The organism is Leptospira adleri, assembly GCF_002811985.1.
In the GTDB taxonomy this organism is placed as follows: Bacteria; Spirochaetota; Leptospiria; order Leptospirales; family Leptospiraceae; genus Leptospira; species Leptospira adleri.
Genome location: NZ_NPDU01000034.1, coordinates 1 through 42,500 on the forward strand (window position 1 = coordinate 1; position 42,500 = coordinate 42,500).

The window sequence follows — 42,500 nt, forward strand, 5'->3', positions numbered from 1 at the left end:
ATCTGCATAATGAGCAAGACAACATTCTCGGGAGTTTCATTCGGATGTTTTTTGGGATTCTTAGATCGATCTTTTAAACCGTCGATACCTTCCGATTCGTATCTTTCTAAATATTTGTAACCTGTCTTTCGGCTGATTCCAAATTCTTTACAAAGATCTGAAAACTGCCAACCGCCGCCTTTCCATGCGGCTATGAATTTGATTTTTTCCTCGATCACACGGGACTCCTTCCAAGGCATCGGATTTCCTCCAATGTCAGGTATATGTCACCTATGTGCCCGGTCTGTTTTGTTACCTATCTGGGCAGTCTGTACCAGGGTGTACCAGGGGCCTCTCCGAAGTCTTGAATTGTAAGACATCCTACAAAAAGGTTTTCTCCAAAAGTCCTTCGATAGAAAAGAAGACCCGATTCTTACTTCTCAAATGTCGGACTGTCGGATGCGATCGAAAATGTCAGCTCTTTGGTCTGCAAATTCTCAATCCACCGAATTCTTGCTGCTGACCAAAAATCGGCAGCAGGCGAAGAAATTCCAAAAACGAGGAAGGAAAGATTTTGAAAAGTGCTTCCCGGAAAAAACGTTGTCGGGAATTCTAATGCCCCATGGAAATTTTGAGAACGCCGGATTCCGCCTTTGACAACCTGCCTGGATACAAGTTTCAACCAAGCTACTTTCAACTTCGCGATCTGAGGATGCACTACGTAGACGAAGGAAAAAAGGACGCAACCGAGACCGTACTTTTATTACATGGAGAACCTTCCTGGTCTTTTCTCTATCGCAAAATGATTCCACCTTTGGCGGCGGCGGGATACCGAGTGATTGCGCCTGACCTCATCGGATTCGGGAAATCGGACAAACCGAGCGACCCGGAGTTTTATTCTTACCAGAGTCATTTGGACTGGTTGAAAGAATTTTTCCTCGGACTCGATCTTAAGAACGTTACTCTCTTTTGCCAAGACTGGGGGGGACTTCTGGGACTTCGATTGGCTGCGGAAAATTCGGAACGTTTTTCAAGAATCGTAGCGGCTAATACATTTCTTCCCACGGGGGACATCCCACCCAAAGAAGATTTCTTGAAGTGGAGACATTTTTCCCAAAATGTAAAACGACTTTCGATCGGAACGATCGTAAAAAACGGATGCGTTTCCGATATCTCGAAAGAAGTCGTCGCTGCATACGACGCCCCTTATCCGGAGGAAAAGTTTAAAGCGGGGGCGCGCAAATTCCCGGCGTTGGTTCCGATCACACCGGACGATCCGGCTTCCGAAGCGAATCGGAAAGCCTGGGAGAATTTAAAAATTTGGAAGAAGCCGTTTCTCCTAACGTTCAGCGACAGCGACCCGATCACAAAGGGCGCGGATATTTTCTTTCGCAGGCTCGTTCCCGGAACCAAAGGACAAAAGCACGTAACGATTACAAACGCGGGACATTTTCTTCAGGAAGATAAGGGAGAAGAATTGGCCGAAGTGATCCAGAGATTTATATCGGAGAATCCTTAATCCTTGAGGGATTTGAAAAGAATTGTTAAAGCATTCGTCTGGGACCGCGGGAAAGATTAAACGGGCGCGACGAAGTCGCGCGTCTCTTGAGATCGGCGGGCGGTTCGGTTGTTCAAGCCGCGTTCGCAGAACGCGGCGAAAACATTCCATTTACTGAATATTATGGTTTTGGGAAGTTCTCGAGCAGTTCCTTATTTTTCAGCTTCTGATCTTTGAGCATCTGATAATTCTCCGCCTTGATCGTTTTGAAAGTTTGAATGATTTTCATTTTTTCTTTCATAAATTCTTTGAGAGGTTCGAGAAGTAATTCTTTACCGTTCCAGGAAGCCTGTTCTCCCGCTTTCAGATCCAAATCGCTCCCGGAAGAAGAATTAACCGCAACCTGGCCTTCGTTCACAAAAACTCCGTTAGGAATTGAAGAATCCTCGTTTTTCGGAGCATTCTCCCGATCTTCACTGACTACAAATTGAGTTCCACGAACACCCGCAGTATAAGAAACGGATGTGACCTCGAGGTCTTCTTTCTTATTCGATTTTTGAACGTTGGCAAACAATTTGCCTGAAACCAGATTGACTTTGGTTTTATTTTTAGTTCCGTCGGAATAGAGTTCCGAAATTTCGATCTTTGTAAAAGGAGCCAAACGAACCACGGCGCTCGCACCCAATTGAAGATCCGCCTTCCCTTCTCCCGTTTCGACCGTTGCAGTTTTTGTAAGAACCGTATTCTTTTTCAGAGCTTCCGTCTTTCCGCTCAACGTATAATGAACTTTTCCGGTGACAAAAAGTGCGATCGCGACTTCCTCATCCGCGAAAAGTAAATATGGGAAAAAAATGAAGAATGAAATCGGCAGTAAAACATTTCGGATCATACCGAGAAGGTTTGCATAAATTCGGAAAAAATCTACAATTAATTTCCTAAAGAATTCAAGCCCCTGATGAGCATGAATATCATCGAGAACAAAAATTCTTTAGTCTGCGTGAAAAGTTCAACTCTTAGAGTTGTTAATTCTCTTTTCGATCACTTGATTGAGAAGATCGGCGAGTTCTTGAAACTCATCCCCTTTTCGGATTTTTATCTTTTTAAGATTTTCGCCGTCCGCTAATCTTTTGAGATGATTTTTGATATTGTAAACCGGGCCGGCCATTTTATGAGAATAGATAACGGTGAAAATTGCGGTCATTCCTAAGAACAAACCCGATAACAGAAGAATTCCGTTCACTTGGATCGTAAACATATCGAGCCTGTGATCGTAGTCCGGAAGGAAAATCTCCCTCTCTACAAACTTTTCTTTTTCGACCCCGTTTTGTTCTTCAAAACCTTTTTGATAGACTTTGACCGGATCGTTTCTCAATCGGAAGACGACTCCCTTGTCAAATTTCGTATAATTCAACCAGTAGAGAAAACCGACCGTCAGGAGCAGCCCGAAGACAATGAGTAAGGAATAGTTCAGTAAGAATTTGAGTTGAAAATCCCGGTCAATGATGTAGTTGCTAAAAATCCTTTTTTTACCGGGGTCGTCTTGTGTCATGCGGGGTCCTCGAGGACTAAATTTCCCGACTTACCGGCCCTCTGTCAAAGAGAATTTCGTTCAGTGAACTTGAATCACTTCGGATACGGACTCCCGAGGAATCGTAATTTCCTTTTCCAGTGTTTGAACATACATCGCTTTTTCGTCCATGTCTACGATCACGCCCTCGATCGTCTTTCCGTCGATAAGAACCACACGTTCCATTCTTTGAAACTCCGTTAAGAGTTCTTGTTTGCTAGAATAGGCCTTGTTTTTGTCCCGCGGAATAGTTTCGATCGGCAACTTATCAAATTCTGAATTTAAGAGATCCTTTTCGGAATCTTTGAGACGGCTCCGAACAAAGCCTTTTTGATTCACAAAAATCGCTTGGTTCGGCTCTAAAACCTGTTCCCCTTCGGGTGCGGTTTTTTGAGAATCCGCTCTCGCGCTCACGGCGACACGGCCTTCTAAAACTTGAATCTTCGTTCCTTCTCCGGGAAGGTTTTGAAAGCTAAAGCTGGTTCCACGAACTTCCGCGCTGACCGTTTCCGAACGAACGGTAAATTCTTCTTTTTTTAGATTTTTGTGAATATGGGCTAAAAGTTCGCCTTTTTCCAAGTCGATTCCGATTTTATAATGAGTGGAAAGATCGATTTTGCGAAAAGAAACCTGGGAATCCCCAAGGACGCGCACTGCGATTCCGTCCGAAACTTTGAGATTTAAGAATGCGGTCGGGGCCGTGATCACTTTCTGACCTTCCTGGATACGAACTCCCGGTTTTAGAAGAATTTTGTCCTTCGGATCGGAAGAAGTCAGATAGGCTTCCCCTTCAACCTGAGAAATTTCCACTCCGCCCTTTTCCACGTTCAGAGGAGAATTATTTTTAAGAATAGAATAATATCCTAATGTGATTGCCATCAAAAATATGGCGGCCGCTGAAAGAGAAATAACAATCTTATTTTTCGAAAAGCTGGAAAAGGAAACTACTTTTGAGGTCTGGGCGCGGGTATAGAGCGACTCGAAATCCGACTGTTTGGGTGAATATTCAACCCACGAATTGCTCAAACCTTTTCCGAGCCATTCTACAGATGGACTAAGTTCGTTCTGCTTGCCTTCCAGCAGAATTTCTTTTATCTTCTCTTCCCTTTCCATTCCCGATGCTTCCAACTTTTTTTATTTGATTCAATCAGGGCTTCAAATTCTTTTTTTCCGCGATTTCCGTCACTTTTGCGGTCGCTTTCACGATCAAACGAGAGGCGGTGGAAACCGATATGTCCATAATTTCCGCAATCGTGGACAAATTATAATCTTCCATGAACCGAAGGATCAAAGCATACCTTTCGTCTTCTTCCAGTTCATCCAAACAAACCAGAAGACGTTCCTCCAGATCTTTGAGCTCGGCTTTTCTAACGAAGGAAAGTTTATTTTCCTGAAAGTCCTGCATCTCGGAATTCCCGCTTTCCTTTACGGTCGAAAATTTCCTCGAATGGTTGATGGAACGATTTCGAGCTATCGTATAGAGCAAACGAATCGCTTGTTCCTTATCCAGATCCGAATCGGAATACTTCCTAAAAAAATTCAGGAAAGTATCCTGCATGAGGTCCATCGCTACTTCAGGATTCCCGGCGCAATATTTATAGAGGAAATCAAAAATCTTTCCGCTGTACTCTCGATAGAGAGCATCCATAAATTCTTTCCGGGAGGTCATTGGAACTAAGTTGAAGATGGGAAACCCGATTTCAAGTAAATTCCTTTGCCGCTCCAGCCTTCTATCATGGGTTAACAGAGTGAATTCGGCTTTTTTTCAGATTTACAGTTTTTTTTCCAAATCGACGGGATTATTTCCTCTGGTTCAGATTCCAATCGTAATCGAGGTAGCGAATTTCAACGGAGTCCGGGACAGGCGGAAACCCGGAATTGGCATTGAAGAAAGAAATGAGATTCCCGCTTTTACGGGTAAAATCCGTCTGGAACCACTGAAAGATCTTAGAAAGGTAAAGAGTCTTCGTCGATGAATCGTATCGATTGTATTTAGAATCGGAAAGAAATTTTTTTGCGGCCGCGCTCAGTTGTTCTTCAAATTTCGAAGCCTGATAAGATTCATTCAGAATCGGAGGACATCCTTTGGATGCACAGTTGATTGCAAAATGAATTCTCGGTTCTTGAAAATCTTTCCTGAGTTTCTCGTGTTCGATCCAATCCAAATTCTTCTTACCCCCCAAAAGAGTAAAAAATTCGATTTTCCATGGTCCTGAAAAAAGTCCGCCAAGGTCTTTGATACTTTTCAACGGATAGTGGTCGAGAATCAATCGGATCGTAAAAGCGTTATACGCGTTAATCAGAAAACTCATCTTCTCAGCGTTGGAAAAAGAAGAATATTCTTTTTCGTCGACCGCGCTCAAGGTCTGCAAATAAGAATCCAATGGGGAACGATTTGTCTTCCAAGTTGCGTAATCAACCAACCCATTCTGCACATATTTTTTGAGTTCATTTGAAAACTTGGAATGAGTCTGATCAAAAGCCGATAAGGTTCCTGTAAAAAATGAGAGTGCAAAGAATAAGAGGAGTAGATAAAAAGAATGATTTCGAGAAGGCATTTTTTTTCCTTTTTTGTTCTTGGACGGGTTTGAGAGTCCATTGGATTTCCTTTTTGAGAAAAAGTCAACGGCGGTTTTTGAGAATCGCCGGTCCTACTCTTTCTTGTAAAAAGAGACAGCGACGATCCGAACTTGGATTTACGGAGAATTTTAGTAATACTGAATGCGATCTTTTGCGTAAATCGGGTTTGGTTCGAAGATAAATTCTCTCGAGATCGTATTTGAGGCTAAATCGAGAGTCGAAATATTGCAGTAAAAGTCGTGAAATGAGGGAGTTCCCACAGTTAAAGTTTCACTGATAGATTCTCCAACTCCAATCTCTTCCAACCAAAGCATGTAGTTTACAAGAAAACAGCGGGAGACGCCGTGAGAAGTCGCGAAAGAACTCAGAATCGCCCAAGTTCCAAAGTCCATTCTTATATTGATCCGGATCAGAGGACCCTGATTTTTTTGATACATTGTTTTACCGACTTCCGGATTGATCCTTGAAATCGAAAGGAGATATTTCGAGTATCTCCTCATTAAGACCGGAATTTTTTTCCGTAGAAAATTTTGTTCCTCCGCGTTCAAGCGATTCCAGTAATTTTCGGGAATGAGAAAGGTTTCCACATTTGTCTTTCCATCCACAGCCAGGCGATCTTCTACTTTTTCGATCGGAGCAATCAAAATGTTTCCCATACACAGAACGGTTCCGCAAATCGCATCTGAAAGCGCGTTTCCGAATCTAAAATTTTATTTTTTGAAGAATTTTCACCTTCTTCTCCCTTTCATCCCAACAAACATCGAAAGAATCGAATCTTCCTTTCTTCCAAAGAACAATTTCTCAAAAGAAACTTGGAACCGCGATCTTTTCGTCATTTTTGCACTCGCCACCCGCGCGCGCCGCGCAGAAGCAAATCAGTCCCCGCTAAAATTTTGTCAGACAATTCATCGGATGAACGTATGAACGAGATTTATATCGATTGAATAAAGGAAGTATCACCTTTTCCGGGATTTCAGAAGAACATCATCTCTCGTATAAAAATTTATCCTTCTCTCTGAGTCATTTTTTCTCGATACATTAGAGTAGAATGTTTTGGAAAAAAATTTCACTTCTCCTTCTCCTGAGCGGAATCTTTTTAGAATCTCCCCTTTCCACTTTGATCAGAGACAACTCGATAGGAGAACTTCAATCCCAAGAACAACCGGAATCGAAACCGCTACTCCGCGTTTTTCCTTCATTTCGAAAGGAAGAATGCGACTGGGCGATTCGCTGGGATATTTGTCTGAATTGTTTAAGAATCGGAAGGAGATACGCGCAGAAGATTCATTTTTATCCTTCCGGACCCTATCGAGAACACGGATGTTACTCCGAAGAGGAAGGCTTTTTTCTTTTAGAAGAATGAAATCGAAAAATTGGGGAACGGGAGAGATCGGATAAAAAAGCAGAGAAGAAGAATTCCTTCCCCGCTTTTTCGATTGGAAAAATCTTATTTTTTACAAGCCTGAATTGCAGGAATGCTTTTTGCGGACTTGAGACAAGTCAGATCAAATTTTCCTGACATACATTCTTTTTGTAAAACGGGAACTAACGTCGCTTTCATTGTCGCTATGTTTGCAGTATCGTCCGCTTTTTGACCCGCAGTAAGGTTGGTCAACATTTCTTCAACGATCGGAGCGCATTCTTCAGCAGAATGTTTTGGTCCACCGCACATAACAGTCAAAGACAGAACTGTCAGAGCGCTTAGGGTAATCATGAGAACTTTTTTCATCTAATCTTCCTCTTTTGAGTATTCGGAACCACTTTAGTCCGATCTTGTTCCCTGAAAAGTGATTTTTTCGACGGTAAAATAGTTATTCCGTAATGTAAAATTCCCTTTTCTCCCTTAAACTTTAACATCCGAGCACGGGCGTCATACTGGTATGAACCCGCATTCACCAAAACCTCAAAGCCGTTTTTATAATGAATCTCGGGAATAAAGATTTCCGTTTCGGGAAACAAATCCCCTTCTTGTCGAAAGGAAAATTTGAATAACGAACGTTCCATGTCAAAGGACAACGCAACCGGTAGCCCCTTTGTTCTTACCGGATACGGGCGACTGAAAGCCTTCACTGCACGTCCTCCGTCCTCATCGTAAGCGACCGGCGTATCCAAAGAATAAATTGAAAGATCTTCCTCGTTCCAACGATCTCCCAAACTGTGAGTATGATCAGGCGTATAATTCCAAAGAGCAAGGTTTACGAAATTCTTTTCAATCGCTTTCATGATTCTATCCAAAGCCTTTTCGAGTACGCCGTAATCTTTTTTGAGATACGCGATTCTTTGATTCAAATCCATTGGAAGTCCGGTCTCCCCGATCACCGTCGGACAGTTTCCCATATTTCTTTCGGACATATCGCGAATCATTCGAATCGTTTCTTCGTATGCCTTATCGATATTTTCGCTTCCGAAAACCGGCTTTGCTTTGAAAACATGAACGCCGAACCAAGGAAAATAACGTTTGAGCATCAGAACCGATACGTCATACCAATGCGTCGCGTTCACGACGCCGCCGTGGTTCTTCTTCGGTGTTTCCTTCCATTCCAACTCGAGTCGAGAAGGATCGCTTTCTATAAATATATGAAATCTGCTTTCGACCTTCTGAACTCTTTCTTTGAACTTCTTGATAAAGGGCTGCATAAAGTCCGGATAGAATTCGTATTTTCTTCCGTTCTTCTTATAAAAGTATTCTGGCTTGAGAAGCATCGGCGCGCCGTTCGGATCGTAATCCCAAACGCCGTGATTTCTCCAAATACACTGATAACCTCGTTTCCAAAGCGGAACACCTCCCGCATTCAATCGAACCTTTCCCCAAGGTAGACTCCAAAACCCGAGCATATAAGCCTGCTCCGCGGTTACGGCGCGCCCTTCCGACAAATACATTTCTTTAAAAGGAGGAGTTTTGACCACTTTCCCAAATCCGAACGCCTCGAATTCACCGAGATTCTTCTTTCCGATCCATCCGGGAGAAGGTTCGTTTAAAGAATCGAAACCCACAACGTGTTTGTATTTTTTCAGTTTTCTTACGATTTTGAGGACGGATTCGATATAATGATCCTGTAAAAAGTCCTGAACATTCTTCCCTCCGATCTTAGTTTCCGGTGCGAACTCCTTTCCTCCGAAGAATAAAGAGAACATCGTTCCGCAGGCGTATTTCTGATAATTGAGAGGCCAGGACATTCTTCTATAATTTCTTCCCTGATGGTGGTGAACGATCGCAGTTTCGGAATCTCGGATTTTTCCGATGTCCATTCCCAATTCTTCCAAGGTCCATCCGGGTGCGCCGTCTCCTCCCGTGAAACGGGACCATACGTCTTGGTGCGGATCGATAAAAAGATAGAGCCCTTTTTGTCCGGCGAGCGCCACCATTCTTTCTATATAATCGATATATTCCGTATCATACTTTCCGGGACCCTTGTGCTCGATCGCTTCCCACGTGATGATAAATCGAAGAAAATTGAATCCCCATTTTCGGAGGCGATCGAAGTGTTCCGCGGCCTGGCTTTCTTCCAAGGGCCTCCCCACAAAGGAAACGTTTTTGTGATTGTAGAATGTAAGAGTCTGATCGAAGTGAGTTGTCCCGTCGGGTTTGGAGGGAACTTTCGCAGATCCGGAAAGATTGACTCCTCTCAACTGATAGATCGTGCCGTCCTTTCCCGCGAAATGTCCGTTCTTTACGAATAATTCTTCCATGTGTGTTTCCCGAATTGATTTCTTTTTTCCTATAATTTCTTTGCTTTGCAAAGAGCCAACCGCGACGCTCCACCGCTTCTGCGCGGTCTCACCGAATGGTTTTCTTGGTCCCATTTTGTACGAGCCGCTTTCAATCCACGATCTTTGTATTTCTATTCGTGAAACTGAATTCTTGCGTCTTCATAACCTCTGCTGATCAAATAATCCGCTTGTACTTGAGAAAAATTTAATATACTACCGAACCCGAGCGAGGTCCTCGGTCCGATCGTTCTGATTTTCAATTCCGGCCGATCGGCGCTCGGAATGGATAACAAAGAAGAGAGTTTTGATTTTTTGCCCTTTCTCTTTTTCTTTTCAAAGTTCATATTGGACATCACGGTTTGAAACGAACCGATCAAAGAAAGTTCAAAGACCCTTTCCAAACCTTCTCTTCTCGTTTTTGGAAGTCCCATATCGATTCCGCCCACCGGAGAAAGTAAAACGACTACGATGTCGGTCGCCCCTCTTTCCACCGCAGGAAGAATCGGAGTGTTCGCCATCACGCCCCCGTCCCAGTGCGGAGCCCCGTCCACATACTGCCAGGGAAAAAACATAGGAATCGCCGAAGAGGCCATAACGTGTTCTATATCGATTTCCTTGTTTCGAAAAAATACGAGTTCCGCGGTGAGAATATTGACCGCGGTGATGATCACTTCCGTCGGATTCTTCCTTAGGTTTCGAAAGTCCAGATGGGAATAAAGAAGATTCTTGAGCGGAGTGGTATCCGTCAATGGAGAATAACTTTTTACGAAAATGTCTACGAGATCGTTCCAGATCGAATAACGCATCACCTTTTTGGCTTCGATCGACTTCCAGAGTTTGGTGATTTCCGCCGCGTTCATTCCGCAACCCATCGCCGTGGCCGTAATAGCTCCTACGGAAGTTCCACAGATGATATCCGGTTTGAATTGAATCTCTTCTAAATATCGAAGAACCCCGGCTTGGTAAGCGCCTCGGGCTCCTCCTCCGGAAAGTATCAGGGCACGTTTCATTCTACCTGAATCTCAAAAGGTTCCAAAAAAGAGAAGAATTTTCGGTTGATCGGGAAGGACACTGGAAGATTCGAAAAGAGTTTGAGGGAAACCTTCTGAGCGACTGCAACGTTTCTCCGGCATCAAACTGCCGGGATCGGAAGCTCGAGAATGACCAGTTCGCGAAACTCAGAAAGGTCAGTGGTCTGATTGTATTGCAATGCCCCGACTACGGCTGTATTGCAAGTGAAACCCGGGCTATTGCTCAGCCACCTCACAGGTCAATTGTTTACAACAACTATCATTCACTAGACCACCTCCTTTTCGTGTGGCTGCAAAATATTCTGTCTCATTAAAATGTCAAGAATTAGAACAATTTTTTTCGGGAATTTTCTTTCCTAAGAAACCGCTTTCACTCTCGAAATCAGAATCAGCGCAATCACGTTAAACCCTATCGCAAGATATCCGGCTATATCATAGTTTTCGTATGGAGCCGTCGGAGTCGCCGCGTAAAGAATACTTCCCCCGATCGTCGCTCCCAAGCCGGACGCCAAATTTTGAAACGAGGAGATAACCGTCATAAAACGACCCCGGTCTTTCGGTTCGGTGCTCGACGTAATCAAAGCCAAAGCCGGAATCCATCTTCCCGAAACGAGAACCATAAAGAACGTAGTCAAGATGACGACGTTGACTAAAGAAGTTTTTTCCAAATGGGTCATGATCCAGATCGGAACAAAGGATAACGGAACCAGAATATAGAACACTTTGTGTTTCCCTATCTTATCCGAAAGGATTCCGATCAATCTCGAAGAGAATAGAGTGACCAAACCTCCGAAAAAATAGATCCATGGAATTTCTTCCTTCGGAATTCCCACGTTTCTTTCCATATAAGGAGCGATGAAAGGAATCACCGTAAAACCGCCCAAAATCACGAACATCATCAACATGTAGGAAGCGGTATACTTTTTATACGTAAGAATTCTTAAAAAGTTGAGAACCGGATTGTCACCGGCGGATTGGAACGGAGGAATATGAGGAAGATGATAATACATCAGAACTAAGATGGGAAGGCTGATGAGCGCGATCCCCGCAAAAGACATGTTCCACCCGTAATAAGCGGCGATCTTTAAACCCAGAGGGATTCCGATCACCGAGGCCACCGAGAAAGCGCCCATGATCGCACCCGTAGCCCTTCCCCTTCTTTCCATCGCGATAGCATCCCCCACTACGGCGAATGTCACCGAACTGAGAACCCCTCCGAAAGCGCCGGACAGAATTCTTGCAAATAAAAGAAGACGATAAGAATCCGCTACCGCGCACAAAGCCGTCCCTATGATAAAACCGGTATACAAAAACATTGCGGCCGTCTTTCGATTGAATCGATCGATAAAAAGCGCGCCCACGATTCCCGCCGCAAAAGCGCTGTAAGTGTATGCGGAGATTAAGAATGAGAATTCCTGCGGGTCGATATGAAACGCCTCTTGAAAGTAACTCCCCAAGGGCATCATGATCACGAAGTCGAGAATATGCGTGAATTGAATCGCCGCTAAAACGAAGATCAACATTCCTTCGGATTTTACGTATATGTTACGAGTCGGTTGTGAAGACATTATATGGATATCATGAGAAATATCATTTTCCTGTAGATAGAAAAATCAAAAAAATGGGTTGAAGACCTTCCGTTCCGAATCAGAATTCTTTTTAAAAAAGGTTCCTAATTCGAATGAAAGTTAAATTTATTTCCGCCGATTCGGCTCTTTCGTCTGTCCAATCGGGTCAAAGGGTTTTCGTACACAGCGTTGCCGCCTCTCCTCGATTATTGATCGAAGCTCTTACCGCCAGAGCGCCCGAGCTGACTAACGTGGAAATGATTCACCTTCACACCGAAGGGGGCGCACCTTACGCAGAGCCGGGAATGGAAGGCCGTTTTTTCGTGAATTCCCTCTTTGTCTGCGCCAATACCAGAAAGGCGGTGGAGGAAGGACGGGGCGATTATATTCCAATGTTCTTAAGCGAATGCCCTCTTCTTTTCAGAAAAAATATTCTTCCGTTAGACGTCGCTCTCGTCCAAGTATCTCCTCCCGACAAACACGGATTTTGTTCGCTGGGAGTTTCGATCGACATCAGCAAGGCCGCGGTCGAAACCGCTAAACTCGTGATCGCTCAGGTCAACGAAAACATGCCTCGGACCCACGGAGACGGAATCGTTCACGTCGATCGGATTCATTCCTTTGTGGAGGGAAATCTTCCCTTGCACGAACACAAATCCGCGCCTCTCACCGCAATCGAAATCGCGATCGGGAAAAACGTGGCTACTCTTGTGGAGGACGGCGCGACTCTTCAGATGGGAATCGGCGCGATACCGGACGCGGTTCTTACCTGTCTCACTTCTCACAAGGATTTGGGAATTCATACCGAAATGTTTTCGGACGGAGTGATGGACCTCGTTCAAAAGGGAATCATCACAGGAATCCATAAGAAAAAACATCCGGGAAAAATCGTTTCCGGCTTTGTGATGGGAACTCGAAAACTCTACGACTTCATCGACGACAATCCTCAAGTCGCAATGCTCGACATCGGTTATATCAACGATCCTCACGTGATCCGAAAAAATCCGAAAGTAACCGCGATCAATTCCGCAGTGGAAGTCGATCTTACAGGACAAGTCTGCGCCGACACGATCGGAACGAGACAATTCTCCGGAGTCGGAGGACAGATGGATTTCATCCGAGGAGCTTCCCTTTCGGAAGGAGGCAAACCGATCATCGCGCTTCCTTCCGCGACCGCAAAGGGAGAATCCAGAATCGTTTCTCTTCTCAAACCTGGGGCCGACGTGGTCACAACCAGAGCTCACGTTCACTACATCGTGACCGAATACGGAGTCGCAAATTTATACGGTAAGAATCTCAGACAAAGAGCCAAGGCATTGATTGAGATCGCGCATCCCGATCACAGAGAAAGACTCGAAAAAGAAGCGAGAGAAAGATTCAAAGTACTTTAAAAGACGGAAACGTTGTAATCCAATTTTATTCTTCTTGTTTGAGAATTTGAACGGAATCGTTTGACAGAGACCGATCCTTTCGTCAGATTGAATCTGAAATCGGAACTCAATGAAATTTGAACGTGATAAAGTCTACGAAGGAATTTTTCTTTCCGACGTTCATTACCTTCTCAACAAGAAGATCAAGTCCCACAAGCACAAAGAACTTTTTCAATTCTTAGATCATCTGGAAAAAAAGAACGTACGTTTTCAAACGATCTATCTCGTCGGAGACATCATCGAAAACTGGTTCTTCAGCGCTTCTCGAAGACTCAGAAGAAGTAAAAAAAGATTCAACAAACTCTTTGATCGGTTGGACGCGCTTTCCGCATTCGCGGGCGATAAAATCTATATCGTCGGAAATCACGATTCTACTTCGTATCTGATGAATCTTCCTCCGAAGATCGAAAAGTATCTCAAAGAACGAAACTGGGAAATCTGCGAAAAGGCCGAAACCGAAACCCTGATCGCGCTGCACGGACACCAAGGACAGTACAACCGATTCACCTGGATCGGTTCCATTTTTTTATTACGTTTTTTGCATATGATTGCGCTTTTGCTGCCGAACCTGTTTCGTTTTTCGGAAGCGTTCTATCAAAAACATCTCAACAGACAAGACCCGACTACGACCGAAGAAATCCTAAGATACTACGAACGTCTTTCCAGAATTTCCCATCAAGGCAAGAAGGTTTTGATTTCCGGTCACACCCACGACTTTCTCTGCATTCCCAATCTCAAAATCATCAACACGGGAGACTGGGTGAAAAGCAACAGTTTTGTTCTTCAAGACGGGACGAACTTCATCGGAGCCAGGATGAACAAACGCGGAGAATTCTCGAAAGAATTTGTTTACAAGCATAGGGAGGAATCCTCGAGTTAGTAAAAATATTTCTTGCGAAACCTTATCAAAAGGTGCAGAATTGCCGGATGCAAATTCCGGATTATCAAATTCTAATTCAGTTTGTTTTGGAAAACCCTTGGTCTTCCTTCTTCTCTGCGATCGGCATTTATACTCTCGCCGCGCTTTTACACGACGTCTTCCAAAGAAGACACGCCATCAAACACAACTTTCCTTTAGTTGGAAGAATCCGATATCTTTTCGAAATGATCGGACCCGAACTCAGACAATACTGGGTCGCAAACGACAAAGAAGAAATGCCCTTCAATAGGGCGGAACGTTCCTGGGTTTATGCGACCGCAAAAAAACAAAACAACAACTTCGGTTTCGGAACAACCGAATTGTTATACGAAGCCGGATATCCCATCATCAAACACAGCACTTTTCCTTTTCCCGAATCCAAAGTAAAACATCTCAAAAACGATTCCTCTATGATCCCTTGTCTCAAAGTCATCGGAGAATTTCACAATCGCAAAAAGCCGTTTCGTCCTCCTTCGGTCGTAAACATATCCGCGATGTCGTACGGTTCCTTAGGTAAGAATGCGGTCTCCGCTCTGAACAAAGGCGCGATGATGGCGCACTGCTACCAGAACACCGGAGAAGGCGGGATTAGCCCCTATCACAAGTTAGGCGGCGATATCGTATGGCAGATCGGAACCGGGTATTTCGGCACAAGAGACGAAAAGGGAAACTTTTCCTTGGATAAATTCGCACAGAAAATCCAGGAGAATCCTCAGGTAAGGATGATCGAGATCAAACTTTCGCAAGGAGCAAAACCTGGGAAAGGAGGAATTCTTCCCGGAAAAAAAGTGACCGAACAAATCGCGAAAATCCGCGGAGTTCCCGCGGGTAAGGATTGTATTTCGCCTAACGCACATTCCGAATTCAGCACGGTAAGCGAACTTATAGATTTTATCGAAAGACTTCATTCCGTCAGCGGACTTCCGATCGGAATCAAAAGCGCCATCGGAGAAATCGGCTTTTGGAACGAACTAGCGGCAAGGATGAAGGAAACGAACAAAGGACCGGATTTTATTACGATCGATGGAGGAGAAGGCGGAACCGGAGCGGCTCCCCTCGCCTTTGCGGATCACGTTTCCCTTCCTTTCAAAGTAGGTTTTGCGAGAGTCTATCAGATCTTTCAAAATGAAAATCTCTCGGAGAGAATGGCTTGGATCGGAAGCGGTAAATTAGGTTTTCCTGATAGAGCGATCGTCGCCTTTGCTATGGGATGCGATCTGATCAACGTTGCAAGAGAAGCGATGATCTCGATCGGTTGTATTCAGGCGCAGAGATGCCATACGGATCACTGCCCCGCCGGCGTCGCTACGCAGAATCGTTGGTTGCAAGCGGGGTTGGATATCGATCTCAAAGCGGAGAGAAACGCGAATTACATCAAGGGACTTCGAAAGGAAGTTCTTTCAGTCACTCACGCCGCGGGTTACGAACACCCTCTTCAATTTCGGGGAACCGATATCGAGATCAGCGCGGGTTTGAATATCTTTAAAACTTTGGAAACGATCCTAGGGTATCAAAGAGATCACGTTCACTTTACAAAAATGTTGGATTATACGGATCACACGTATTTGGAAGAATATATGAACGGTCTCACCAAAGAATAAACTCCATATAGAATGAAGATCGCACATCTTTAAAAATGGTTCGGCTCAAACCAACTTGGGCAGAACTCTTTTCGTCTTGCCATCCCGCCTTTACGGAAAAACCTGTACGAAAGCGGAGATCTCATGTTTCAGTTTTCTTATTCATTTCAGAACGTCCTGACGGAAGCTCGGGATATTCTAATCAAACCGATTTCTTTTTTTAGAGATCTCCCGAAGACGAAGGAGCCGATTCTCACCCTTTATTTTCGCTTTCTGACTTTTCTCGGATTTTTGTATCTCGGAGCAATTTTGAGCATGACTCTTTTTACTCCGCTCGATATCCCCATTCCTCCCGTCTCGTTCCTACTTTTGGAGATGCCTCTCGCCTATTTTTTAGCGAGTCTGATCGCCTTTCCTATTTTAGGTTTTCTGTATATTCTAATTTCATGGATTTGCGGAGGCGTAACCGAGTGGAGCAGGAATTTCAGGGCAAGTTCGGCGGTTTTCAGCACGTTCTGGCTGGCGGTCGTTCTACAGAGCTTCGGAGGATTGATCCACGTTTATGTCGGAATCGGAATAGGAGTCGCATTTACCGCTTACGTTCCTTTTTTATTTTATACGGCGTTGACTTCCTATCTGGAAGCTCCGGCTAAAAGAGCCGCGGTCACTCTCGGAATTTTCACATCGATTTTATTTTATGTTCAATATTCAAGAATGACTTCTTATATCGAAGACTACCGAATGATCGAGAATATGAACTCTCACAAACCGCTTACGAGAGAAGAGGAAGAACAAGGCGAACAGGAAGCGGCCGAAATCATCCGGAAGGCGATGGAAAAAGCAAGATCGGAAGGAAATCAAACGGAGAAATAATATGGCAAGAATTCAACTGGAACTTCCGAATAGATTCGTCTGGTCCGTCGACCTAGACGTTCGAATTTACGATATAAACTTTGCGGATCACTTGGCGCACGACCGAGTCATCTCACTTCTCCATGAAGCGAGGGCTCGATTTTTTCTGGAGCATAATTACAACGAACTCAACGTAGAAGGACTCGGAATCATCATGACGGATATCGCCGTCGTTTATAAGGCCGAAGCTTTTTTCCGAGACAAGATTAGGATCGAAATTACCGCCGGCGATTTTAATCCGAGAGGATGCGATATCTATTATAGAATGTCCCATTCGGACGGCCCTGCAAACGGAAAAGTGATCTGTGAGGCAAAGACTGGAGTCGTTTTTATGGATTACTCCACCCGCAAGCTCGGAAATCTTCCGGAAGGATTCCGTAAGATTTTTCCGTAATTTTTTACACTACCAGGAAACCAAAATATTCAAATATAATAATATATGAATATTGCGCAAGCCAACTCATATCTTATGAACGGGCCGGACGCGTTCGCACAGAATTGCCTCTGACGATTATCTCCGGATCTCAAAGAATGCGCGGCGTTCTTTTGCAATTCCGGGACATCTGCAGGAGCTCCTACGGATCACAGAAATCATTTGTTTTGTCGATCGTCGCAAATTTGTAAGAGTTCCTACAAACTACGCTGAAGGTTCTTCGAAATTTTAAGAAACTTCTGAGTTTAAATCGATTTTTTGTAAGAGATCCTACAACGGAGGAATTTCGGAATCAGCTTCGAGCTTCCGATTTCCGGTCTGCCTTCGCGGTTCTTAAAGAAAATCCGAAACCACCGGCTACAATATCCGGAAAGGACGGAAGGAAGAATTCGATTTTGGAAAACTCGAATCTTTTGTAAGAGCTCCTACAAAGAAACAATCTAGAAGGGATTCTGATTCTTAGTAGAATAAAACCCTTTCCGTAAATTTCAAGGATGTATGAGTTCCTACTTTTTAATTTTCGAAGGCAAGCCACGTCCAAAAGAAATCGAATCACGGCAAAACTCGTTCTCCACGAGCCGAGCCGTGATTTTACCGACAAACAAAGTCAAATAGAAAATTTTCTTGATTCGGACTTAGAGTCCGAAAGAAGAGAAAATCGTAAAACTCTGCGTCTTTTTCAATTTGCCCAATTCAGACTTTCCAAGAAGTGAACATCTTTCCGATCATAAAGATGGAAAGTTTTGTTCCGTTGATCAGCCAGGAAATCGGATTCTTTGTAAAATTAAATCTCATCGCGGAAAGAATCGCTTCGTAGGAGGTTTTGTTAAACGGGTACCACCAGATATTTCGTTTCGAAGGAATGATATCCCAGTTCACGAGTTTCGGTTGTGTCATTTCGTCGAACCCGAGTCCGGAGTGAGTTCTTCCCAGCCCCGAATCCTTCCAACCTCCCCAAGGAGTTTCCGATTGACCGTGCGTATAAAGATGATCGTTGATCGTAGTTACTCCCGATTCTAACTTTTGAGCGATTCTTTTACCCAAGCCAATATTCTTCGTCCAAACGGAAGAAGTCAATGCCATCGTAGAATCGTTCGCGAGTTCGATCGCATCTTCTATCGTTTTAAATTTCATCACCGGAATTACGGGACCGAAGTTTTCTTCCTTCATCAATTCCATATCATGGTTCACGTCGACCATCAGAGTTGCAGGAAAGAAGAATCCCTTCGTGTTCGCGGAAGGCTGCGACTGCGCTACGATCTTAGCTCCGTGTTTGAGCGCGTCGTCTACTTGGTGTTTTACGGTATTCAATTGTTCTTCGGTGGTCATCGAACCCATATCCACGTCGAAGTTGAGGTCCGCGCCGTGACGGATTGCTTTTGTTTTCGCAGAGAGTAAGTTTACAAATTTATCATATACTTTCTCCTGAACGTAGACCCTTTCCACACCTCCGCAGGATTGACCCGCATTCTGATAACCGGCCCACGCCGCGCCGTTTGCCGCGCGTTCCAAATCCGCATCTTCCAAAACGATCATCGGATCCTTGCCGCCCAATTCCAAGGACAAGGGAGTTAACGTGTTAACCGCCGCGGCCATCAACGTTTTTCCGGTGGCGACCGAACCTGTAAAAAAAATCTTATCCACGCGATTTTCAAAAAATGTTTTTGAAACTGCTCCTCCGGAGCCCACGATATGATAGAACAACCCTTCGGGAAGATTTCCGGCCTTTACGATCTTTTCGATCGCCTGCCCGACAAGAATCGTGGACTGCGCGACTTTCAAAAGGATCGCATTCCCCGCCATTAAACCCATCGCGATTTCTCCGAAAGGAATCGAAAGAGGATAATTCCAAGGACTGATGATTCCCACCACGCCGAGAGGAACTCGATGCAGCTCGTTCTTCTTATTAAAAAATAAGAATGTGGACATCGGAAGTTTTTTCGGTTGAAGATGATGTCTCGCATTCTTCGCATACCAATCCGCCGCAAGAGCCGCGGGAAGAACTTCCGTGGAAAGCGCGTCCATTCTCGACTTCCCGTTGTCCTTGCTCACGATTTCCGCCAATTCTTCCGCGTGTTCCACGATATAATCGCGCATCTTCAGAATGTGTTTTTTACGGACCGCAAATTTGGTCGAAGCCCATTGTTTTTGAGCCTCCCTCGCTTTGCGAAAAATTTCCGACATCTTTGTCAGATCTGTGTTCGGAACCTTTCCGATTTCTTCCAGAGTCGCAGGGTTTTGCGCCACCTGAAATCCGCTTCCGACGAAATTTCCATTCATTTTAGAGCCTGATTGCTCCATTGTTCCAATAGACATTTTAATTCTCCCAAGTTTCTCTTCTTTCCGAGTTTCTATAGACCATAACGTTTGTTCGGCGAGTCTATAGTACAAAGAGAATGGATTTTATAACAAGCGTTTTTGCAACCGGTCCTGGGGGCCTCCCGGGAAACTCCTATACACGAAAAGCCCCCGTAAAAAACTGGCTTATCAGCTAAATCGAGGGTTTTTCTATGAAACGCACTGAACTGGAAAGAAGAGAAAGAGACCTCCGCAAGGCAGAAAAAAAGACACAGCTTCAAGACAAGAGGCTCGCCTCCGGGAAAGGAAACAGCGTGGGTGAATACATCGATGAATTATCCGCACTTTTTCGTTATGACGCAACGGAAATCTTCAACACGGGAGACGATATTGCGATTTTGGAACTCTTAGAAGATATCCAAGCCAACTTGCCGGAAAAGCAGTGGGAAAATGTTCTTCGAAAAGCGATCAAAAAAACCGGAGTTCAGGAAAAGGACAAAGCCTACAACGAACTCAAGGAATTGATGAGCGAAGGCGAAGAAGAATCCGAAACCGAGGAAGAAGAAGTCGGGGTTTAAACCCGGCTTTTTTCTTTTCAACTAAAAAACCGCCGCCAAACCAATTCGAAAAAATTCTATTATCACAAATTTTCTTCCTTTAAGTCGGAGAATCCTTTTTTCGTAGGAGCTCTTACATCCAAAAAACTTCTTCCCTCAAAACTCCGAATCCGAGGAACGTTTTGAATTTTTGACAAATCAAAATTCTTCCCCTTTCTTCCTTTAAGTAACTCAGAATTCCTACGAATGGATGTTCCGTTTTGATTTTTAAGAAGACAGAATCTTCCTCGTCGGAACAATCTGTTCGAAAACTTTTTCGGGAGAATGGACAAAGATGGACATCAAAGAAAAACACTACGATCTCATTTTGATCGGATCCGGCATCGGGGCGTTGACCGTGGCTTCTTTGATGGCGCAGTACAGAGACAAAAAAGTTCTGATCCTCGAACAACACTTCAAAGCAGGCGGCTTCACTCACGTATTCAAACGGGAAGGAAAATTTCTCTGGGACGTGGGAATCCATTACATAGGAGACATGGACGAGAATTCCATGCTTCGAAAAATTTTCGACCTCGTCACAAGAAACGAAGTCTCCTGGTTTAAAATGCCTCAGATCTTCGAGAAGTTTGTTTATCCCGGAATCACCTTCGGAGAAAGCAGCGACCCCGAAGAATATAAGAAAGATCTAATGTCTTTATTTCCGGAAGAATCGAAAGCGATCGGACATTATTTTGAAGACGTTCAAAAAGTCGCGGGCTGGCACGGAAGACACATGATGCTCAAGGCACTTCCCCCATTCTTAGATAAATTCGGTCACGCGATCGATCTGATCGGCGCGGACTCGGCCTTAATCACGACCAAAGAATACATGGATCGTAATTTCAAATCTCCTAAACTCAAAGCGATTCTTGTTTCTCAGTGGGGTGACTACGGACTTCCCCCTTCTCTCAGTGCGTTTGCAATTCACGCATTGATCGTCGCGCATTATCTCAAAGGCGGTTATTATCCTGTCGGCGGTTCCGGGGTGATCTCACAATCGGTTCAAAAGATCGTCCAGGAAAAGGGAGGAAGAATTCTTCTCTCCCGAGAAGTTCAGGAAATTCTGATTCAAGACGGAAAGGCGGTCGGCGTCCGCGTAAAAAACAGGAAAAAATCCGAAGAAGCGAAACAAGACGTCTTCGAAGAATATACGGCGGACGCGATCGTTTCCAACGCCGGAGCTTACAATACTTATACAAAGCTGATTCCTTCCCAGCATCGGATTCCGTTTTTGGATAAACTCAAATCGTTTACGGATCATTTTCCTTTGACCACGAACGTAACCTTATATCTCGGTTTGAAAGACGATCCGAAGAAGATGGGATTTTTAGGAGAGAATTATTGGATCTACAGTTCCTTCGATCACGATCAGAATTTTAAGGAAGGAATCAACTGGATCGAAGGAAACAACAAAGTCCCAGGGGCCTATCTTTCCTTTCCTTCCCTCAAAGACCCTCATTCACACGGACATACCGCCGAAGTCATCGCATTCAGCGATTATTCGCCTTTCTTAAAATGGAAGGATCAGCCTTGGAAGGAAAGGGATGAGGATTATAAGAAGCTAAAGGATTCGATTCGAGACAGACTCTTGGATTATCTCGAAGAACGTTTTCCCGGTTTTAAGGCGAACGTAGAATACAGCGAAGTTTCCACTCCGTTGACCACGGAACATTTCACTCTTCACAAACGGGGAACCATCTACGGACTTCCCTGCGTTCCGGATCGTTTTCGGGAAAAAGAGGCCCCTTGGTTTTCCCCCGTAACTCCTATCAAGAATTTATTTCTTACAGGAGCCGACGCGGCCTCGCCGGGCATGAGCGGAGCTATGATGGGAGGAATCAGCGCGATCGCCCATCTCACGGACGGCTTGAAGATGATTCAGATCTTTCGAGAAGCCGGCAAAAAAAGATAACGATCGATCCATATATGAGGCATTGCTCACGTCGCGAAGGAAAATGTTTTTTCTCGCGGCTACGGTATCCCCTAAAATGACAAATTTTGCTTGATCTATCTGTCAGATAGTATCTAACAGATATAGAACTCCTTTTTTTAGGAGTTTTGTTTTTATAAGACAGAGATGAAGCTTTTTTGCAACTTTCGAACCTACGTTCGTCATTCCTACAGACTTTATCCAAGTTATTCCCTCTCTTCTTCGGACAATTTTTTAGATGGCAAGAATCAATAAAACACGTTACGCGCTCTTAGGAATCTTAGGAGAGACTCCGATGAACGCCTATGAAATCAAAAAGACGATAGAACAGAGCATCGGTTTTTTCTGGCAGGAAAGTTTCGGGCAAATTTATCCGATCTTAAAGCAGTTGGAAAAAGAAGCCTGTCTCAAATCTTCCAAGGAAAAAAAGGGAAGCGGGACCGAGACGACGATTTATAAAATCACCCCCAAGGGAAAAAAGGAATTAAAAGACTGGCTCGAAAAGCCGGTTGAAAAATCTCCGTATCGCAACGAACTCCTCTTAAAGTTGTTTTTCGGAAATCACGTAAAAAAAGAAGTTCTAATCAAACATCTTCAGGACACAAAGGAAGAAGTTCTCCGCCTAATGGACATATACGATAATATCCGAAAGTTCGTGACCGAGACGGAAAATCCCGAAACAAACAAAACCCTCAGCCTGATCACTCTCGATTTCGGAATTACCACCGCAAAAGGATTTTTAGATTGGGCGGAAGAATCTCGCGCTAAGATAAAAAATTCCGATTTTTAATCCGAACTCATTTTTCTACTTTCCAGACCGATCTATTCCTCTTAGGCTACTAACAGTTTCAAAAGGAAAAACGAAACCTTCGCAACTTTCCTGATAAAGCAAGCGACCATGAACCTTCCACCTCTGCACGAAACGATGGACCTTACGTGGTCTCCATTTGCGTTCTATTCGGGACTTTCGTTTTCCATCTTTACGATCAACTTTTACATCACTTACAAGAATCTCAGAGTTCAGGGAAGCAAAGAATTCTTATTCGTACTTTTAGGATTTTCGATTTACGCCTTCGGAAGTTTTTTCGAGATTCTATCCAGAAACGAAAGATGGATCTTATTCTGGGACGACTTTCAATTTATCGGAAACGATATCATCGTAATTGCGATTTCATTTTTTATTCCCAGAGTCACCTCGCTCACCTTTGTCTACAAATTTCCTTTGATAATTTTTTTAGTACTTTTCCCGATATGTAATGAAATCTTAATATGGTCCGGAATTCATCCGGAATGGATTCGAACTCAAACCCGTTTTCTTTCGGATACTCCGTGGAAAGCTCTGGTCTACGACTACGGTCCTTGGATGAAACTTTTCGTCCTTTACTACCTTTCGGCGCAATTCCTGATCGTTGTCATTTTGATCTGGAAGTTCGTAACTCTCAAGGGTTTTAGAAAAGCTCAAATGTTTTTACTTTTGATCGGGATCCTTTTTCCGTTCCTCGGAGCCTTGATGACGGTCGCGGGCTTGTTTCCGTTTCTCAATCCACATTTGGACGTGTTCCCGATCACCGGTTCAGTCACCGCTTTGATTTGGGCGTACGGCCTTTTCTATTTTAGAATGATGGACCTGATTCCGGTCGCGAGGGACAAAGTTTTTAACCTGATCCAGGACGGAATTCTTATATTAGATAAGAATAATGTAATATTGGATTACAACGAAGAGGCTCTTATTCTTTTCCGAAACAGATTGGACACCGTAGGAATCACGCTTCAGGAAGTTTATCCGGATTTGGATCGTCTCATTCGGAATTTTAAGAATGAAAAAATAGATTCCATTCCGGACGTCCGCCTTTTTGTAGATGGAGAATCGAGATATTACGAAGTAGCGCTCAGAAACTTTTCGACACAGGCTCAATCAGACCAAAGCGATTTTTGGATTCTTACCCTAAGAAATATCACGGAAAGAAAGCTCGGAGAAGAAAGAGCGATCGAAGAAAAAAACTTTCTCAACATGATTTTGGATTCCACAAGAGTTCTTTTTGTAGCGCTGGATAAAGAGGGAAAAATTCTCAGATTCAACAAGGCTTGCGAAAACGCGTTCGGTTATCTTTCGGAGGAGGTTCGAGGTTATCCGTTCTGGGATATTTTTGCCGAGGCTCACAAGAAAGACCAAATCAAAAAAATCTATCTAAGAATGATTCGAGGGAAGTTCCTCCCGAAAACCCAGGAACAATGGATCGGAAAATTTAAGGAAAGAAAACTGATTCAATGGGAGAACAGAGAAGTTAAAGATAAAAACGGAAAAACGAATTATATCATCTCCGCCGGCGCCGATCTCACGGACGTCTACAACGCCGAAAACGAAATCGCAAATTTAAGATCCGCGTATTCGGAAATTTCAAGAAAGAATCAATTGATCGAGGATCAAAAAAAGGAACTCGAAGAAATCATAGACACTCTCACAAAAACACAGGCCCAGCTCGTTCAAACCGCAAAACTCGCGGACTTGGGTCAGCTCGTGTCCGGGATCGCGCACGAAATCAACAATCCGTTAGGCGCCATTCAAGCCTCCAATCAGAATATCCAACATTATACGAGATCCTTTCGAGATAAGTCCAAAGACTACTTTCAACTTCTGAATAGACTCCCGCAAAGGATCAGAGATCAGATTTCGACGCTGATCGACTTTGCAGGCAACCATTCCGATCTTGTCCTAGGTTTGGAGAGAAGAAAACGGGTAAAAGAAGTCAAAACGAATCTGGAAAGAATCGGAATAAAAGACCCGTCGAACGATCTCTGCGAAATCGCGATCGAGTGCGGACTCCACGGAAGGGAGGAAGAATATTCAGAAATTCTAAATCATCCCGAAGTGATTTCCATCTTGGAGTTGATCACTGATCTTTTGGGGCCGGAAAGAAATTCTCAGACGATTCAGGCCGCAGTGGAAAGATCCTCCAAGATTTTATACGCGCTCAAAAGCCTCGCCCACTTCGAAAGCAATAGTGTTTTAGAAGAATCGAATATTAGAGAAAACATAGAAATCGTCCTCGCCCTTTATCAGAATCTTTTTCGGCACGGAGTGGAACTGTCCGTGGAATTCGAAGAGCTTCCTCCGGTTCCGATCTACCGCGACGATCTCCTTCATCTCTGGACCAATCTTATCATGAACGCGGTCCAAGCGATGAATTATTCCGGAAAATTGAACATCATAGGTTTAAAGGAAAACGGTTACGCGGTCATCAAAGTGGAAGATTCGGGACCCGGCATCCCGGACTCTTTGAGAGAGAAAATTTTTGATCCGTTCTTTACGACCAAACCACCGGGAGAAGGAAGCGGTTTAGGGTTGGACATCTGTATGAAAATCGTGGAAAAACACAAAGGTAAAATCGTTTTCGAATCGGAACCGGGACGAACCGTATTCACCGTTCGTCTCCCGTATCGACATTCATAGAACGTTTTTGTTAAGCGAAATGTTTATAGAATTCCTTTTCGAGGAAGAAGGCGAATTTCGTCCGGATAAACCGCGTCGGGAAGAGTGGAAAGAGTCGCCAGCCATTTCCCGAAATCGTCCACGGGTATCATATCATCCTGATCAAAACCTTCTCTTCCTTTCCAAATTTCAGTATAAACCGCTCCGGGATAAACCGTGATCACGCGGATCCCTTTCGGTTTCAATTCTTCTCGAAGCGCCTTTGCAAAACCGGCGATCGCGTGCCTGCTCGCGCAATACGCCGTAGACTCCGGAAATCCCTGGTAACCCGCGGTAGAGGAAAGGTAACAGAGAAAGGCGCCCGGTTTCAATAACGGAAGAATTTCCTTCGTAAGAACAAAAAGAGAATTCAAGTTGAGGACAAAATGAGCATTCCATTCTTCTAATGTAATTTGATCTACGGGTTTAAAAAGACCGCTTCCGAAAGTGAAATAAACGCCGGAAAGACTGTGAAATTGTTTTTGCAGAGAAGAGACAAATTCGGGAACTTCGGATGTTCTGGAAAGATTACATTGATAATTCTTTCCAAACTCGAACGAAGATTTCACATCGCGCACGACTCCGGTTCTCGAAATCCCGATCGCGTCTTTTCCGAGCATATCTAAATTTTCTAATACGGATTTCCCGATCCCGGAACCCGCTCCGGCGACGAGTATGGGAGTTTTTTTTTCGGAAGAAGACAAGTCGATTCTCCCTTAGGAAAAAGTCGCCGGATAAACCGGAAATTCCGTGGAGAATACTTCGGCGCGATCCCGATCGGCGTCGGTCTGGCTTTGACGAATCGTCTTCGTTTCGATCGGATAAGAAAGACTTTTCCAGGAAACCATGTATTTCAGTATAAAATCGGTAGCTTCCAGATTCCGATTCGCTTGAATCAAATCCTTTCCCCAAACCGTGATCCCGTGTTTTTCTATGATACAAAAAGGGACCGTCGGTTTGTATGCTTTTAGATATCGTTCCAAACAATCGGAAATATCTTGTACATTCGGAAAATTGTATATTACAGGAACATAAACTTTTGGATTTTCGTCCCAGATCCCGTAAGCCTTCAAAATTTCTATCGCGGGGAGTTCCAAAAGTGCAATCGGCTCGAGTTTAGAAGTATTGGCGCCGATTAGATTGGACTCGAGAGTATGAACGTGAAGTCCACATCCCGCGTCCTGGAAAGCCCGATAGACCGCGCGATGGATCGACGTTTCCGCGCTCGGCTTCAGTCCCTTCTCAGGCTTCGCGTCCTTGGAACCGACCGGTTTTCCCGACTCGATATCGACATAGAGAAAATTACGTTTGTTTAATAAGTTTTTGTCGAGTCCGCTTCCGCTGACCCAGAATCCGGATTCTCCCGGAAAACGAACGGAAAGATTGCCGGCGGTTCCGGGCATCCATCCGTTTTTGTGATAGACGGCCCCCAGTCCAGAGAGCCGTTCCAATTGTTTTTTGACGGACATGTCAGTCCAAGGAATTGGTTTCTTCCACGTAATTGGGAACCCAACCGCTCATGTCTTGGAAGTAACGTACTGCCTTGATTCTTTTTTGATCGTCGAGATAAAACCAGTGATTGGTATTTCTAGGAACGGAAATGAAATCGTCTTTAACAACGTGAACCAAGAATTTTTCACCCTTGAGAGCGAATCCGAATACTCCGGATCCGTCCACGATGTAACGAACTTCTTCGTCCGTGTGATAGTGAACGCGGTCGAACTTCGCGAGCATTTCGTTTAAACCGGAAACGTTCGGATGAAGCACGATCAGATCCCGAGACTGATATCCTTCTTTTTCTTTCAGGGTTTGAAATCGATCGTCGAGTTTGCTTAGGAGATTTTCCTTTTCGGAGTCCGCCAAAACTTCCTTATTGGTAAGTTCGGTCGCGTTATCCGGAACCTTCCAATGATCGTAATCAATCCCTCTTTCTTTGAGAAAGGATTTTACCTCGTTTGTCTCCTTGATTTCAGGCAGACCTTTTTGTCTTACTATCGTTGCCATAGCAGATACTCCGCAGATTTTATTTGTTGACCCTTTCTACGTAAGTGAGATCTCGCAGGTCTATTTTTACGACGTCGCCCTGCTTAACGAAAATAGGAACGTTGATTTCACCGCCTGTTTCGACGGTGACTCGTTTTTGCGCGGTCCCGGATGTGTCGCCTTTCAGACCTTCTTCCGCATAAGTGACTTCCAAGATGGCGAAGTTCGGAGGAATGACTCCGATCGGTTTCCCTTCGTAGAAAGTGACTTCCATCGCGGTTTCCTCTTTTAAAAACGGAAGAATGTCCTCCACGTATTCTTTGGAGACGGGCATTTGCTCGTAATCGTTCGAATCCATAAAAATGATATCATCCCCTTCGGTGTAGCAGATGGTCATATTTCTTTTTTCTAACTCGACACTTTCTAATTTTTCCGCCGCTTTGAAGGTTCTTTCGATGGAACTATTTCTGGTGAGGTTCTTTAATTTTGTTCTGATAAAAGCGGAGCCTTTACCCGGGTTTACGAACTCGGTTTTTACTACCGAATACAGATCCCCTTCCACTTTGAGAACCATCCCTTTTTTTACTTCTGTGATACCAAGAGTCATGGATTTTCCTAAGAATAGATTGCGCTCCTTCTATTTGTTTTGAAACAGGCCCCCTGTCAAGAAAAAGAAGCCATACCACGCGATCCATAGCATTCTCCGGAAGTCGTCGGAGGACCTTATGAAAATCCATCGGAACTAAGACAATTCTTCCATAAAATTCGCGGCCCCACCCCGAATTTTTGGGTCGAAGGGTGGTAAGCGAATCATTGAGTTTCGGAGGCGGGAAAATCGGCGAGACCTTCCTCTGTCACAAAATCAAACTTTTCGCAAGCGAAAAGTTCCACGTAGGAGCTCTTACAAATACCTCTTCTTGGGAATGATTCTCCTCGTCGTATCATCTCCTCTCAACTTGTAGGCAAGGGTTATGCATCGGACCGGAGCCATTCCACAGAGTTTATGGAAAAGTGCGCAAACCACAAGAAGGATTAGAGTTTTGTGGATCCATTCTTCGGAGCTCCTGGAACGATCGAAGAGCGTGTGCAATTTGTAATAATTCAAGCTCGAATTGTAATAGACTTTTTTGAGACCGAAAACACGCTCCCGGAGAACTCAAGTAGGAACGTAAAGCAGACGTATGAAATTAAAATCTCTTATCTTATTTGCAATCATTCTATCGGCGCTTACGGGAAATTGCAAACCGAAAGAAACGATCACGGTGACCGGATCCGAAACGATGCACGTGATGCTGCAGATGATCGGACTGGAATATTCCAGAAAAAAATCGGGCACTCAAGTGATCGTAAACGGAGGCGGATCCATCGAAGGAATCGAAAAATTATTCCAAGGGAAGACCGACATCGCCGCGGCGAGCCGACCGCTTACGGAAAAAGAACTCAAAGAATTCGATTCCAGAGGGAAGTTCGAATCTCTCGCGGTGGCTTATGACGGGATCGCGATCATCGTCAATCCATCCAACACGGTCCGTAAAATCAGTTTGGAAACTGCTTCTAAGATTTTTTCCGGAGAGATCACCGATTGGTCAAAACTCGGCGGAAAAGCGGGAAAGATTCAAGTAGTCATTCGAAACGACAAGTCCGGAACGGCCGCCTACTTTGAAACTCACGTATTAAAACAAAAGGACCTTGGCCCTAAAAATTACGAGGCTCGTAAGAATGTGGAATATTCCCCAAATTCGAAAATCGTTTCCGATAACGACGGGATGGCTTCCGTGATCGATTCCGATCCGAACGCGATCGGGTTTATGGGAATGGGAAGCGCCCTCTTTGAGAACAAGGGAAAGGTAAGGGCCTTAGAATATTCTTTATCCGGAAAGGAACCCTATGTCGTTCCGAGTATCGAGAACGTCTACAACAGAACATACGAATTATCCAGAGGATTGTATCTATTCTATCTTTCCGACCACGGACAAAAAATCGACGATTTTATCACATACGTTACGAGCGAAGACGGACAGAAGACGATCTTAAAAAGCGGATATCTGCGCGGATCTCTTCCAACCGTGGAAGTCGAAGTTAAAAAATAGAATAAAACTTTAGAATCCCGGAATTTTTTGAAAGGAAAAGGATTGATTTTCAACATTTTCCGGATCTAATCGATTATATGGGTCGCCGTACTTTACTCGGAATCGCCGCGCTGATCGTTGCTGGATGTTTTCTTGCAGACGGTTTTGCGGAGAGTAAATTAGAATCTTATAAACCGCTTGTAAGAGCTAAGGCCCAGTCCGGGAGTATTTCTCAGTTTTCCAATCCATTTACAAAAGGGATTTCCTTCGGAGACGACGACAAGGGCCGAGTCGATTTCCTAAGACTGGATTGTTTCTCCGGAAAATTCTTACCCAATCGCACCATCCCTAAAATCGAAATCATTTCCGGTAGAGTTTCTCTTTCCTTTCGTTATCTTTCTCTACCTCCACCGACGGCTGTTTAAGGAACCATTCAATTCTGTATTCAGGGAGTAAGTCTCCCCGTTGCAAGGCGGCCGTTTCTTTGGGCAAAGAGAAACTTCTTCCTCGGACGCACACAGAATCTCCATTTCGGAAATATTCTCATTCTTGTCCTGAATCTCCTAAACGTGAGAATGTCCTAAACCGGGGATGCAATATAAAACGATGGCCGGAAGCAGGTTTCGAAAGTCCTCCTTCCGGCTTTTTTTAAGAATCCGGAATTTCAGTTCTTAGTTGACGGAAGACGCGAAGATTCGAGGATTTCAGAAGAGCCACGGAGCAATTCCACTGACCACTTTTTCCAAAACTCAAACTCCAACCTTACAAAGCCAGACGACAAGCCCGCAAGAGTGGCTGAATTGGAAATGGCAGATTCAGAATCGGATCAAAACACAAGAAGAACTTTCCCGCAGAATCAAACTTACCGAAAAAGAAAAACTTTCCTTTGACGCGTGTTCCGCGTTTTTTGAATTCTCCGTAACTCCTTATTATCTGGAACTCGCCGACCCGGACGATCCGAAATGTCCGATCCGACTTCAGATCGTTCCTCAGGAAGAAGAATTGATCCGAAACGGATTCGAAAGACAGGATCCGCTCGCCGAAGAATCGAATATGCCGGTCAAAGGAGTCACTCACCGTTATCACGATCGAGCGCTCTGGTATTTGTCCCATGTCTGTGCGGTCTATTGCAGATTCTGCACCCGCAAAAGAAAGGTGAGTAAATCCTTTCACACACCCGGCAAGGAAGAATGGGACCAAGCCCTCGCTTATTTTAGAGCGCATACGGAGATCAAAGAAGTGATTCTTTCAGGAGGAGATCCGCTCAATCTTTCAAACGATCGATTGGATTATCTCTTAGGCGAACTCAAATCGATTTCGCATATCAATCAGGTGAGAATTCACACCCGTTATCCGGTCACGCTTCCGATGCGAATAGATTCTTCGCTTTGCGGAATTCTTAAAAAACACTTTCCTGTTTTTTTAGTCACACACTTCAATCATCCGAAGGAAATCACTCCTCTCGTAAAGGAAAGAATCGCGCTTCTCATCCAAGAAGGGAACGTAATGGTTCTCAACCAAGGCGTTCTTTTAAAAGGCATCAACGATTCTCCTGAAATTCTGAAGGAACTGTTTTACGGTCTGACGGCGATCGGGATCAAACCCTACTACCTGCATCAGTGCGACGAAGTCTGGGGAAGCGGAGGATTTCGAGTCGAAATCGCAAAGGGCGTCGAGATCATGAAACAGATTCGGGGAAGAATTTCCGGACTTTCCGTTCCTCTTTACGTCGTGGATCTCACAGGCGGAGGAGGAAAGGTTCCCCTGCCCGCGGAATATCTGGCGGAGAAGAAAGAAAATTCCTACGTCTTTCGTAATTACCAGGATGACCTCTATGAAATCAGTTACTAATATTCGAAATTCTTTTTGTAATGAAGACCGAAAGTTTGCGGTCTCGAAGGGAATTACTCAAAGGATTCTTCTGAGTTTATGGATGCTCGGTTTTTGTTTTGCGACATGCAAAACTCCGGAGAGCAAAGGGGCATCAACTTCGATCGAAACTCCGCGCTATCTAAGACTCAATTACGACGTCGTCTATGAAACCTCCGAAGCGGTAACTCTCCTCAACTCCGGGAAACTCTTCGCCAGAGGGTTATTCTACGAATTTCAGATCAATTCTTCCCAAAGCAAATACGAACGGGTGCGCGCTTCGTCTTATACGGAAGACAATCAGATCGATTTTAAGCACCTTTTGACTTCGGAAGAAATGAATTCCCTCCAGAATAAACAATATCAATACTTCCCGATGCCGAACGATTCCAGGGCCAGCGTCCTGACGGGAATTCACAACGGGAAATGTTACGTTCGTTGGGAATGGCAAAAGGAATCCTTTGTTTTTGTCTTTGAAACGGACCTAAAAAACGAGACCGGAGATTCTCCAGCGGCGCTCGGAAAAGAATTTCATGAAAATATCCGTAAAGGACTCAGAATTTTTTAGTCTTCTTGACCAATTCTGTACAGGTCCATATTCTATCCCTTACAAGGATCTGACATGTGGCTGAAGCTGGGAGATTCGGAAATTATCAACCTGGATTATATATCCACGATCAAAAAAAATCCCTCTTCGAACGCGATTGAGATCATTTATAACGATCTCAATCATATCAAATCCCTACCGTTTCGGAATCCGGAAGAAAGAGACAGGGCGTATGACGCGATCCTGGAAAATCTTTCGAGAATGAAATTATTTTTTGAGTAGAGAGGGAAGATGGAGTCGATCAAACAAAATCTGCAAACCGTATTTTCCCTAAAACCGTTCGAGATCCTTTATTATGGATCCAGACAAAGGGGAGATTTCCGGGATTCGTCCGATTTTAATTTTTTTCTTTTGGCCGATCCGAGCGATCAGTTAAAGAGCACGTTCTTGCGGGAGATCAACGCGATCTTGAGTCCTCTCGAAGAAATCGCACCCGTACATTTGGTCACGGCGGATACGGATTCTTTTATAGCGAGGCTCCGCGTCTTCGAACCTTCCGCGACTCATATCTGCGAAATGGGAGAACCGTTTTTCGGGAAAGAATACTTCCCTCTTCTTGTGGAAGAATGGAACAAACTCAAATCCAACCCAATCGATTCGGTTGCCACCGGGAAACATCTCCGAAAAAGATATCGTTTTTATAAGAGCATTTCTCCAAGAAGCACCAAAGAAGAGATCATGAGAATGGAGAGATTAGTGGCTCTTTATCTGCAAAATTGGATCTTCAGAGAAATCGAGGATTTGAGTTGGATCGAAGTCGTTCACGCCGATATCCCTTCGAGACTGATTTCGATGGTTCGCGATCTTTACAAAAAGGAAGCAACCGAGAACACTTTAGAAATTTTGAATCTTTATGAGGAAATTCTGAAGTTAAAGACCGAAATCAGGAATCACCAAAATCATTTTTCCGCAGAGAAGTTTCAAACTCTCAAAGATACGATTCGTTTCGAAGAAAAAGAAATCAAAATTCTCAAATTGAATTATTGAGAAGAATTCCGTCGTTGTTACGACGACGTCCGTCCGTGAAACCCGCGCGCCCCACCCTGATCTTGGGTGGAGGGGTGGGTGGTGGAAGACTCGGGTGACTTTTCTCTATCAGAAAAATCTACTTTTTGCAAGTAATAAATTCAACGTAGGAACTCCTACAAAAATCCATTTCCTTGAGCGCCGAATCGCTTCCAATTTGCTGGAAAGTTCTCTTTTCTTTGGGAAGGGCATTTGACTTTCGAATGAAAAGCGGAACTTTATTCTCTTTCAAGATTGGTTTAAAAGAAATTTTTTATAATCCTTGAGAACGGACTTGAAGTCCGTTTCAAGGATTATTCCAAACGACTGCTTGTGATAGCGGATTCTCGGAAAACCTGATAGATTGGATGGTCCGGGTTCCGAAAATCACCGCTCAAAAATGCCGTCAACCTCGGGCTATCGCAGTTTCGGCTAACGTTTCGAAAAAAGATAATGCGACACGATCCATTCTTCTCCGTTGCGGTATTTCCAGAGTTCGGCGCAAGCCATAAAGAAAACCTTCCAGTAGACGAACCATTTGAGCGCTTGATCGGAGCCGTAGGTCGCGGAAAGAATCCTTGTGATCTCGTACTTGTTTCGAAGCATTCCTTCGAGCCATGCTTCCGAAGTTTTCGCGTAGTGATTGCCGTTTACGACCCACTGATTTTGAATTTGAAAATCCTTCTGAAAATACAAAAACAAATCGTGGGAAGGCATTTGTCCGCCGGTGAAAAAATATTTAGACATCCAATCCGTATCGTCCACCACTTCAAAAGCATACGCAAACTTATGATGAGTAAAAATATGAACGAAGAAGAGACCGTTCGGTTTTAGAAACCCGGAAAATTTCTCGAAGAGACGCTCATAATTTTTCATGTGCTCCAGCATTTCGACGGAAACCAAACGATCGAACTTCTTCGCGATCTTAAACTCGTTCATATCGGCGGTGAGAATGGTTAGATTTTTGAGCCCTCTTTTTTTGGCCTCTCCGTCGATAAATTTTTTCTGACTTTTCGAATTGGAAACTCCGGTAATCGAAGATTTTGGAAACCGCTCCGCCATAAAAAGCGACAAAGATCCCCATCCGCATCCGAGATCAAGAACGCTCATCCCGTTTTCTATCTGCGCCCTTTCGCAGGTGATCTCGAGCATTCTTCTTTCCGATTCGTCAAAGGAAGTATCTTTCGTCTCCCAATAACCGGAACTGTATTTCATGTGTTTTCCCATCACGAGCTTGAAGAATTCGGAGGGAACTTCGTAGTGTTGCTCGTTAGCCGCACCCGTGTGAATCGCGATGGGAGATTTTTTTAGGGTATTCACGTATTCCATCAGATGTTTCTGATTGTTTTCAAGAGATCCTTTGTCTTCGTCTCTCAAACGTTGTTTTAATAACTGGCGGATTCGAACTCGAATCAGCCAGTGCGGGAAAAAATCCTTTTCCATTAGATCGTAAATCCATTTCATGAAAGAATATCCTTTTTGTTATATTCTATTTTTAGAATGTTCTAAAACCGCAAGGTCGCTTCGGAAAAGCAACGCGAGAACGTTTGCTCCGCGATCGGCCGTTCACTTTCTTTTCCGACCTAAGATTTCGGGAACCACGGAAAAAACGAGTTCGTTTTCCGGATGTATTCCTTATACAATTCGCCTTTCGACTTTAATTGCCCTACTTCGTTCAGAGGAACCCCGGTTACCTTTGTAAGAAGGATAAACATGACGATCGGAGAAATCAAGCCGATCCAGCCGTATGGAGAACCGAGCGCAAACACCGCAAAGGCAATCCAAATCAGCCATTCGAAAAAATAATTCGGATGTCTCGAATATCTCCACAATCCTACGTCGCAAACTTTTCCCTTGTTCTCCTGATTTTTCTTAAACTCGTTGAGCTGAAAGTCGGCCCAGGCCTCGCCTAACACGGCAACGACGAAAAGCGCCATCGCAAATATTTCGAAACGATTCGTATTCGGATTATCGTTGATATTCGGAAATACGAACGGAAGACTCAAAAGTACCGCGAGAATTCCCTGAAATTGAAAGATGTTCGTAAAAAACTTTCTATCCACTTGGTCTCCATATTCGGCGCGAAAGGCCGTATAACGCGGATCTTCGTGTCCTGAAAAAACTCTTGTGATCAGGATAAAAAGAGAAAGTCTCCATCCCCAGAATGCGACGATCGCAGTGATTTGCGCCGTCCTCAAAGGGAAACCGTCGCCTAACCAATAGTAAACAATCGCCGCCGTGGAAATACAAAGTCCCCAACCCACGTCCACGATCGCGTAATTGTTAGCTCGTTTACCGAACCACCAAAGTACCGTCATCAAAAGAAACACCGCCGCCCAGGCGGATAACATGAGAGTTAAAACTTGCAGGAGCATGAACTTACGACTTCCTAAATTATTTATTTTCTTTCTTCTTCGAATCGAATAGTTTCTCAGCTCTTCTCATAAAGGGTAAAAGTAAGAAGTAGAGAATCAGCGAGACCGCCGGAACCCATAGAAACCATCCGAGGACCGCAAAACCGGCAACGTCGAAAATCCCCTTTGCAATTTCGGAAATATTCTCGACGCTAATATTCTCCGCCCAATGCAGATCCAAAGGAATTCCCAAAATACCGGAGCCGGTTTTCAAAAACGGAAATATCAAAAGTATCTGCAAAGGATAAACCAGATAATTCGCCAGTTGAATCGTGACCGGATTCAATCTTAGAAGAACTCCCAAAAGTCCACAGATCGTCATCGTCGTTCCGATCAACGGAAAAACTCCGAAACCCGCGCCTACGACTATGCTCAAGGTGATCTTTTCGGGAGTAATCCCGGACTTCAATTCCCTCTTGATAATTTCGAAAACGTTCTTAGGCGCGAAGTGTTTTAAAAAATGAAAAATGGATTTTCGGGTTGGATGAGAATTTGTTTCTTTCACGATATTCTCACCATTCCCGTTGAATTCTCCTTTTGAAATCTATTTTTCAAAGCGTGAGATTATTCGGTCTCGTATAAACGACTTGAACCACGCTGATATTTTTCATCGAGAACGCCGCGGCACAGTATGAAAAATAGTATCTCCATTTCCGAATAAACGATTCGCTAAAACCCATATCTCTAATCAAAGCGATATTGGAATCAAATCCCTTCAGCCAAGTCATGAGCGTATGATCGTATTTGATTCCGATATCTTCGAGAGAATAGAGATGAAAGTCGCCGGTCTTATTGATCGCTTGGTTGATTCTCGCGATCGAAGGAAGGAGCGAACCCGGAAAAATATGCTTCTGTATGAAGTCCACGCCTTTACGAAAGGATTCGTATCTCGCATCCGGACTGGTTATGATCTGATGAACCATGATCCCGTCCTTTTTTAAAACACGGTTGCACATCGCGAAAAAATCCTCGAAGTATTCGTGCCCTACTGCCTCCAACATTTCCACCGTCACCAGTTTATCATAGGAGCCTTGGATCTTTCGATAGTCGTCCTTTCTCACTTCGACTCGATCGGACAAACCTTCCGATTGGATCTTCTCGATCGCATAACGATATTGCTCCTCCGAAATCGTATAGGTGGTCACCTTGCAGCCGTAATTCTTCGCCGCATAAGTGGATAGTCCCGCCCAACCCGTGCCGATTTCCAAAAGGTGATCCGTCGATTTCAACCTAAGTTTTTTACAAAGAATTTCTAACTTTGCAAGTTGGGCTTTTTCCAAACTTTCTTCCATTGTTTGAAAGTAAGCGCAGGAATAAGTCATCGTTGGATCTAAAAATTTATTATAGAATTCGTTCCCGAGGTCGTAATGATCCACTATATTCTTCTTACTTCCTTTAATCGAATTTCTACGAAAGAGATGCAGGAGCCGGCTTCCGATGTTCGTCAGACTCAAGTGCGCAAAACGATTCTTACTTCCGCTTACCGAAGGTGAATTTTCCAAATTGTAAATGAACCAGGATATGACGGTCCGGATATCGTCCGTATCCCAATCACCGTCCATATAAGATTCGGAAAAACCAAGATCTCCATTCAGGACCGTTTTCTTAAAAAAGATCGGATTGTGAATGTGCACGATTCCCTTATGAAATTCTGGCGGATCGTCGCTTTGCGGATTTCCAAGATAGGCCTTTTCTCCGTTAGGCAACACCAACCGGATCGAACCTTTTTGCATTGGGGACAAGGCCCTAAAAAAAAGGTTCTTATAAAATCCGAACGAGCCGGATTCGGCCGGAGTGATCGTCATTTCCGAATCTTGAAATTTTATATTGGACTCAGTGGTTCTTTCCAAGATGAACTCCTTTTTGTAAATCTATGTTGTTTTGTTTTTTTATAAAAGGCAGACCTTTCAGATATAATTTCAAAGCCTGCCAGTGAATCAGAACGATTACTTTGACCGTTACGAGCGGATATCGGAAAAACATTTTTAATAAAGATATATCGGAAATCTCTAATTTAGTTCCGGTGTAGGTCGTCACCATGACCGTCCTTCCGTTTTCTATCGCGTCGATGCGGATATTCAATCTTTCCTGCGACGGCCTCAACGTGAATTCAAACTCGGAAGTCAAATCCACGAAGGGAGATACGTAGAAGAATTTTCCTGTTTTTAAACGAAAGGCCCCGTCCTTCCAAGTATCCTTTCCTAAAATAAAAGGTTTTTGTTCTCCAAAAGTATTTCCCACTTCTGCGACGGCGCAAATAGGCTCTTCTCTTTCGTCATAGAAAAAATAAAACGAAACCGGATTAAAAACATAACCTAAAACACGAACGTTCGTGATTAGGACAATCCTTCCGACAGGTTCGGAAACTCCGTTTTGTCTTAGATATTCTAAAATATTTTCCTTCACGGAAGATTTACCGAAGTCGAGGTGATCCTTCGCGGAAAACTGAAAGAGCGCTCTTCGATCCACTCCGAAAAGTCGAAAGTTTTTGTCCAAAGACTGCAATTCGTCAAGATCCAGGCCAAATGTGAATATCCCGTATCGGAAAGTATTCTTCTTCGGGAACCTGCGATCGTGCATAACTTTTGCCTGATAGATGCAAGAATTCAATCCCAGACCTTCCTACCCAATAAAGTTTCGCTCAATTCTCTCGCAGACCAAAGCCCGTCCTCGTGAAATCCGTTCCGAAAATAACTCCCACAGAAAAATACGTTTCCTTCCCGATTGAGTTCCGGCAAACGGCTTTGTGCGTTTAAAGATCCTACGGTGAACAGAGGGTGTTCATATTCAATTTCTTGCATGATCTTTTTCCGATCCACCGTTCCGGGATCGTTGATCGAAACGTAATAATTCTTTTTTTGAGATACGTTCTGCAAGGAATTCATCCAATATACCGTAAAGGCGCGGTCTTGTCCGTTCACCTTTTCAATACGATAGTTCCAAGAAGACCAAGAAAGTTTCGTCTTCGGCATCGATACGTCGTCCGTATGCAAGGTCGCGATATTCTTCTGGTATTTGAATTCTTGCAACAGCTCCTTTTGCAAGCGGGTCGGGCTTTTCAGAAGTTTGAGGGAAATGTCCCCGTGTGTCGCGAGAATCACCTTATCGAATATGCTCGATTTCCCGTTCTTTAACGTGACTCTGACTTTCTCGCCGACGTTTTCGACCGATCGGACTTCGGAATTCAATTGAAAACGATCCAGGATGGGAGCGGTTAAACGTTTGACGTATTCCCTCGAACCCCCGTGAACCGTGTACCATTGATGTTGCGTATTCAAACCCATGAAGCCGTGGTTCAAAAAGAAATTCACCAATCCGTAAGCGGGGAACTGAAGCATAAGATCGTCGGGTGTGGACCAAACGGCGGAACTCATCGGAACGAGATAGAAATCCAAAAGATCGCGATGAAACCCTTCCTTAGTCATATACTCTTCGAGAGTAAATGACTTATATTTAGAATTTCCTAATATTCGCGGCGCTTCGTTGTTGAACCGATTGATATTGTATAAAAGTCTTAAAAACCGAAAGTTAAGAAAATTCTTTCTCTGAGCGAAAAGTCCGTTGATGCCGGAACCGCAAAACTCCAATCCTTCGGGTACGTGTTGAACGCTAAAAGACATCGAAGATTTTTTTGTGGGGACTTTCAACTCTTCAAAGAGCCGTTTGAGATTGGGATACGTAACGTGATTGAACACGATAAAACCCGTATCGATCGGGATATTTTTCCCGTCTTCCTCGACTTCCACGGTATTCGTATGTCCGCCGATATAAGATCCTTTTTCAAAAATCGTAAGATCGAATTCCTTTTGCAGGAAATGAGCGCAACCCATCCCCGCGATTCCGGTTCCTATGATTGCTAAGGATTCTTTCTTCTTTTTAGTTTCGATCTGGGTGGATTTTTTTTTCCCAGAATTTTTCTTTTTAGAAACCGAATCTCCGGTTTTCTTTTTCAAATTCTTTTTCAAGAACTACCCGTCCTTTCTTTGTGTATAATAGACAGGAAGAATACGTTCGGATGTAAAAAAAACTTTCCAAAATTAATTTCAATTTCATTTCACTTGTAATTCATAAAGAAACAAGCATTTCATCTTTTTGGAATGAGATCAAGCGTTCACAAAACTGTAAGCGAGAACGATGTAACGAGCGATACGAAGAGTGAACACAATCGGAATAAAATAAGATAATCTTTGCTTAAAAAATCCGGAAAGAATTGTAATCGGATCTCCAACAACCGGAAGAAACGAAAGCGCTAATACGAAATGACCCCAGGTTTGCATTTTGAGCGCGATATAAGAATAGAGCTTGGACGTTTCGATCTTATTCTCCACTCCGGACCGAAACCAAATTCCCAATCCATAATTGACCGCGCATGCGGAACAATTACCTATCGACGCCCATAAGACGGCTTCCTTGATGGAAAGTCCTGAGACAATGGCGAAAACGAGTGCGGCCTCCGAACTGAATGGGAGGATGGTCGCGGCCGCGAAAGAAACGATAGCGAGACCCGGCCCTCCGTAGAGAGGGATCAGTCTTGTTAGCATTTCCCAAAAGTTTGGTTCTGGCATTCGAGATTCCTATTTCACTCGATAAAACCGATCTTATAGACGCGGTTTTCGTTCCATTCTTTTCAAAAAAATCGGAATCCTATATCCGAAAATGAATCCGATTCTTCTTTCGATGTGGAACCATACATTCCACTATTTGATCTTATACCACTAAAGAACCAAAAGGGATATATATATACGTCATTGAAAATTTAAACAGCGGTTTTCGATATTTCAAAAGTCCGGCCCTATGGTTACAAGTCACGCACTTTAGTTTTCAAAAGCATGCCGAATCCGCACGGAGCTCCTTCGGGAATCTTATTTTATTTCGCTTACCATTTAATACATTATAAATTGTTAATGTATTATTTTTGCGTCTTCTGGGCCCGATACTTTTTAGTAAAATACAAATCCCGCATCTTATTATCATAAGACACCTGTAAGTAGAAATATCCTACATCGTTCGGAACCGTTTTTAAACACTTCCCGGTCCTAGACACATCAAACACAACGAGGAAGACAACATGAGAAAGGAATATTCTGTTTTACTAATAGGACTGGCCTGCGCCATATATCCCGGCATAGCCGTCTTTGGCGAAGGCGAATCGGAAAAAATTTCCGCGCAATACGCACCCTGGTCCTTGAAAATCGGAGGAGGAATCGGACGCGCGGAGGACGTTAAATACAAAGAGAACGAAGGAAAGACCAATAACTATCGACTCTCCGCAGAATACAATCCCCGTTACTTCGGTTTCGAGTTCGGGATTACTCACAAAATATTCTCTCTGAGCGTTCCGTCACATGCAGACCATATCCTTCCGTATCTGACCTACATAAACATCGGCAGAAACGGAAATCTGTCAAATGAAACCATATATAACGCGTTTGTCGCGGCCGGAGATCCGCTCCGAGATAGGAACAATTTTTCGCTAACATTCCTCGATATCGGTCCCACGTTTCACATGAGACCGGGAAAAACATTCGACCCGTATATTTCCATCGGGGCGGGAACGACCGGATTTGATAGGTTTGCATCGTACCGCGGTTTTGCCCGCTTAGGATTTAAGATCAACTTCGATCGTTTTTTCATTTTCTCAGAGGCGGAAGGTTCCGCGATCAACAGATATTACGTTAGAGATTTGAGAGTCAATTACAACGAATATTCCGGTATGGTCGGTGTCGGCTTTCATTTCGGGGGAGACGAAAGTCCGACAAAAAAAGAAGAGCCGATTACGAGTTTGTCCTCGTTCTAAACCGGACGAAACGAAACCGATATAATAATTTCTTTAGATTTAGGAAGAAGAAGTTTGCGATTCTTCTTCCTGAGCTTGAACGACATTCGTGGACAAAGATCAATTCAGTTGAGGATCGGAGATTCTTATCTTTTGAATGAACGCCTTATTACGCATGGGAATTCGATAACTTCTTTGATAAGACCGCGAGTAAGAGCCGGAGCAAGAACCGTAAGCGGCAACCTTACGATCCGATCAGCCTGAAAAAATTTTTCAAAATCGAATTCTCATTTTATACCGATCGAAGTCGACGGAGATACGAAAATTAGGATCGCGAAAAATATGTCTGCATCGACTTGTGAATCTTCTCGGCTTCCAGTCCGGCGCGGCTCGCAAAGTCCAAACCGCTCGAGGCAAAGTGAATTCCGCGAGAAGAATTGATAAGCGAATTGGTTCCGCAGACCGGAAGTAAGTCCTCCAGTTTCGCACCTTGCGCTCCAAAACCCGGAATCAAAAAAATACGATCCGGATTTTGTTTACGAAGAGTTTCAAGTTCCTGGGGATTGGTTGCGCCCACAACAAAACCGAGATTGAGCGGCGAGATCGAATTGGCAACGTAAGCCACTTCTTCATAGAGAGTTCTTCCGGTTTCGGAAAATCTTTTTTTCTGAAATTGAGCCGAGTCCGGATTGGAAGTCAGACAAAGCCAGAAGACAAGATGATCCTGATATTCCAAAAACGGACGAAGAGAATCGAGTCCCATGTAAGGAGAAAGCGTGAGACTGTCTACTTGAAGATCCCCGAAATAGTATCGAGCGTATTGTCTCGCCGTGTTATCCAAATCTCCGCGTTTGATATCGGCGACGATCGGGATCTCGGGATAATTACTTTTGAGATGTCCGATCACTTTTTCGAACTGTCTGATCCCCGAAGATCCGAAAACTTCGAAGAAGGCGATGTTCGGCTTGTATGCTACCGCGTAAGGCGCCGTGGCATCGATGATCTCGCGACAGAAATGAACAAGAGGTTCAGGACTTCGCTTAATCATTTCGGGAAGTTTGCAGTAGTCGGGGTCGAGCCCGACACAAAGAAGAGATTTGAGAGATCGGCTCCGGGTCAGGAATTTACTTTGAAAATTCATCGCCCCTCCCCCGGACAAACGATCTTATTTGCGAACGATATGTTTCTGTGCAAATTGCGGAAGCACAAACGCAGCCTTATGCATTTCGGCGGAATAATACTTCAATCCTTGCGGAACTCTTTTAGGATCCGGAAC

The 42,500-nt window shown here is 44.0% G+C and carries 43 protein-coding genes (1 of these 43 running past the window's edge); 18 read left to right on the forward strand and 25 right to left on the reverse strand.

Annotation, left to right across the window (positions count from 1 at the left end; translation table 11 throughout):
- Positions 1-239, reverse strand: a 239-nt coding sequence (locus CH376_RS13590; protein WP_165783626.1) for a helix-turn-helix domain-containing protein, incomplete at its 3' end; no start/stop codon positions are given.
- Between the two features lie 362 nt (positions 240-601).
- On the opposite strand from CH376_RS13590, the gene CH376_RS13595 reads away from it, so the two are divergent.
- On the forward strand, positions 602-1,498 hold the full coding sequence (locus CH376_RS13595; RefSeq protein ID WP_100786179.1) for a haloalkane dehalogenase: 897 nt from the start codon (positions 602-604) through the stop codon (positions 1,496-1,498).
- A 160-nt stretch (positions 1,499-1,658) separates the two neighbouring features.
- Here the strand turns inward: CH376_RS13595 and CH376_RS13600 are convergent, their stop codons facing one another.
- From CH376_RS13600 to CH376_RS13625, 6 genes are all read right to left on the reverse strand, one after another.
- Positions 1,659-2,366, reverse strand: a complete 708-nt coding sequence (locus CH376_RS13600; RefSeq protein WP_100786178.1) for a FecR family protein — start codon at positions 2,364-2,366, stop codon at positions 1,659-1,661.
- A 117-nt stretch (positions 2,367-2,483) separates the two neighbouring features.
- Positions 2,484-3,026 (reverse strand): HAMP domain-containing protein, encoded by a 543-nt coding sequence (locus CH376_RS13605; RefSeq protein ID WP_100786177.1) that lies wholly within the window; start codon positions 3,024-3,026, stop codon positions 2,484-2,486.
- A 60-nt stretch (positions 3,027-3,086) separates the two neighbouring features.
- Positions 3,087-4,172 (reverse strand): FecR family protein, encoded by a 1,086-nt coding sequence (locus CH376_RS13610; protein ID WP_100786176.1) that lies wholly within the window; start codon positions 4,170-4,172, stop codon positions 3,087-3,089.
- A gap of 19 nt (positions 4,173-4,191) precedes the next feature.
- A complete protein-coding gene (locus tag CH376_RS13615; RefSeq protein WP_165781776.1) occupies positions 4,192-4,692 on the reverse strand; it encodes an RNA polymerase sigma factor in 501 nt (166 codons plus the stop codon).
- A 151-nt stretch (positions 4,693-4,843) separates the two neighbouring features.
- Positions 4,844-5,602 carry a DUF547 domain-containing protein gene (locus CH376_RS13620; protein ID WP_100786174.1) on the reverse strand — a complete coding sequence of 253 codons (759 nt, stop codon included), beginning with the start codon at positions 5,600-5,602 and terminating at the stop codon, positions 4,844-4,846.
- Between the two features lie 150 nt (positions 5,603-5,752).
- Positions 5,753-6,280 carry a DUF1564 domain-containing protein gene (locus CH376_RS13625; RefSeq protein ID WP_100786173.1) on the reverse strand — a complete coding sequence of 176 codons (528 nt, stop codon included), beginning with the start codon at positions 6,278-6,280 and terminating at the stop codon, positions 5,753-5,755.
- A 392-nt stretch (positions 6,281-6,672) separates the two neighbouring features.
- On the opposite strand from CH376_RS13625, the gene CH376_RS24615 reads away from it, so the two are divergent.
- A complete protein-coding gene (locus CH376_RS24615; protein ID WP_243394748.1) occupies positions 6,673-6,987 on the forward strand; it encodes a hypothetical protein in 315 nt (104 codons plus the stop codon).
- A gap of 84 nt (positions 6,988-7,071) precedes the next feature.
- Here the strand turns inward: CH376_RS24615 and CH376_RS13640 are convergent, their stop codons facing one another.
- From CH376_RS13640 to CH376_RS13655, 4 genes are all read right to left on the reverse strand, one after another.
- The gene (locus CH376_RS13640) at positions 7,072-7,353 is read right to left on the reverse strand and encodes a TIGR04454 family lipoprotein (protein ID WP_100786171.1); all 282 of its coding nucleotides are present in this window, start codon (positions 7,351-7,353) and stop codon (positions 7,072-7,074) included.
- Positions 7,350-9,314 carry a glycoside hydrolase family 5 protein gene (locus tag CH376_RS13645; protein WP_100786170.1) on the reverse strand — a complete coding sequence of 655 codons (1,965 nt, stop codon included), beginning with the start codon at positions 9,312-9,314 and terminating at the stop codon, positions 7,350-7,352. Before CH376_RS13645 ends, CH376_RS13640 begins: the two co-directional genes overlap by 4 nt.
- A gap of 152 nt (positions 9,315-9,466) precedes the next feature.
- Entirely contained in the window at positions 9,467-10,345 is an 879-nt protein-coding gene (locus CH376_RS13650) for a patatin-like phospholipase family protein (protein WP_100786169.1), read from the reverse strand.
- Positions 10,346-10,722: 377 nt separating this feature from the next.
- Positions 10,723-11,934, reverse strand: coding sequence for an MFS transporter (locus CH376_RS13655; RefSeq protein ID WP_100786168.1), 1,212 nt, complete (start codon positions 11,932-11,934; stop codon positions 10,723-10,725).
- A 113-nt stretch (positions 11,935-12,047) separates the two neighbouring features.
- Between CH376_RS13655 and CH376_RS13660 the strand changes: the two genes are divergently transcribed.
- The 5 genes from CH376_RS13660 (at position 12,048) to CH376_RS13680 (ending at position 17,169) form a co-directional block, all read left to right on the forward strand.
- Complete coding sequence (locus tag CH376_RS13660; RefSeq protein WP_100786167.1) at positions 12,048-13,325, forward strand: acetyl-CoA hydrolase/transferase family protein; 1,278 nt, start codon at positions 12,048-12,050, stop codon at positions 13,323-13,325.
- 109 nt (positions 13,326-13,434) lie between these two features.
- Complete coding sequence (locus CH376_RS13665; RefSeq protein ID WP_100786166.1) at positions 13,435-14,244, forward strand: UDP-2,3-diacylglucosamine diphosphatase; 810 nt, start codon at positions 13,435-13,437, stop codon at positions 14,242-14,244.
- A gap of 47 nt (positions 14,245-14,291) precedes the next feature.
- Positions 14,292-15,884 carry an FMN-binding glutamate synthase family protein gene (locus CH376_RS13670; protein WP_100786165.1) on the forward strand — a complete coding sequence of 531 codons (1,593 nt, stop codon included), beginning with the start codon at positions 14,292-14,294 and terminating at the stop codon, positions 15,882-15,884.
- Positions 15,885-16,007: 123 nt separating this feature from the next.
- A complete protein-coding gene (locus tag CH376_RS13675) occupies positions 16,008-16,736 on the forward strand; it encodes a Yip1 family protein (protein ID WP_100786164.1) in 729 nt (242 codons plus the stop codon).
- 1 nt (position 16,737) lies between these two features.
- Positions 16,738-17,169: an acyl-CoA thioesterase gene (locus CH376_RS13680; protein WP_100786163.1), complete on the forward strand. Its 432-nt coding sequence runs from the start codon at positions 16,738-16,740 to the stop codon at positions 17,167-17,169.
- A 732-nt stretch (positions 17,170-17,901) separates the two neighbouring features.
- Here the strand turns inward: CH376_RS13680 and CH376_RS13690 are convergent.
- Positions 17,902-19,524 (reverse strand): aldehyde dehydrogenase family protein, encoded by a 1,623-nt coding sequence (locus tag CH376_RS13690; protein WP_243394747.1) that lies wholly within the window; start codon positions 19,522-19,524, stop codon positions 17,902-17,904.
- Between the two features lie 194 nt (positions 19,525-19,718).
- Between CH376_RS13690 and CH376_RS13695 the strand changes: the two genes are divergently transcribed.
- From CH376_RS13695 to CH376_RS13715, 4 genes are all read left to right on the forward strand, one after another.
- A complete protein-coding gene (locus CH376_RS13695) occupies positions 19,719-20,084 on the forward strand; it encodes an LB_289 family protein (protein WP_100786160.1) in 366 nt (121 codons plus the stop codon).
- Between the two features lie 313 nt (positions 20,085-20,397).
- Complete coding sequence (locus CH376_RS13705) at positions 20,398-22,014, forward strand: phytoene desaturase family protein (protein WP_100786158.1); 1,617 nt, start codon at positions 20,398-20,400, stop codon at positions 22,012-22,014.
- 256 nt (positions 22,015-22,270) lie between these two features.
- Positions 22,271-22,822: a PadR family transcriptional regulator gene (locus CH376_RS13710; protein ID WP_100786157.1), complete on the forward strand. Its 552-nt coding sequence runs from the start codon at positions 22,271-22,273 to the stop codon at positions 22,820-22,822.
- Between the two features lie 108 nt (positions 22,823-22,930).
- Positions 22,931-25,483 (forward strand): histidine kinase N-terminal 7TM domain-containing protein, encoded by a 2,553-nt coding sequence (locus CH376_RS13715; RefSeq protein WP_100786156.1) that lies wholly within the window; start codon positions 22,931-22,933, stop codon positions 25,481-25,483.
- A gap of 23 nt (positions 25,484-25,506) precedes the next feature.
- Here the strand turns inward: CH376_RS13715 and CH376_RS13720 are convergent, their stop codons facing one another.
- The 4 genes from CH376_RS13720 to efp are packed head-to-tail and all read right to left on the reverse strand — an operon-like array spanning position 25,507 to position 28,091.
- Positions 25,507-26,205, reverse strand: coding sequence for an SDR family oxidoreductase (locus CH376_RS13720; protein WP_100786155.1), 699 nt, complete (start codon positions 26,203-26,205; stop codon positions 25,507-25,509).
- A 12-nt stretch (positions 26,206-26,217) separates the two neighbouring features.
- Positions 26,218-26,970 carry a methylthioribulose 1-phosphate dehydratase gene (gene mtnB / locus CH376_RS13725; RefSeq protein WP_100786154.1) on the reverse strand — a complete coding sequence of 251 codons (753 nt, stop codon included), beginning with the start codon at positions 26,968-26,970 and terminating at the stop codon, positions 26,218-26,220.
- Between the two features lies 1 nt (position 26,971).
- Positions 26,972-27,505, reverse strand: a complete 534-nt coding sequence (locus CH376_RS13730) for a 1,2-dihydroxy-3-keto-5-methylthiopentene dioxygenase (protein WP_100786153.1) — start codon at positions 27,503-27,505, stop codon at positions 26,972-26,974.
- Between the two features lie 19 nt (positions 27,506-27,524).
- On the reverse strand, positions 27,525-28,091 hold the full coding sequence (efp, locus tag CH376_RS13735) for an elongation factor P (protein ID WP_100786152.1): 567 nt from the start codon (positions 28,089-28,091) through the stop codon (positions 27,525-27,527).
- A gap of 574 nt (positions 28,092-28,665) precedes the next feature.
- Between efp and CH376_RS13740 the strand changes: the two genes are divergently transcribed.
- The 6 genes from CH376_RS13740 to CH376_RS13765 all read left to right on the forward strand — a co-directional run bounded on the left by CH376_RS13740 (position 28,666) and on the right by CH376_RS13765 (position 33,016).
- Positions 28,666-29,574: a phosphate ABC transporter substrate-binding protein gene (locus CH376_RS13740; protein WP_100786151.1), complete on the forward strand. Its 909-nt coding sequence runs from the start codon at positions 28,666-28,668 to the stop codon at positions 29,572-29,574.
- A gap of 77 nt (positions 29,575-29,651) precedes the next feature.
- On the forward strand, positions 29,652-29,978 hold the full coding sequence (locus tag CH376_RS13745; RefSeq protein ID WP_100786150.1) for a hypothetical protein: 327 nt from the start codon (positions 29,652-29,654) through the stop codon (positions 29,976-29,978).
- A gap of 304 nt (positions 29,979-30,282) precedes the next feature.
- A complete protein-coding gene (locus CH376_RS13750) occupies positions 30,283-31,404 on the forward strand; it encodes a KamA family radical SAM protein (RefSeq protein WP_100786193.1) in 1,122 nt (373 codons plus the stop codon).
- 82 nt (positions 31,405-31,486) lie between these two features.
- Entirely contained in the window at positions 31,487-31,990 is a 504-nt protein-coding gene (locus tag CH376_RS13755; RefSeq protein WP_243394751.1) for a hypothetical protein, read from the forward strand.
- 54 nt (positions 31,991-32,044) lie between these two features.
- Entirely contained in the window at positions 32,045-32,251 is a 207-nt protein-coding gene (locus CH376_RS13760) for a hypothetical protein (RefSeq protein ID WP_100786149.1), read from the forward strand.
- 9 nt (positions 32,252-32,260) lie between these two features.
- Complete coding sequence (locus tag CH376_RS13765; protein ID WP_100786148.1) at positions 32,261-33,016, forward strand: hypothetical protein; 756 nt, start codon at positions 32,261-32,263, stop codon at positions 33,014-33,016.
- 450 nt (positions 33,017-33,466) lie between these two features.
- Here the strand turns inward: CH376_RS13765 and CH376_RS13770 are convergent, their stop codons facing one another.
- The 7 genes from CH376_RS13770 to CH376_RS13800 form a co-directional block, all read right to left on the reverse strand.
- Positions 33,467-34,498, reverse strand: a complete 1,032-nt coding sequence (locus CH376_RS13770) for an SAM-dependent methyltransferase (protein WP_100786147.1) — start codon at positions 34,496-34,498, stop codon at positions 33,467-33,469.
- A 119-nt stretch (positions 34,499-34,617) separates the two neighbouring features.
- Positions 34,618-35,409 carry a DUF1295 domain-containing protein gene (locus CH376_RS13775; RefSeq protein WP_100786146.1) on the reverse strand — a complete coding sequence of 264 codons (792 nt, stop codon included), beginning with the start codon at positions 35,407-35,409 and terminating at the stop codon, positions 34,618-34,620.
- Positions 35,410-35,428: 19 nt separating this feature from the next.
- Positions 35,429-35,956, reverse strand: a complete 528-nt coding sequence (locus CH376_RS13780) for a DUF2062 domain-containing protein (RefSeq protein WP_100786145.1) — start codon at positions 35,954-35,956, stop codon at positions 35,429-35,431.
- A 43-nt stretch (positions 35,957-35,999) separates the two neighbouring features.
- A complete protein-coding gene (locus CH376_RS13785) occupies positions 36,000-37,298 on the reverse strand; it encodes an SAM-dependent methyltransferase (protein WP_207767183.1) in 1,299 nt (432 codons plus the stop codon).
- Entirely contained in the window at positions 37,282-38,058 is a 777-nt protein-coding gene (locus tag CH376_RS13790) for a DUF1365 domain-containing protein (RefSeq protein ID WP_207767182.1), read from the reverse strand. Before CH376_RS13790 ends, CH376_RS13785 begins: the two co-directional genes overlap by 17 nt.
- On the reverse strand, positions 38,055-39,413 hold the full coding sequence (locus CH376_RS13795) for an NAD(P)/FAD-dependent oxidoreductase (protein ID WP_100786143.1): 1,359 nt from the start codon (positions 39,411-39,413) through the stop codon (positions 38,055-38,057). The genes CH376_RS13790 and CH376_RS13795 overlap by 4 nt, the downstream gene beginning before the upstream one ends.
- 138 nt (positions 39,414-39,551) lie before the next feature.
- The gene (locus CH376_RS13800; RefSeq protein ID WP_100786142.1) at positions 39,552-40,013 is read right to left on the reverse strand and encodes a YqaA family protein; all 462 of its coding nucleotides are present in this window, start codon (positions 40,011-40,013) and stop codon (positions 39,552-39,554) included.
- 503 nt (positions 40,014-40,516) lie between these two features.
- Between CH376_RS13800 and CH376_RS13805 the strand changes: the two genes are divergently transcribed.
- On the forward strand, positions 40,517-41,245 hold the full coding sequence (locus CH376_RS13805) for a hypothetical protein (RefSeq protein WP_100786141.1): 729 nt from the start codon (positions 40,517-40,519) through the stop codon (positions 41,243-41,245).
- Positions 41,246-41,549: 304 nt separating this feature from the next.
- Here the strand turns inward: CH376_RS13805 and pyrF are convergent, their stop codons facing one another.
- Both pyrF and speE read right to left on the reverse strand, forming a co-directional pair.
- A complete protein-coding gene (gene pyrF / locus CH376_RS13810) occupies positions 41,550-42,365 on the reverse strand; it encodes an orotidine-5'-phosphate decarboxylase (RefSeq protein ID WP_100786190.1) in 816 nt (271 codons plus the stop codon).
- Between the two features lie 24 nt (positions 42,366-42,389).
- Positions 42,390-42,500 carry the 3' portion of a polyamine aminopropyltransferase gene (gene speE, locus CH376_RS13815; RefSeq protein ID WP_100786140.1) on the reverse strand. The gene runs 732 nt beyond the window's last position, so 111 of the gene's 843 nt are visible here — the last part of the coding sequence; the start codon falls outside the window, past its right edge — the gene reads right to left on this strand; its stop codon occupies positions 42,390-42,392.

What these genes read in the sequence shown, in the direction of transcription:
- CH376_RS13595 (WP_100786179.1), top strand. Translation starts at nt 602, where the DNA reads ATGGAAATTTTGAGAACGCCGGATTCCGCCTTTGACAACCTGCCTGGA.
- CH376_RS13600 (WP_100786178.1), bottom strand. Translation starts at nt 2,366, where the DNA reads ATGATCCGAAATGTTTTACTGCCGATTTCATTCTTCATTTTTTTCCCA.
- CH376_RS13605 (WP_100786177.1), bottom strand. Translation starts at nt 3,026, where the DNA reads ATGACACAAGACGACCCCGGTAAAAAAAGGATTTTTAGCAACTACATC.
- CH376_RS13615 (WP_165781776.1), bottom strand. Translation starts at nt 4,692, where the DNA reads ATGGATGCTCTCTATCGAGAGTACAGCGGAAAGATTTTTGATTTCCTC.
- CH376_RS13620 (WP_100786174.1), bottom strand. Translation starts at nt 5,602, where the DNA reads ATGCCTTCTCGAAATCATTCTTTTTATCTACTCCTCTTATTCTTTGCA.
- CH376_RS13625 (WP_100786173.1), bottom strand. Translation starts at nt 6,280, where the DNA reads ATGGGAAACATTTTGATTGCTCCGATCGAAAAAGTAGAAGATCGCCTG.
- CH376_RS24615 (WP_243394748.1), top strand. Translation starts at nt 6,673, where the DNA reads ATGTTTTGGAAAAAAATTTCACTTCTCCTTCTCCTGAGCGGAATCTTT.
- CH376_RS13640 (WP_100786171.1), bottom strand. Translation starts at nt 7,353, where the DNA reads ATGAAAAAAGTTCTCATGATTACCCTAAGCGCTCTGACAGTTCTGTCT.
- CH376_RS13645 (WP_100786170.1), bottom strand. Translation starts at nt 9,314, where the DNA reads ATGGAAGAATTATTCGTAAAGAACGGACATTTCGCGGGAAAGGACGGC.
- CH376_RS13650 (WP_100786169.1), bottom strand. Translation starts at nt 10,345, where the DNA reads ATGAAACGTGCCCTGATACTTTCCGGAGGAGGAGCCCGAGGCGCTTAC.
- CH376_RS13655 (WP_100786168.1), bottom strand. Translation starts at nt 11,934, where the DNA reads ATGTCTTCACAACCGACTCGTAACATATACGTAAAATCCGAAGGAATG.
- CH376_RS13660 (WP_100786167.1), top strand. Translation starts at nt 12,048, where the DNA reads ATGAAAGTTAAATTTATTTCCGCCGATTCGGCTCTTTCGTCTGTCCAA.
- CH376_RS13665 (WP_100786166.1), top strand. Translation starts at nt 13,435, where the DNA reads ATGAAATTTGAACGTGATAAAGTCTACGAAGGAATTTTTCTTTCCGAC.
- CH376_RS13670 (WP_100786165.1), top strand. Translation starts at nt 14,292, where the DNA reads ATGCAAATTCCGGATTATCAAATTCTAATTCAGTTTGTTTTGGAAAAC.
- CH376_RS13675 (WP_100786164.1), top strand. Translation starts at nt 16,008, where the DNA reads ATGTTTCAGTTTTCTTATTCATTTCAGAACGTCCTGACGGAAGCTCGG.
- CH376_RS13680 (WP_100786163.1), top strand. Translation starts at nt 16,738, where the DNA reads ATGGCAAGAATTCAACTGGAACTTCCGAATAGATTCGTCTGGTCCGTC.
- CH376_RS13690 (WP_243394747.1), bottom strand. Translation starts at nt 19,524, where the DNA reads ATGTCTATTGGAACAATGGAGCAATCAGGCTCTAAAATGAATGGAAAT.
- CH376_RS13695 (WP_100786160.1), top strand. Translation starts at nt 19,719, where the DNA reads ATGAAACGCACTGAACTGGAAAGAAGAGAAAGAGACCTCCGCAAGGCA.
- CH376_RS13705 (WP_100786158.1), top strand. Translation starts at nt 20,398, where the DNA reads ATGGACATCAAAGAAAAACACTACGATCTCATTTTGATCGGATCCGGC.
- CH376_RS13710 (WP_100786157.1), top strand. Translation starts at nt 22,271, where the DNA reads ATGGCAAGAATCAATAAAACACGTTACGCGCTCTTAGGAATCTTAGGA.
- CH376_RS13715 (WP_100786156.1), top strand. Translation starts at nt 22,931, where the DNA reads ATGAACCTTCCACCTCTGCACGAAACGATGGACCTTACGTGGTCTCCA.
- mtnB (WP_100786154.1), bottom strand. Translation starts at nt 26,970, where the DNA reads ATGTCCGTCAAAAAACAATTGGAACGGCTCTCTGGACTGGGGGCCGTC.
- CH376_RS13730 (WP_100786153.1), bottom strand. Translation starts at nt 27,505, where the DNA reads ATGGCAACGATAGTAAGACAAAAAGGTCTGCCTGAAATCAAGGAGACA.
- efp (WP_100786152.1), bottom strand. Translation starts at nt 28,091, where the DNA reads ATGACTCTTGGTATCACAGAAGTAAAAAAAGGGATGGTTCTCAAAGTG.
- CH376_RS13740 (WP_100786151.1), top strand. Translation starts at nt 28,666, where the DNA reads ATGAAATTAAAATCTCTTATCTTATTTGCAATCATTCTATCGGCGCTT.
- CH376_RS13745 (WP_100786150.1), top strand. Translation starts at nt 29,652, where the DNA reads ATGGGTCGCCGTACTTTACTCGGAATCGCCGCGCTGATCGTTGCTGGA.
- CH376_RS13755 (WP_243394751.1), top strand. Translation starts at nt 31,487, where the DNA reads ATGCTCGGTTTTTGTTTTGCGACATGCAAAACTCCGGAGAGCAAAGGG.
- CH376_RS13760 (WP_100786149.1), top strand. Translation starts at nt 32,045, where the DNA reads ATGTGGCTGAAGCTGGGAGATTCGGAAATTATCAACCTGGATTATATA.
- CH376_RS13765 (WP_100786148.1), top strand. Translation starts at nt 32,261, where the DNA reads ATGGAGTCGATCAAACAAAATCTGCAAACCGTATTTTCCCTAAAACCG.
- CH376_RS13770 (WP_100786147.1), bottom strand. Translation starts at nt 34,498, where the DNA reads ATGAAATGGATTTACGATCTAATGGAAAAGGATTTTTTCCCGCACTGG.
- CH376_RS13775 (WP_100786146.1), bottom strand. Translation starts at nt 35,409, where the DNA reads ATGCTCCTGCAAGTTTTAACTCTCATGTTATCCGCCTGGGCGGCGGTG.
- CH376_RS13800 (WP_100786142.1), bottom strand. Translation starts at nt 40,013, where the DNA reads ATGCCAGAACCAAACTTTTGGGAAATGCTAACAAGACTGATCCCTCTC.
- CH376_RS13805 (WP_100786141.1), top strand. Translation starts at nt 40,517, where the DNA reads ATGAGAAAGGAATATTCTGTTTTACTAATAGGACTGGCCTGCGCCATA.
- pyrF (WP_100786190.1), bottom strand. Translation starts at nt 42,365, where the DNA reads ATGAATTTTCAAAGTAAATTCCTGACCCGGAGCCGATCTCTCAAATCT.